Genomic DNA, 57554 nt, shown 5'->3' with positions numbered 1-57554 from the left:
TTCGCAGCCGCCTCGGTGCGTTCGTCGAATTCCTCCACGTCGAGCTGACCGAGCGCATACGCCTCCGAGAGCACATCGGAGATGATCGCACGGTCGGCGTCGGAGGCACGGACCTGTCCGTGCGATCGCGGATCGGCGCTGAATCGCGACCAGAGGGGACGAGCGTTCATGATGAATACTGTAACCCCGCCACGCCGATCTGGGCGGCGACCGGGAGGTGCGGTGCCTGTGGTCGCGGAAGTGCCCTGCACTAGACTCGAACGGGTGGAACCCGTGGTCGTGCTCATCCTCTTCGCCGTGTTCCTCGGGGCGCTGTCCCAGCGCGTCACCGGAATGGGGTTCGGCCTGGTCAGCGGCCCTTTCCTCGTCCTCCTCCTCGACCCGTACAGCGGGATCATCCTCGTCAACATCTGCGGGATCGTCGCCTCCGCGTCCGTCTTCGCCCGCACCTTCGCCGAGGTGGAATGGCGGTCGTTCCGCCACCTGGCCCTGGGTGCGGTGTTGGGGACGATTCCCGGTGCGCTCCTCGCCTCCGCGCTGCCGACCGCGCCGCTGCAGATCCTCATCGGACTGCTCATCATCGTCTCACTCATCAGCTCCCTGGCCCTCGGTCGCCTCGGCCGCAGGATGCCGGCGAACTTCGGCACACGATTCGGCGCCGGTGCGCTCTCGGGGGCAATGTCGGCGGCTGCGGGAGCTGGGGGACCGGCCGTCAGCGCCTACGCGGTGCTCACGGACTGGGAGCAGCGGTCCTTCGCAGCCACCCTGCAGCCGTTCCTCGTCGTGGGGACCGCCTCGGCGGTGGTGGCGAAGGTGATCGTCCACGGTGGGGTGTGGCCTGACCTGTCGATCGGCACGTGGATCGGTCTGGTCCTCGTCCTCGTGGCGGGACTGATCGGAGGGGATCGGCTGTCCCGGCGCATCGACGCTTCGCTCGCACGGATCGGTATGCTCGTCCTTGCCTTCGGCGGGGGAGTCGCGGCACTCGTCAAGGGAGCTTCGGCGCTGGTGTGAGGCGCTGGTGTGAGGCGGTTGAGGACTGAGCGGATGTGGGGGACGGGTTCAGTCGTCTGTCAGTTTCGTCGGGCATACTGGTCGAGGACGCAGATAGCCGGGGAGGCATAGATCGTGACTGAAGTGTTTCTGTTGCTGCTCGTTGTTCTCGGAGCCGTTTTCTTCATCGGCCACCGCAAAGAGAAGCGACGCCAGCGGGAAATCCACGCCGCCGAACTCCAGCAGGTGAAGAAGACCGCCGAAGAGGATGTCACATCGTTCGGCGAAGAAGTCGCCGAACTCGACATCATCACATCGGGAGTGGATCTCGACACCGGCGGAGCGCAGGACTACAAGCAGGCGCTGGACTCCTACGACATCGCCAAGGAGACCCTCGAGAAGGTCTCCGAACCTGCTGACATCCGGCACGTCACCGAGGCGCTCGAAGACGGCCGCTACGCCGCGAAGTGCGTGCGCGCCCGTGTCGAAGGCAAGCCGCTTCCCGTGCGACGTCCGCCCTGCTTCTTCAACCCGCAGCACGGTCCCTCGGTCGAGGACATCGACTGGGCCCCTGCCGGCGGTCAGCTGCGCCCCGTACCCGTGTGCGCTGCCGATGCCGAACGCGTGGCCGTCGGCGCCGATCCCATGGTCCGCAAGGTCGTCACAGCCGACGGGCACACCCGTCGCGCCTATTGGGAGGCCGGCCCGGCCTACGCCGAGTACAACCGCGGTTACTTCAACTCCTACGCGGGCTCAGGCCTGCTGCCCGGCGTCCTCATGGGAGCCATGATGTTCGGCGGAATGGGCGGCGGCTGGGACGGCGCCTACGGCGGAGACATGGGAGATGCCGGCGGCGGAGCCGCCGGTGACGGCGGAGGTGGCGACGGAGGCTTCTTCGGCGGTGACGGAGGAGACGGCGGCGGGCTCTTCGGCGGCGACGGCGGCGGACTGTTCGACGGATTCGACTTCTGATGGAGACGATCGAGATCCGCGGCGAGTCGATCAAGCTCGGTCAGCTGCTCAAACTCCACGGTGTGGCCGAACACGGCGCCATGGCCAAGGACATGATCGCCGACGGTGAGGTCACCGTCAACGGCGCGGTCGAAACCCGCCGAGGTGCGACGATCCGTCCCGGCGACCGAATCGAGGCTCTCGGCGAAGCCTTCGAGGTAGCCGCCGAGCAGGGCTGAGAAGCGCCGCTCGCGCACAGAGACATATCGACAACAAAAACACATCGAGAAGGCAGTGGAGGGCGTCCCCGCGGGGACGCCCTCCACATGTCTGATGTGCCTCGGCTGGTTGCCGGATGCAGGTTCCGCTACCGGATTCGAGGCCCGCCGAGGGAGACGGAAATCGCGACCGGAGTCGACTAGCCGCGGGGCAGGAAGCTCGCTACCAGTTGACGCAGCCGGTTCCCTGCCCGCACGCGACCGGCGCGTTCACCGCAGTTCGGCAGCTCCCGGAGTGTCGTTCATGCCGGGAGCGTCCCACAGAGCCGACCAGTTCGAGGTGTCCTCCTCGAACGGCAGCTCACCGGACAGGACTCCCTTGACCTGGATCTCGAGCGGATTGTCCCGCTGCTTCGGACCCGCCTGCACGAACGGGTAGAAGGTGCCGCGTTTGTACTGGTAGACCAGTGCCATGCGCCGCCCGTCGGGATGGACGAAGTACACGGTGGTGCACAGCAGCATCGTGTCGAACCCCTGACTGACCAGCGCCGAGTTCACGGCGTGGATGTTCGTGACGAGGTTGACCACCTCGGCGTTCGCATCGGCGACGACCTGCCAGGTGAACCCGTAGCCGTCGTTCTCCTGCCGCACCGAGGCGGACGGGTCGGAGCTGATGAGGGCGACGCTCTCGGACTCGGCCGACTGGAAGGCGGCCCCTTCCACCTGGCGGAAGGCGACGGCGCCGACGCCGGTCGGGGTGAAGCCGGTGGCGGCCTGCAGCGTCAGTGCGGCAGGCGGTAGGGCGAAGAGGTCGTCGAGGTTGGCCCGTTTCGGCTTGGTGCGGCCGAGCAGTGCGTCGAAGAAACCCATGGAACTCCTAGTCGAGAGTGGTGAAGTCGGGGGCGGTGCAGGTGCGCGCAGTGGCGGGAATGCTCATTCGGGGCGCGAGAGCTGTGCAGAGATCTTCGCCAGCTGCTCGAGTCGCTTCTCGAGCGAGGGGTGGGTGGAGAAGAGCTGACCGAAGGCCGCCTTGCCGCTGATGGCCGGGATGAGGGCCAGATGATTCGCCGAGGCGGATGAGCGCAGATCCTTCTCCGGGATCTTGCTCATGTCCCCGCTGAGCTTCGTCAGCGCCGAGGCCAGGGTCGACGGTGCACCGGTGAGGATCGCTGCGGCACGGTCGGCGGCGAGTTCACGGTATCGGGACAGTGCACGGATGAGGACGAACGAGATCCCGTAGACGACGGCTCCGACGAGGATGAACAGCAGCTGGATCGGGACGCCGTTGTTATTGTTGTTCGACCGGCCGAAGCTCATGTAGTAGCCCGCGCGCATCATCAGCGCAGCGACCACACCGGTGACTCCGGCGATGGTCATCACGGTGACGTCACGGTGCGCGACGTGGGAGAGTTCGTGAGCGAGGACGACCTCGACCTCGTCGCGATCAAGCTTTTCGAGCAGACCGCGGGTCACGCACACCACCGAGCGTTCGGGGGAGCGGCCGGTGGCGAAGGCGTTGGGGATCGAGGAATTCGACACCGCCACTCGCGGCTTCGTCGAGTCGGCCAGCTGGCAGAGACGGTCGACGATCGTGTGCAGCTCGGGAGCCTCCTCGGGGGTGACCTCCCTGCCGCCCATGGCTCGCATGGCGATCTTGTCGGAGAAGTACCACTGGAAGAAGAACGCTCCGGCGCTGACGACGACGGCGAAGATCACGCCGGGGATGTTCTGGCCGAACATCCACCAGATCGCGAGGATGAGGATGACGTAGATGAGCCCGTTGAGGAAGATCGTCCATCCCATCCGCATGGTCAGTCCGTTGTCCTTGACGAAGCGGTTCTTCATCGCCGTTCCTCTCTGGGTGTGGCAGAACCGGCCCACCGTCTCAAGCGAAGACAATGGGCCGGGTTGATCATTGCAGTATTCGGATTCAGGCCGGGTCGGGGATGAAGCCCTCGCCCGTGAGCAGTTCGGCGATCTCGGCCAAGGTGGCATCGACGAACGGGATGACCACATCGGAGGAGCCGAGGTAGTCATCGGCGACCGGTTGGCCATTGGCCGTGACGTACTCATGCAGGCCGCTCAGCGCGGTGCGGGCCGCTTCCTCGTCCCCGGCGTTCACCGCGTCCTCGACCTGGTTGTCATACTTCTGCAGCAGGTCCTGGTCGACGTGGGCGACGTCGAACTGTCCTTCGCCCATGATGCGGATGATCATTGCTGATCCTCGCCTTCGAGCGACTTCTGGTCCTGCTTCTCGGAGCCGGCCGGCAGGGACTCGCGCATCCGCTGCAGTTCCATCTCCACGTCGTTGTCGCTGGAGAGGGAGTCGAGCTGTGCGGTGATGTCGTCTTTCTGGGTACCCGTGACATCGTCGAGGGCACCGGAGGCGAGGAGTTCGTCGACGGCACCGGCACGTGCCTGCAGGGAAGCGGTCTTGTCCTCGGCACGCTGGACGGCGAGTCCGACGTCGCCGAGCTCTTCGGAGATGCCCGAGAACGCTTCGCCGATCTTGGTCTGTGCGTCGGCGGCGTTGTAGGTGGCCTTGAGGGTCTCCTTCTTGGTGCGGAAGGCATCGACCTTGGCCTGGAGGCGCTGCGAGGCGAGGGTGAGCTTCTGCTCTTCGCCCTGCAGTCCTTCGTGCTGGCTCTGCAGATCGGTGATCTGCTGGGTGAGCCCGGACTTGCGGGTCAGTGCTTCGCGAGCGAGATCCTCACGACCGATCTCCATGGCCTTCTGCGCCTGACCGGACAGCTTGTTCTGCTGCTGTTCGAGCTGGTTGATCTGCAGCTCGAGACGCTTGCGACTGGTGGCGACATCGGCAACACCGCGGCGGACCTTCTGCAGCAGCTCGAGCTGTTTCTGGTACGAATAGTCAAGGGTTTCGTTGGGGTTCTCGGCCTTGTCCAGGGCCTTGTTGGCCTTGGCACCGAAGATCGTCGCGATCCGTTGGAAGATACTCATCCGTAGTCGACTCCTGCATTGGTTTGACCCGACGTTGCCAACCCGATCCACTCCGGTCCGGAGATTCTCGGCCAACACCGCCGCGAACTATCGCTCCCAAGTCTACTGAGAAAGGCTGATAGTTTGCCAGACGCCGGATACGAGAACGAAGAGACCGACGACTGCCCGTCAGGGTGCGAAGAGACGCGAGTTCGCGGCTTCGACCTCGGTGTATTGCCGGGCCGCGGTCGTCAGTGCCCCGTGGACCGTGTCGAGGGATTCGATGAGCTGTCTCTGCGCATCCTTCCACTGGTTGATGACGGCCTGGAAGTTCTGTGCTGCGGCTCCGCGCCAGCATTCCTGCAGTGCGAGCAGGTTGCGCATCATCGTGTCGGACTCGGAGACGAGATTGCGTGATGTTCCGGCTGCGGTGCTGGCGGCGGACTGGACGCGTTCGGCGTCGACTTCGAAACTCATGATCACTCCTGTTCGTCGGAAACCTCCCGCCGCGGTCGGGTGGGATGGCGCCAGTCTCGGAGTCTGCATGGAAACGGCACAAGGACAGAGGCAGAGGGTGTGGACGGCGTTGGGCTGTCCACACCCCCTGTGCGAGTAAGTCGCGGCTGAGTCCCCAGGTTCGAACGTCGGAGTCGGGGAGCGCCTATTTCAGCACGAGCGTGACGTCGACCTTCTGCTCCTGCCTGCCGCGCACCAGGGTGACCTCGACAGGCTTGTTCACCGCCTGGGCCCGGACGAGGGCGCGCAGCGCGATCGCGTTGTTCACCTTGGTTCCGCCGATTTCGACGATGTCGTCGCCGTCCTTGATGCCGGCCTTGGCCGCAGGCGAACCGCCCTCGACGGACTGTACCTTTGCGCTGCCCTTGCTGATGCCCCCGTTGTTGATGTGTCCGTCGGTGAGTGTGATGCCGAGGAACGGATGCAGGGCCTTGCCGTTGGCGATGAGCTGATCGGCGATCATCACCGCCTGATCGGCAGGGATCGCGAAGCCGATGCCGATCGAGCCGGACTGCTCGCCCTCACTGGCCTGGCTGAGCGACGCGGCGGCGGAGTTGACTCCGATGAATTCGCCGTTGCCGTTGACGAGCGGGCCACCGGAGTTGCCCGGGTTGATCGCCGCATCCGTCTGGATGGCGTTCGTGATCGTCATCTCCTTCTCCTGCGAGCTCGCGTCCTCGCCGATGTTCTCCGTGGACACCGGTCGGTCGAGTGCGGACACGATGCCCGTTGTCACGGAGTCGGCCAGGCCCAGCGGGTTGCCCAATGCCATGACCGGATCGCCCACCGTAAGCTTCTTCGAATCGCCCACGGTCAGCGGCTTGACCTCATCGGGAACCTGCTCAAGCTTGATGATGGCGATGTCTGTGGAGGGGTCGCGGCCGACGATGTCGGCTTTCGTCGTCTCACCGTTCTTCATGGTCACGGAGATTTCTCCGCCGGGAGTGTCAGCGGGTGCGACGACGTGGTTGTTCGTGATGACGTGGCCCTGATCGTCATAGAGAGCGCCCGAACCGAGGCCCTGGACCTGACCGTTGGTGCCGACCTGGATCGACATCACACTGCCCGAGGTGTCCTCTGCCACCTGGGTCCAGTCCGGTGTTTCGATCGTCTGCTCCGCGACCTTGCGCGGCTCTTCGCCCTGCAGCGCCGATAGGGCATAGTTCCCACCGAAGGCGAGCCCACCGCCGAGGAGGGCGGCAATGGCCGCGATCGCGATCGTCGCTCCCCAACCGGGACCCTTCTTCTCTCGCCGAGGAGGCTGTTCGGATCCGTAGGGACCGAATCCCGGTGCGCCGAAGGTTCCCGGTTCTCCGGGGGCGCCCGGACCGCCCGGTGCTCCGGGTCCGCCGGGACCTGTCTGGGAACCCACCGCGGTCGGCTGAGATCCGATGCCCGAAGGAGAGGAGCCGGAGGCGTACATCTGCTGAGAGCCGGTGCCCGGTTGCTGAGCACCGGGCTGGTTGCCCGGGTGCTGTACGCCAGGCTGTTGGGAGCCAGGCTGGCGGGCGTCCAGTGAGCCGTAGGGCGAATTCGCGTAGGTGTACCCGGCTCCCGCTCCTGCAGCGCCGGCGGCTCCGGCGGCATACGGCCGATACCCGTCCGGCTGAGAGCGAGGCTCATCGTCTCCCTGCGAAGCGCCGGACTGTACGTCTCTCTGCTGACCACTCGGCTGATACGGCGAGGACTGCTGAGGCTGACCCTGCTGGAGTCCGTCCTGCTGTGGCTGGCCCTCCCGAGCTCCGCTCGCCTGCGACTGTGCCTGCTGTGGTCGCGTCTGCTGCTGCCCGGGCCATCCTGACTGTTGGCCGCTCGACTGGCCGATCTGGCCCGACTGGCCTACCTGACTCGGCTGGCCCGTCTGACCTTGTTGCTGGCCCGGCTGCCCTTGCTGACTTGCCTGGCCCCCGTGTCCGGTGGAACCGTCCACAGGGTTCTGCGCCCGAGTGGGCCGTCCGGAAGCCGACTGGCTGTCCTGGCCCGGGTATCCGCCCTGCGCCGACGAGGCGGCGTCGGGGCGTCGTTCGGGGGGTGCGACGGGTGGGCTGACGCGAGCCGGCCCGTTCGTCTGCGGACGTGAGGTGTTGGGGAAGGTGCGAGGAACCTCGGGCGACTGGCTGCGATAGCCCCCACCCGTCGGACCGCGGCGGCCTTCGGGCGAGGCCTCGCGGGCATCGGTCGAAGGGTCGCGACCGTCAGCGAAGGAACCACGACCGTCCTCCTGATTCGGGAAGGTGCGATGGTCGTCGTCTCCGTGCCGGCCTCGACCGCGGGACGTCTCACCCGGGTCCTGGGGGTTGATGTTGTCGCTCATCGCTCGTCCTTTCGTGTGTCCGCAGCGGTCTCGGAGGTTTCGGAGATGGGCAGATCGATGCGGAACGTCGCACCGCCGCCCTCGGTTTCATGGACGGAGATCGCGCCGTGATGGTTCTCCACGATCGCCTTGACGATCGACAGACCCAACCCGGATCCGCCGGTGTCCCTGGTCCGGGAGACGTCGAGACGGTAGAAGCGCTCGAAGATCCGCGGCACCACCTCGGGGTCGATGCCCTCGCCGTGGTCCCTGACCTCGAAACGGACACGACCATTGGGGAACCCGCGCAGGGAGTCATCGACCGTGATCGAACCTGCCGCGGTCACGTCGGGGACGATGCCGGCAGGCTCCTGAGCGTCGGCCTGATCGTTCCCGGCGGAGTCGCCGCGGCGGAAGATGCGGACCCCACCGGTGACGAAACCGCGCTCACGGGACTTCTCCTTCGCGCCGTTCTTCGCCCCGGTGCGACCGTTCTGACCCTTCGCCTGCGGGTCACGGCCCTCGCCGGGCTCGGCAGATTCGGCGCCGGGGTCCTCGGGCATTCCGACGACGCCGACGGCGAACTCGATCGCCGTGTTCTCGGGGGTGTGGCGCACGGCGTTGCCGGCGAGGTTGACGATGACCTGGCGGATCTTCGATTCGGACCCGCGGATCATCGGCACAGGCTGGGCGTCCTCGCCGTCGAGCCCGATGAAGCTGATGTCACGATCTGGGGCCTGGGCGGCAGCATCGGCGGCGGCGTCGCGGACGACCTTGTGCAGGTCGATCGGACCGATCTCTGCGGGACGCTGCTCGTCGAGTCGGGCAAGGACGACGAGGTCGTCGACGAGCACGCCCATCCGCTTGGCTTCGGACTCCATCCGCTCCATGGCATTGCCGATGTCCGCTTCCTTCGTGATCGCCCCCTGCCGGTAGAGCTCCGCATAGCCGCGGATCGTCACCAGCGGGGTCCGCAGCTCGTGCGAGGCGTCGGAGACGAACTGGCGGATGCGCTTCTCCGACCTCGTCTGCCCGTCGAAGGAGTCCTCGATGCGTCCGAGCATGGTGTTCAGGGCCGCCGACAGACGCCCGAGCTCGGTGTTGCGCGGATAGCTGGGCACGCGTTGGGACAGGTCGCCGGCGGCGATCCGCGAGGCGGTCTTCTCGATGTCGCGCAGGGGCCGGAACGTATTGTTGATCGCCCAATAGCCGACGCCGGCGACCATCGCCAGGGCCAGCAGGCCGATGCCGATCATCGTGTTGCGAGCGCGTTCGTTGATGTTGTCGACCTCGCGGTCGAAGGGCACCGCGATGGACACGAGCACGTCGGTGTTCTTCACCTTCATCGCCCGGGCCCGCCACTGGGAGTTCGTTCCGGCTACAGTGAAGGGCTCGCCGCTGCGGGCATAGACTTCCTTCTCATCGATCTTCGGCAGGATCGGTTGGTTCTGCGGCTCCGGGGCGACGGGGTCGCGGATCGGTTCCCCGTCGGTGTTGTAGAACTGCACATAGAAGCCTCCGGGCAACAGGCTCTTGAGCTGGTCCCAGGAATTCGAATCGATCGTCGTCGACGACGGAGCATCCTCGGTGTCGTCGGCATCGTCCCCGGACTGGAGCTCGGCGGGCTGGAATACATCACGATAGGCCTGTTTGGCCAGGGTCTCCGAGGCACTGATGAGACGCTCATCGGTGCGTTGGACGAGACTGTCGCGAAGGTTCTCCAACACCCATGCGCTCGTCCCCGTGAGGACGAGCAGCATGAGGAGCATCATGATAGCCAGCAGCTTGGTGGTCAGCGACCACTCTTCCCAGAAGCCGGGGCGGGAGGGACGGGATTCTTTTGCCACGTAGCTAATCTATCGCCCTTGCTTGGACGACTACTTGGATTCCGGTGTGCGCAGCATGTAGCCGACCCCGCGCTTGGTCTGGATCATCGGGGTCCACTCCATCTCGACGGGGTGGCCGGCGGCGTCCGTCTCCGGGGTGACGTCGATCTTGCGACGCAGGTAGGAGATGTAGGACTCGACGATCCCGGTGTCGCCGCCGAAGTCGTATTCCCACACGTGGTCGAGGATCTGCGACTTCGACAGCACCCGGTTGGTGTTGAGCATGAGGTAGCGCAGCAGCTTGAACTCGGTGGGGGAGAGGTCGATGAGGATGCCGGAGCGGCGGACCTCATGCGTGTCGTCGTCGAGTTCGAGGTCGCCCGCCACGATGACGGCGTTCTCCTCGTCCTCGAGACTGTGCGTGCGGCGGAGGACGGCGCGGATGCGGGCGACGACCTCTTCGAGGCTGAAGGGCTTCGTCACATAGTCATCGCCGCCGACGGTCAGCCCGGTGATCTTGTCCGAGGTGTCATCACGGGCGGTGAGGAACACGACCGGAGCGTTCATGCCGATCTGGCGCAGACGGCGGGTGACGGTGAAGCCGTCCATGTCGGGCAGCATGACGTCGAGGACGAGGAGGTCGACGTCGGTCTGCTCGGCCAGACGCAGGGCCTCGGCACCGTTGGCGGCCGAGACGACGTCGAAGCCGGCGAAGCGGAGACTGGTGGACAGGAGTTCGCGGATGTTGGGCTCATCATCGACAACGAGCAGGGTGGCTTCGATGTCGGAATCGTTCTGTGCTGTAGTCATGGCTCCAGTCTGGGCGCCATTTCTGGGAGCGGACTGGAAGTCAGCTGAATGCCAATGTGAACTGGGTCACTGCAAAACTCTCAGGAAAGTCGATTGAGGTCCGATTCGGCGCATTCGTTCTCAGGAACGAAGGGCTGATTTCAGGGAAAAATGCGCTTGCGATCAGGCTGGGTTCAGGAATGGTCGCCGAGGTGGCCGCGCGTGGTGGGTTCGGCTCGGTATCACTGAGGTGGATGCTCGGCAAAGGGCGGACGACCATTGGTGAAGCTCCGGACCTTCTCCGGTCGGCCGCGATCGTACTGGACCTGCCCCATCGTGCCGAGGGTTGTCGGGTTCCGTCTGACGAGGTGGCGAGCGAACCGCGGGCGACCGGCCTCGTCGGCGAAGCGGATCACTGCGAGGCTCGGTGCAGCGCCGCGGGGGAGGGCGCCCGACCAGTAGTCGACGACGACACCGCTGGCCAGACCGATGCCGGGGTGGGGTGGCGCTGTCACCGGGCGGCGTCGATCGCCACGGAAAACCAGGGCGGAGACGGTGATGAGGCCGATGCCGGCGGTGATGGACACGACCCACCAGACCGGAGCGGCGCCGAGCATTGCGGGGAGGAAGCCGAGGCCGAGCCCGCCTCCGACCCCGAGAGCCCCTAACTGATAGCGGAAGAAGCGCGCGAGGCCGCCTCCGGTGCGGAATCGACCGAGGGATGCGCGCACGAGCAGCTGGCTGACGACGACGAAGGCGACGGAAGTGATGAGCGCGAGAGCGAGGTAGAGGAGCTTCGAACTCAGCGGCTCACCGGGGCCGGTGGGCAGGAAGATGAGCGCGGTGACACCCCATCCGGCGGCCATGCTCGTCATCGTGAGGATTCCGGCGAGACCGGCAGTGAACTTCGTCCCGCCGGTGAGGCGCAGCGGCTGCAGTGACATGGTCGGCCCCTTGGGTCAGTGGTCGGTCTCGGCGTGGCGGGCGCGGAAGGCTGCGACGTGGGTGCGGTTCGCGCAGCCGCCGGTATCACAGAAGCGCTTCGAGCGATTGCGGCTGAAGTCGGCGAGATAGGCCCGGCAGTCCTCGGCTGCGCAGCGGCCGAGGCGATCGAGGTCGCCGGAGCGGATGAGGTCGATGAGGACGAGGGCGACATCGGCGGCCACGCGATCGGCCAGGCTCGCCTGGGAGCCCGTGGCGTGCAGATGCCAGTCCCAGTGGTCGTGTTTGACCAATTGCGGCACAGAACCGGAGTCGCTGAGTGTGAGATTGATCTCGTCGACGACCGCCGAGGTGGCTGCTTCCACCTCATCATCGGTCTCGGCGAGGATGCTCGCATCGAGTGCTGAGGCGAATCGTTCGCGCAGTCGCAGGGTCTCCTCGACGTCGCTCTTCGTGGCTGTCAGTGGGCCCGAGAAGTCGTGCCGGGCCGCGAATTCGCGGAGTTTCGCAGCCGTCGTCAGCTCGTCGCCATCCCTCGCGACGACCTCGGAGGTGTTGAGGAGGTCGACGAGCATCGTGAGATTCGCGCGAATGTCATAGATGAAAGCCATGTCGGGAACCATACTGCCACACAGATGTAAGTACCAAAATGCACTTGACTCATTTCAGATCCGGAGTCGATACTGAAACCACGCGACGAACGGCGAAGCCACACCTCCACGGGGAGGACACGATGCGGCAGAACCGAACGACGAGCCGCCTCGGCGAGGGGAATCACCTGCGTCGGGCCACCTCAACGGGGATCCTCCGCCGGCCAACCCACCCACATTTCACCACTTCAGGAGGTCAGTCATGAGTCGCACCGTCGTTCTGGGGTTCCTGCTCACCCTTGCCTCCGCGTTCTTCTTCGCGGTGTCGGGGCCGATCGCGAAGACGATGTACGCGATCGGGTGGACGCCGGGCGCGGTCGTGCTCATCCGACTGGCCGGATCAGCGGTGCTGCTCCTCATCCCCACCCTCATCGCTCTGCACGGACGCTGGGGCGAGGTCCTCACTCATTGGCGCACCGTCGTCACCTACGGGCTGGTCTCGATGGCCGGCGTGCAGGGGTTCTACTTCGTCGCCGTCGAACACCTCACCGTAGCCGTGGCACTGCTGCTCGAGATGACCGCGCCGATGCTCATCGTGTTCTGGATCTGGGCGCGCACACGGACCAGGCCGGCGACGGTGACGTTCATCGGGGTCGTGGTCTCGATGATCGGACTCATGCTCGTGCTCAACCTCCGCGGATCGTCGATCAGCATCTTCGGCGTGGTCATGGCAATGGCCGCAGCGGTGTGCCTGGCCAGTTACTTCCTCGTCTCGGCGAAGGACACGATCACGATCCCGCCGGTCGCCCTGACCGGGCTGGGAATGGGCATCGGGGCGCTGGCGATGTCGCTCATCGTGCTCATCGGCGTCATGCCGTGGGGCGCGGTGGCCGCCGACGTGGACTTCGGCGGAGTGTCGATGTCGTGGATCGTGCCGATGGCGATGATCATCGGCTTCACCGTCGGCGCCTACATCACCGGCATCCTCGGTCTGCGCTACGTCGGGGCGACCGTCGGATCCTTCGTCAACCTCGTCGAGGTGCCGTTCTCGGTCATCGTCGCCTGGCTCGTGCTCTTCGAGATGCCCGCACCGATCCAGCTCTTCGGCGGAGTGTTCATCCTCGGCGGCGTCGGGTTCATCAAGTGGGGCGAGGCCCGCCTGGCCGCTCGCGTCGCCCGCCGCGAGGTCGTCGCCCGCTCCGACGCCGAACCCTCCCTTATTACTACCTGACGGCGGCCCAGCAACCTGGCACCAGGTTGCTGGGCCGCCGTCAGGTAGTCCGGGGCGTGTCCGCTGGGAAGAAGCGTTGATAGGTTGTCTCCATGGGCCATATAGAGATCAATGACGTCTCGTACACACTCGCAGACGGCCGACCGCTCCTCGGTGGGGTGTCGTTTCGTGTCGGTGATGGGGCCAAAGCCGCACTCATCGGTGCCAACGGGGCAGGGAAGACAACCCTGCTGAGGTTGCTGACCGGGGAGATCGCCCCGGACGAAGGTTCCGTCTCCCACACCGGCAGCGTCGGTCTGATGCGCCAGTTCATCACCGCCGGCACCATCGCCGAGGCGCTCGAAGAGGTGGCGCCGAAGCGCATCCGCAAGGCGGCCGCCCAGGTCAGACGGGCCGAGGAACGTCTGCTCGGGTCCGATGGGGATTCGACGAACGTGCAGATGGCCTACGCTGCTGCTCTCGGCGAATGGGGTGAAGTCGGAGGATACGAAGCGGAGGTGCTGTGGGACACCTGCACCACCTCGGCGCTGGGAATGCCCTTCGATCGGTGCCGGGACCGGGCGACTGCGACCCTGTCCGGAGGGGAGCAGAAGAGGCTCATCCTCGAGGCCCTGCTGCGCGGCGGCGACGATGTCCTCGTCCTCGACGAACCGGACAACTTCCTCGACGTGCCGGGCAAACGGTGGCTTGAGGACCAGCTGCGGGACACCGACAAATCCGTCCTCTTCGTCTCCCACGATCGTGAGCTGCTGGCCCGGGCCGCCTCGGAGATCATCACCCTCGAACTCTCGGCCGCCGGGAACACCGCCTGGACTCACCCGGGCGGCTTCGAAAGCTACCACGAGGCCAGACAGTCCCGGTTCGACCGTCTCGAAGAGCTGCGCAAGCGGTGGGACGAGGAACATGCGAAGCTGCGCGCGCTGGTGCAGATGTACAAGCAGAAGGCCGCATACAACTCGGACATGACGTCCCGATACCGGGCGGCCCAGACCAGGCTCGAGCGCTTCGAGACCGCCGGGCCTCCCGAGGCGATGCCACGCGAGCAGAATCTGGGGATGCGCCTGGCAGGCGGGCGGACCGGGAAGATCGCCATCCGAGCACACGACCTCGAACTGACGAATCTCATGCTGCCCTTCGACCTCGAAGTCCATTACGGGGACCGGGTCGCAGTGCTCGGCTCGAACGGCTCGGGCAAGTCCCACTTCCTGCGGCTGCTCGCCGCTGGCGGCACCGACCCGGAGACGGAGCACCGTCCGGTCTCCGACGTCGAGATCGCCCCGGTCGAACATTCGGGTCAGGTGAAGCTGGGAGCCAGAGTTCGTCCGGGCTGGTTCGCGCAGACGCACGGCCGACCGGATCTGCATGGTCGCACTCTGCTCGACATCCTCCATCGCGGGGACGAACATCGGAACGGACTTCCCCGGGAACCGGCCTCGCGGGCGCTCGCCCGCTACGAACTCGCCGGTGCCGCCGAGCAGACCTTCGAGTCGCTCTCGGGCGGGCAGCAGGCGCGCGTGCAGATCCTTCTGCTCGAACTGGCGGGGGCGACACTGCTGCTCCTCGACGAACCGACGGACAACCTCGACCTCGTCTCCGCCGAGGCTCTGCAGGATGCGCTGACGGCTTTCGACGGTACGGTGCTCGCCGTCACCCACGATCGCTGGTTCGCCCGCGACTTCGACCGGTTCCTCGTCTTCGGGTCCGACGGCGAGGTCTATGAGTCGACGACGCCAGTCTGGGAAGAGGGGCGTGTGGCTCGCTCCCGATGATCCCAGCTCCTCCGCTTCTACCTGCTACCTGACGGCGGCCCAGCTACCTGGCGCCAGGTTGCTGGGCCGCCGTCAGGTAGCAGGAAGGTCAGCGGACCTCGATGTTGTAGCTGTATCCCTGCTCGGTGAGGAAGCGGCGGCGTTGGGCGGCGAAGTGTTCGTCGACGGTGTCGGCGGCGACCACGGTGTAGAACGTCGCGGAACCCCTGTCCTCCTTCGGGCGCAAGATCCGTCCGAGTCGCTGGGCTTCCTCCTGCCTCGAGCCGAAGGCGCCGGAGACCTGAATCGCCACCGAGGCGGCCGGTAAGTCCACAGAGAAGTTCGCGACCTTCGAGACCACGAGCACGGGGATCTCACCGGAGCGGAACTCGCGGAAGAGCTCCTGGCGCACCGACTCCGGGGTCTGCCCGGTCAGCACCGGGGCGCCGAGTTCGGCCCCGATCTCCTCGAGCTGGTCGAGGTACTGGCCGATGACGAGGATCTGCGCATCCGGATGGTCGGCGACGAGTTCGGAGACGATCGGCAGCTTCGCATCCGAGGTCGCGGCCAGGCGGTACCGGTCCTCACCGTCGGCCCGGGCATAGGCTGTGCGGGTTCCGCCGTCGAGGCGCACACGCACCTCGTGGCAGCTCGCCGAGGCGATGTAGCCGAGCCGCTCGAGCTCCTTCCACGGCGCTTCGTACTGCTTGGGTCCGATGAGCGAGAACACCTCGTCCTCCCGGCCGTCCTCTCGCACCAGCGTCGCGGTCAGACCCAACCGGCGCCTGGCCTGCAGGCTTGCGGTGAGTCGGAAGATCGGAGCCGGCAGCAGGTGCACTTCGTCATAGATCACCAGGCCCCAGTCCTTGGCGTCGAGGAGTTCGAGGTGGAGGTAGGAGCCCTTCCGTCGAGTCGTGAGCACCTGGTAGGTGGCGATGGTGATCGGCCGGATCTCCTTCGTCGACCCGGAGTATTCGCCGATCTCGTCCTCGGTCAGGCTGGTCCGACGCAGGATCTCGTCCTTCCACTGCTTCGCCGAGACCGAGTTCGTCACCAGGATGAGCGTAGTCGTCTGCACCCGCGACATCGTGGCCACTCCGACGACGGTCTTGCCCGCCCCGCAGGGCAGCACGACGACCCCGGACTCACCGGACAGGGACTGGTCGATGGCCTGTTTCTGGTAGTCGCGCAGATGCCACTGGCCGCCGTGGGCGTCATCGGACAGAGCGATCTCATGCGCCTCGCCGTCGACATAGCCGGCATGGTCGGAGACCGGGTGACCCAGCTGCAGCAGCGCATGTTTGAGCTCGCCGCGTTCGGACGGGTGCACGAGGACGGATTCGTCGTCGATGCGCTTGCCGAACTTGCCGACGAGGTCGGGCTGGCCGACCAGCTCATCGAGCAGACCCGTCTCCGTGGAGGTCAGGGTGAGTCCGTGGATCGGGTGGTCGATGAGGGTGAGGACGCCGAAGCGATCCATGATGTCGACGATGTCGACGAGCAGTTCGTGCGGGACCGGGTACTTCGCGAACTCGAGGAGCACATCGACGACGGATTCGGCGTCGTGACCGCTGGCCCGGGCGTTCCACAGGCCCAGCGGAGTGATCGTATAGGTGTGGATGTACTCGGGGGTCCGCGACAGCTGAGCGAACGGGGCGATCGCCACGGCCGCCTCGACGGCCAGGGGATGTCCCGATTCGAGCAGCACAGTCCGGTCGGACTGCACGATCAGCGGACCATTCATTCAGACTCCCATTTCACGAGTGCACTTCACAGGTGCGTAGACACCAGAGGGGACAACACGTCCCCCGCCCCAATTGTTCCCTCCCGTGCTACCTGACGGCGGCCCAGCAACCTGGCGCCAGGTTGCTGGGCCGCCGTCAGGATCCTTCTATGCTTGTCAAGCGGCCTGCCCAACCACGCTCGTCGCCTCGAGAAGCCGATAAACTCTCCGGGCCACAAACCGCTTGATACACCGGATAGCCTCCTTCTTCGACTTCCCTTCCCCAAGTCGTTTAGCCATGTACGCTCGGGTCTCCTCATCGAAGGACAGCTTCGTGATGGCCACCATGTACAACGCGGAGTTCAACCGGCGGTCCCCGCTGCGGTTGAGTCGGAATCTCACCACATTGCCCGACGATGCTGGGATCGGATTCACCCCCGCCAGCTTCGCGAACGCAGCCTCGGAATGCACCCGTCCTGGATGAGACCACGCCAGATAGAACACGGCGGCAGTGATCGGTCCGATCCCCGGCTGGGCCAGCAGCACAGCGGCAGGACTGTCCTTCACCAGAGCCAGAATCCGTGTGGCGTAATCCTTGATGTCGGCATCGAGTTCGATGACGCGTTTGGCTAACCGGATCGCTTCCCGACGTGCTTCACAACGGGCCACAGGCTCGTTCCGGCCCCGCCATTTCGACACCGTGCGGATCTTGGCGACTGACAGTTTCCGTCGGGCATCGATACCGAGATCGTTCGCCCGCAACAACGCGGTCAGCGCGTTGATGGTGCGGGTCTTCTCCCGCGTCATGGACTCGCGGGCACCCACGAGGATCCGCAGTCCCTGACGCGGCCCATCGGCCTGTCTGGGCACGCGCAGCCGCGACTGCTCCAAGGGCAGGACGGTGGTCGCGATTCTGCGGGCGTCGATCTGGTCATCCTTACCCGTGCTGTGACGGTCGCGGGCACTCATGCTCGCGGCCTCGGCGACCGTATACCCAGCCTCAGCGACGTTCTCGGCCAGGATCGCTCCGTAGGTGCCGATGCCTTCGATCACCCACAGGGTGTCCAGGTGCCCGCCGGTGCGACGCCCGACCCAGTCCAACGCGCGTGCCAGGCCAGTATTCGTGGTCGGGAATTCGCGGGTATCGAGGTGCTCACCGCGGTTGGTGAGTATGGCGTAGACGTGGTTCTTCGCGTGTGTGTCGACGCCGACGACAAACGCGTACAAGTGCGAGATGATAGTCATGACGGTTCGTGATTCTCCCGTGTTAGAGCGGATGATGTCCGACCGTCGAACGGTCGGCTCCGGTCCGGGAGATAGTCACGTCGGAACACTACTGTGATGAGTCACGTTCGGTCAGGAACGGACAACCTTCTGATCAAGTTACCGATGTGGGCCGAGCCGGGGCCGACCGCCCACCGATCATCAGACAGATCCTGACGATGACATCGTCTGAGTCAGCAGTAATTCGAGTCATGATGATCGATGGGACGGTCAGTTCCTACTCTGCCAGCCAGTCCCAGACCAGCCACTATCAATCCTCACAGTAGTAATTAGGAGGGGTCGACGCTGACTATGCGGGCGATCGACAGGGATGCTTCGGCTCCCGTGGAGGTGACCGTCCCGCGCACCCGACCGGCGTTGAGCGTTGCCGGCAGCATCTCGATGGTGCGCTCGCGGCCCTGCGAATCCGCGATCCGGATGACCACCCGCCGCTTCGCCTCGGCGGCCTCACGCAGCCGATCCATATGCCCCAGGGGCTCATCGCTGCTCGCCATCGCCTGCGCCCCGGTCGGGGCCGACCGGAGGATGCGGATGTATTCGCCGAGGTGGCCGTCACTGACCCGCGGACGCCTGCGCACATTGACCTCGGGTTCGGACTGGGTGATCACCTTCCGCCGGCGCACCGTTCCGGTCGCCGAATGCAGCAGCGCGTGATGGTCACCGGCTTCGAGCAGGTGCATGGTCCGCTCGGGCCCGAGCTGGGCGATCGCGACCGTCGGTGCCAGCCGCTCGAGACCGGCCGGCAGCATCGCCTGGTCAGAGAGGATGACATCGAGGTCGACCGGGTCGTCGACGACGAGCACGGCCCGGGCACCGGCGACGCGGACCCGCCGCAGCTTCGACGCGGTGTTCTTCACGAGGAAGTCCAGAGTCGATGGCAGCTCTTCGGCGCTGATGCCGGCGAGTTCGGCCAGAGCATCCTCGGCACTGACCCCCGACTGCATCGTGTCCTCGATCGTCTCGGCGTCGATGCGGTAGACGGTGCCCTGCCCGCGGGCCTCGACGACGGCGTACCTGCGCAGGATGTGATGGACCCGCGGTTCGATCGGACCGGTCGCCACGGCGGTGAGATCGGACTGGATGAGCACCGTGTCGACCTCGTCGCCGAGGCCGTCGGACACCGCGGCGATGACGTCACCGGGGACCTCGAGGGCATCGACGGCGACGCCCAACGGTGCGATCGACGGATCCTGCTTCGCATGCTCGACCAGGGCAGCGTCCAGTCCTGCGGAGAGACTGACCCCGAAGCGGCTGGGCCCGAAATGGTCGGGCTGCTGCAGGGGAGTGGTCGCCAGACCCAAGCTCACGCACGTATGCAGAACCGCCTCGGTCATCGCGGGCTCATGCGCCTGGATCATGGGCCGGCGGCGCAGCACCTCGGCATGGACCCACCCCGCCGAACGGGCCGAACCGAGACCGATGTCGTGGAGGATTTCGAGGACGGTCAGGCGCAGCAGCGGCATCGCCGGCACCGACTGTCCATGGCCCTTGAACAGGGACTTCTTCGGTGCGGCGAGCACCGTCAGCCGTTCGTTCTCACTCGCCCCGGCCGCGAGCTGCGTGACGTCGAGGGACTCGCGCAGCCACGCGCCGACCAGTGCTGCCCAGAGTTCGGCACGATCGGACGACAGCGCGGACTCGGCGTCATCGGCGGCCGTCCACTGCGGGTCGAGGGCATCATCGAGCACGCCGATGAGGTGCAGCGACTTCGCGGCCAGCAGCAGAGTGATCGTCTGCTCGAGCCCGAGATCGAGGGTGCGGGCAAGCCGAGAGACATCCCGCTTCGAGATTCCGCCGCTGGTCAGCCGTGAGATCGGGGTCGCGGAGAGTTCGTCGACGAGCCCGCGCAGGGAGGAGATCACCTCGGCGACGGCGGCCTGTTCGGAATTGTGGATGAGCGCCTGACCGATCGTTGCGGTGCTCGCATCGACCGTGGCCGGATCGATCTGCCACGGGCGGGTGCGCGCAGAGTCGGCCGCCGAGGTGGGCAGAAGCGTGATGGCCTCGGACTGGATCCGCCAGACCGGCTGCGCGGCGAGCAGGGCGGCGCGATCGCCCGGCTGCGCGGCGACCGATCCCGACTCCGAACCGGACCCGGACGTCGGCCAGACCAGGCCGAGGTCGCGCAGGCGGGGGAGGGCCGCCTCGGCGCGGGTGGGATCGATATGGGCATTGTCACCGACTGCGATCTCCGGAGTCGTGCGGGCGGCCATGGCAAGGGCGATGTAGACGTCGATTTCGTCGGCATCCAGCGCCTCGATGCCGCGGGCGACCCCGACGCGCGAGGACGCGGCCGCGGCCAGGGATCCGATCGTCGGTGACTCGGGTTGGAGGAGGTCGCGTCGTGTCCGGACGAAGGACTCGAACTCGGCATCAGAACTGTGGGACAGCCACTGGCTGAAGGTCATGGACATCGTCGCTCAGTCTATCGCGAGGGGTACACTGGAGGGGCAGAGAAACAGGAACTGCGAACTTCAGGAAGGACGCGCATTGTCAGCCAATCGAGTCGACACGGTCATAGTCGTCGCAGCGGTTGCCGCCGCCGCCATCGGGGCGCTCGGCCTCATCGGCGTGCTCGGCCAGGCCTGGATGGGAATGTCACCCAGCCCGTTCCTGACCTATCTGCCCATGATCCTCGTCCCCATCGCCGTCGTCCTGGCCTGCGTGGCCATGGTCCGTGCGGCGCTCAGACGCAGACAGACCGAGGTGGGCCGCAGCTGATTCCAACGCTTCTCCCTCCGGGCCGGTGAGCGGAACGATCCCCGTGAGATCCGCCCCGACCGAGTGATCGGACCGGCCGCGCCGAGCAGCCGGGCTCGACCGAGCAGCCAGGTCACAGTGATCGGGATGCTCAGTCAGGTCCCCTCGCCGAGGCGGCCGCCCGCTCCCGCAGCATCGCCGAGTATGTGACGCGCCACCTGGAGCGCCGGCGCGCACCTTCGAACCGAGCGAGCCTGCGCGAGTCTGAATGGGCCCATGGATATGCGCGGGTCCGCGCCTCGTGTCGGTCGGACGATCCAGCAGATCAGGCGCCATCCCACACCGACACCGCCCGCCCACCTAGTCGGACAGACAACAGCACTACCCGCCCACCGCGGCGGACACCAGCACAGCCCGCCCCAGCGGCGGGCACCAGAACGGCCCGCCTCAGCGGCGGGCGCCAGAAGAAAGGACATCATGCCTACCGGACGCGTGAAATGGTTCGACACCGACAAGGGATTCGGCTTCGTCGTCGCCGAGGACGGCTCCCAGGCCTTCCTCCACTCCTCCGTGCTGCCCGAGGGACTCGAGGTCACCAAGGGCACCCGACTCGAATACGACGTCGTCGATTCCCGCCGCGGAGCACAGGTGCTCAAAGCCCGCCCGCTGAGCACTCCGAGCAAAGTCTCCAAGGCCCGCCGACGCCCAGCTGAGGACATGGCGGTTATGGTTGAGGATGTCATCAAAGTACTGGATGACCTCAACAACGGACTGCAGCACGGCCGCTACCCGGATCCCACGCACGGGAACAAGGTAGCCAGCCTGCTGCGGGCGATAGCCGACGATTTGGAGTCCTGATGTCATCGCTGTTCAGTGATTGGCTGGCCCGGCAGACCGCCGCGCCCGTGGCCGAGAACGATGCCGCAGGTGCCGCCGAGAATGATGCCACGCCCACCGCCGAGAACGACGCCGCGGCCGCCGCTGGAAGTGCCGCATCGACCGACGCGGAGGCGGCCGCCTCGGCGAAGGGGACGAAGTCCTCACGCGGACGTGCGGGCACGGAAAAGCGCGCGGGCACCGAGAAGATCGTGCTCGACACCCAGCTGGCCGCGGCGATCGACATCGCCCGCTCCGCCATCGCCGAGGTGGCCGGCAGCGCCGTCGTCGGCGAGCACCTGGGCACCGTGGCCGAAGGCACCCGCCTGGTCACGCACTACTTCGTGTGCACCGATCCGACTTACCGCGGCTGGCGCTGGGTGGCCGTGCTCGCCCGCGCCCCGCGCGCGAAGAAAGTCACCGTCTGCGAGACGGCTCTGCTGCCCGGGCCCGACGCGCTGACCGCGCCCGAATGGGTGCCGTGGGAAGAACGCCTCGAACCCGGGGACATGACGCCGAAGGACACCCTGCCCAAGCTGGATAAGGACCCGAACCTGCAGCCGGGCTTCCAGCAGACCGAGGACAACTCGGCGGACAACATCGATCAGATCCAGAACTTCGAGTTCGGTCTCGGGCGCGAACGCGTCCTGTCCTCCGACGGACTCTCCGCCGCCGCCAGTCGGTGGGCGGACTCGGACGCCGGACCCGACGGCGAGTTCGCCTCCCGCGCCTCGGCGCACTGCGGATCCTGCGGTTACCTCATGCCGATCGCCGGATCCCTGCGGCAGAAGTTCGGCGTCTGCGCCAACGCCTGGTCGCCGTTCGACGGACGCGTCGTCGGACTCGAATCCGGGTGCGGAGCCCATTCGGAGACCGACGTGCACAAACCCAGCCATGATCCGGCCGAGGCCGTCGTCGACGACTACTCCGGCGAACTCGAATTCCAGGAGGGCTGACCTCCTCGATGTCCCAGACGTTCCGGTCGCTGTCGGAGCCGAACTACCGGCACTGGTTCGCCGGTGCCCTGATCTCCAACACCGGAACGTGGATGCAGCGCACGGCGCAGGACTGGATCGTCCTGACCATGCTCACCGACAACAACGCCTCGGCACTGGGCATCACGATGGCCCTGCAGCTGGGGCCGCAGCTGATCATGTTCCCGTTCGCGGGCAGCCTCGTCGACAAGTTCGACAAACGTCGCCTGCTCATGGTCACGCAGGCCCTGCTGGGATTCATCGGGCTCATCCTCTTCGCCCTCGTCATCACCGATGCCATCGTGCTCTGGCACGTCTACGTGCTCGCGTTCACCCTCGGCATGCTCACGACCCTGGACAACCCGGCCCGGCAGGCCTTCGTCTCCGAACTCGTGGGCGAGAAGCTGCTGCCGAACGCGGTCAGCCTCAACTCGGCATCGTTCAACGGTGCCCGTATGATCGGCCCCGCCGTGGCCGGTGTGCTCACCGCCGTCATCGGTGCCGGCCCGGTGTTCCTCATCAGCGGACTCGGCTTCGCTGCGACGCTCACCGTGCTTCTCCGCCTCGACAAGTCCCGGCTGCACCCCTCGGGCAGGCGCGGCAAAGGCGGAGTGCTCGGCGGCTTGAAGTATCTGCGCCGGCGCCCGGACATCACGGTCGTGCTCGTCGTGCTGTTCATCGTCGCGACCTTCGGGTTCAACTTCAACATCTATACCGCGACGATGGCGAAGATCGAGTTCGGCCGGGATGCCAGCGGGTTCGGTCTGCTCAACTCGGTGATGGCCATCGGTTCGGTCACCGGAGCGCTGGCCTCGGCCCGGCGGGAGAAGCCGCGGCTGCGGTTCATCTTCGGTGCCGCCGGGGGATTCGGCGTGGCCGTCGGGGTGGCGTCGCTGATGCCGAACTACTACCTCTTCGCCGCATCCTTGGTGTTCGTCGGCTTTGCCTCGCTGACGATGATGACCTCGGCGAATGCGTATGTCCAGACGACGACGGCGGCGAACTACCGAGGCCGAGTCATGGCGATCTACGCGGCAGTCGTCATGGGCGGCACTCCCATCGGTGCGCCACTGGCCGGCTGGGTCGCCGATACCTTCGGACCGCGCATGGCACTTGTCGTCGGAGCCGCCTCGGGGATCGCCGCCTTCGCCGTCGGTCTGCTGTGGATGGTCATGGCCAAGGACCTGAGACTCCACCGCGACCCGAAGTCGCGGATCCGTCTGCACATGAGTTACCAAGGTCGACCTCCGGGCATGGGCCGTCACGGGACAGATCATCATGGGACAGGCCATCTCGGTGCCTTCTTCGGACGAGACCATCATGATCGGGTTGTGGACGACGATCACGGTGAAGCGGCGGGCGACGGCCGACTGTCGAGCGCAGACGAGCGTGGGTTCTCGGGCGATGGCGGACGATCGAGCGATGGCGCTCCCCTGAGCCAGAACGATCCCGCGGGCGAAGGCAACAACGGTCGAGCCGCGAACGGCAGCGACTGAGCCTTTCGTGACTGAGCCTTTCGTGACTGACCCCTCGGGCGGAGCCGGTGCCGTCTCGGCGGTTACAGAGGTTCGTCGAATAGAATTCGGGGGACCACCTCGGCGACGGAATCGGAACTGCCTGTGACTACTGACATCATCACCTCGGCGCTGGTCGGCGTGGCCATCCTCATCGGCTGCGTGGGCATCATCGTGCCCGTCCTGCCCGGGTCGATCCTCATCGGCATCGCAGTGCTCATCTGGGCGATCGTCATCGGCGGTCCCGCCGCCTGGATCATCTTCGCCATCGTGGCCGTCTTCGTCGCGGCCGGGATGAGTTCGTCGCTCGTGCTCACCGGTCGGAAGCTCAAGTCCATGCAGGTGCCGAACTCCTCGGTGCTGTTGGGCGGGGTGCTCGGGATCATCGGCTTCTTCGTCATCCCCGTGCTCGGACTGCCGATCGGGTTCGTCCTCGGGCTGTTCCTCGCCGAATACTTCCGCCTCAAAGACGCATCGACGGCGTGGACCTCGAGCTGGGAGTCGATCAAGGCGATCGGCTTGGGCGCCGGCATCGAATTCTGCCTCGCCCTGCTTGCCGCGCTCACCTATGGCATCGGACTGCTCATCCACTTCCTCGGGTAGAGGGGTGGGTGACAGAGCCCGCCGGCGGCTCACAGCGCCAGGTGGGCGATCTCCGGCGCGCCTTCGCCGAGTATCAGTCTCGCCAGCCCGTCGCCGATGAGCGGACCCATCGTGAGGCCACCGGCGCCGAACCCCGAAGCCAGCCACAGTCCGTCCGCGCCGGGGACCGCTCCCGCGTAGGGCAGCGCCCCCTCCCGCGTCGACATGGGGCGCACGCCGATCCGGGTCTCGAGGACAGTCGCCTCGGCGAGGCCGGGGGCGATCCGCAGCGCGTCGTCGAGGACCTGCTTCGTGCCGGCTGCAGTCGCGCGGACGTCGAAGCCGACGCCGTCCTCCCTCGTGGCTCCGGCGACGATGCGGCCCCCGTCGAACGGGGTGATGTAGTGGTGGTCGAGCGGGTGAATCGTCGGCCACGGCGATGTGTTGACACCGCGCAGTCCCAGATGGACCAGTTGGCCACGCTGAGGAGCGATTCCCACCGAGTGACCGAGACGGTCGAGGAGGTCAGCACTCCGCGCCCCACCTGCGATGACGAGCGCGTCGAAGTCCTCCATCGCCGAGGTGGTGCGCACCGACCACGGACCCCTGCCCTCAGTTCCCCTCCCCGAAGTTCTGCTGCCCGATGGGGTGATGGCCTGCGCGGAGTCGGCGACGAACCTGGCGCCATGCTGCCTGGCCCCGGTGAGGAGCGCATCTCGCAGAACCCGTCCGTCGACACGTCCGCCTCCGGTGATGAGGAGACCGGTCATGTCCGGAGCGATCGGAGGGAAGAGCTCGGCCAGTTCCGCCGCATCGACATCATGGATCTCGCCCGCGACAACCCCGGCGGCCGCGACGCGCTCACGGATGGTGACAGCCGCCTCGGTGAGGATATCCGGGTCACTATTGACGACGAGGGCTCCGGATCGGCGGTAGCCGAGATCCGGGATGCCCAGCGCGCTCAGGCGTTCGAGGAACGCCGGATAGAAGTTCCCGCCGGCTGCGTACGTCTCGTAGTAGGCACCCGTGCTCGTCGACACCCACGGTGCGATGATCCCCGCGCTGGCTGCTGTCGCCTGCCCCGCCATGGCATCGTCGACGATGGTGATGTCGACGCCGCGGGAGGCCAGAGCGAAGGCGGTGCTGGCACCGGCGATGCCGCTGCCGATGACGCCGACGCGGGCGCTGCTGTCGACAGTGCGTGCCGGTGCGTCGGTCGCGGTGCTGGTCACGGTGTTCCTCCCCGGGAAGATCCTCACAACGACGGTTGCCGCCGACCTGTCACAAGCCTACGCCCCGCGGCCTACTTGAGGGCGTCGACGACGAAGTCGATGCAGGCGAGCAGCGCCCGGACATCGGCCGGGTCGACGGAGACGAAGGTCGCGATGCGCAGCTGGTTGCGCCCGAGCTTGCGGTAGGGCTCGACGTCGACGACGCCGTTGGCCCGCAGCACCTTGGCCACGGTCGCGGCATCGATCGAATCGTCGAAGTCGATGGTCGCCACGACCGACGAACGATCCGCGGGGTCGGCGACATAGGGATGAGCCGCCTCGGCGGCATCGGCCCAGTCGTAGACGAGACCGGAGGACTCACGGGTCCGCTCGCTCGCCCAGTCCAGGCCGCCGTTGTCGATGATCCATTCGATCTGCTCGGCCAGCAGCAGCAGGGTCGCCACGGCCGGGGTGTTGTAGGTCTGGTCCTTCCGCGAGTTCTCGATCGCGGTGACCAGGTCGAGCGAGGTCGGGATCCAGCGTCCTGAGTCCTTGATCTCCTGTGCGCGGGCGATGGCGCGCGGGGACAGGAGCGCCACCCACAGGCCGCCGTCGGAGCCCATGTTCTTCTGCGGTGCGAAGTAATAGACGTCGGTCTCGGCGATGTCGACGGCCAGTCCGCCGGCTCCGGAGGTTGCGTCGATGACGACGAGGGCGTCCTCGGCGATCCCGGCCGGACGTGCGATCTGAGTGGCCACACCGGTCGAGGTCTCATTGTGGGGCCACGCGAAGACGTCGGCGGCGGATTCGCCGGTGGCCGCCTCGGCGGGGGAGGAGATGAGACCGGCTTCGGTCAGGGCCTCGGGCGTCGGGATCGCCGAGGTGCCCGGTTCGGCGTCGAGGATGAGTGAGGATTCGAGGTGCGGCGCGGTATCGGTGGCCTTGGCGAACTTCTGTCCGAACTCTCCGAACGTCGCATGCGCGGCACGATTGCGCACGAGGCCGAAGGCGGCGACATCCCAGAACACGGTGGAACCGCCGTTGCCGAGTACCACCTCGTAGCCCTCGGGCAGGCTGAACAGATCGGTCAGCCCGGAGCGGATGCGGCCCACGATGTTCTTCACCGGCGCCTGGCGGTGGCTGGTGCCGAGCACCTCGGTCGCGGCCGCGTTCAGCGCCTCGATCTGTGCGGGGCGGATGCGGGCCGGGCCTGACCCGAAGCGTCCGTCGGCGGGCAGGAGGTTCTCTGGGATCGTTATATTCGTCGCAGTCACGGTCGACATTCTACGGTGGGGCACCCGCGATCCCGCCGCCGGTCCGTCATGTGACGCGGCGCCTGTGTCATCACTGATGCCGCCCTGTCACACCCGCGTCGTAGAGTGAAGGCATGAGTGAGCCCGTCGATCGCCTCCCGCAGACCCGGAAGTCCTACGACTCCAGCATCTTCGACCACCCGGACACCGCGCCCCTGACTCTGTTCCGACAGTGGTACGACGAGGCCGCCGACCATGTCCGCGAACCGAATGCGATGACCGTGTCGACCCTCGACGAATGGGGCCCGAGCTCACGCATCGTCCTGCTCAAAGGACTCGACGAACGCGGGTTCCTCTTCTTCACCGACTATGACTCCGCGAAGGGTCGGCAGCTGCGCGCCGATCCCCGCATCGCCGTGAACTTCCCCTGGCAGGACATGGAACGTCAGGTCCGCATCCGCGGCCTCGCCGAGGTGGCCGCACCCGAGGACTCGGACGCGTACTTCGCCGTCCGACCCCGCGGTTCGCAGATCGGAGCGAACGTGTCCAAACAGTCTCAGCCGGTGACCGGCCGGGAGCAGATGCAGGCCGAATACGATGCCGCCGTGGCCGAGTTCGAGGGCAGGGACGTGCCGCGCCCGGACCACTGGGGCGGATTCCGCATCCGTGTCTTCGAGATCGAATTCTGGCAGGGGCAGCAGAACCGTTTCCACGACCGGTGGGTCTTCCGCCGCTCCGACGGCAGCCACGAAGTCGCGAACCTCGACGAGGCGTCCGCATGGACCGCCACCCGCCTCTATCCGTGAGAGTCGCTTGGGCCCCTGAACGGTGGCGGTGAAATATTCGACTCACTTCCGGCGTTACGGGCAGGTCGGCATGGTCAGCGCCCCGATTGCAGGTGTCGGTGAACTGTCGTCCGGCGGACGGACCCGGCGGATGGGCCGGCGGTCAGAAGAGTGGAGAGGCGTGGCGGTGACGGCCTGGGAGAGCGGCACTGCGGAGCCGAGGATTCTCGACTCACGGTAATCGCTGAACGCACGATAGGATTGAGACAGAGATCGCAACGGCCGCGACCAGGAGCGCCTGGGCGGCGGTCGGAGCAGGGTCGCAGAGACCCGGATGGTGACAACGCCTTAGATGGTCCGAACGACCTGAAGACGAAGAGTGGAGTGGCTGGTCAGAAGTGAACGACCTCATTGATACAACCGAGATGTACCTCAAATCGATCATCGAGCTCGAGGAACAGTCGATCGTGCCATTGCGTGCCCGAATCGCCGAGCGTCTGGATCACTCCGGCCCCACCGTCTCGCAGACCGTGGCCCGGATGGAGCGCGACGGGCTCCTGCACGTCAGCAACGACCGTCACCTCGAGCTCACTCCGGAAGGTCGCCGGATCGCCACCGATGTGATGCGCAAGCACCGTCTGGCCGAGCGCCTGCTCTCCGACGTCGTCGGGCTCGAATGGGAGCTCGTCCACGACGAAGCCTGCCGGTGGGAGCACGTGATGAGCGAGCAGGTCGAGCGCAAGCTCGTCAACCTTCTGCCCGACACCTCCTCGGGTCCCTACGGCAACCCGATCCCCGGACTCGACGTCATCGGGGGAGAAGCCTCGAAGACCACCGAGGTGATCGACCTCGCCACCGCCGTCGGACGCGACGGGGCGAAGCATCTGACGATCGCCTGGCTGGCCGAACCGCTGCAGGTCGACATCCACCTGCTCCAGCAGTTCCAGGTCGCCGGCGTCCTGCCGGACAGCGAAGTCGAGATCTCGCGCAACGGCGAATACATCACCGTGCAGGTGCCGGGTGCTCAGGATGTGCTCGACCTGCCGCTGGAGACGGCCTCGCACGTCTTCGCCTACCGTCGCTGATCTGACAACGCCGAGCGGACTCCAGAGCAGGCCTCGCTGCGCAGACCGCGGAGCGAGGCCCGCGCGACCGAAAGTGTGCCACTGCTGCCGGTACCGCTTCCGGTTGGCGGCATCTCTGCAGCCATGTGCCCGCCTCCGGTAACGACGGGGCGGGCACATGAGTCTCGATTCGTTACAAATATGTGTGATCTATGACCCAGGGAGTGGCTTTCCACCCCCTGGGTCGTGTCGTATAACGGAAAAATGTTACGAAATCTCGAAGCGATTTCAGGTCTCTGACCTGGGAAGTTATGGAAAACATCACGGGTTCCCTCCCGTGCTTGTGACAGAAACGTGACAATTGGTCACCGATTGGTTACAGTTGTGGAGGTCGTTCACGCAATGACGACTTCGCAGCGAGAGCCGAACGCCACGCTCACTGTGAGTTACCAAGGACCGATAGTGGCGGTTGGCCCGGAAAGCCAATAGGTACGAGAGGGAAAACGTGGCAACTAAGCAGCATGGCCGCCGCGCCGCAGATGCCAAGGTCAAGACTCCACTGACCGAGCTCACTGAACTTCTGAATGCCAACTCAGGTGTCTTCGGACGTCGCGCAGCTGTTGTTGCTGCCAGCGGTGGTCTGCTCACCGCCGCGGTGATGCCCGCCGCGGGCCAGGGTGCAGACGACCAGAACGAGGTCTCCGCTCAGGCCGAGACCACTCAGCAGGTCGACTTCGAGAACCAGTCCGTCACCATCGGTGACGACTCCAAGGACAAGAAGGGCGAGAAGAAGGCCGACTCGCTCGAGTCGCAGGCGACGAGCATCACTGCTGATGCCGCTCCGAAGCCCAAGCCGAAGCCGACCCCCACTCAGACCGCCACCGCTGACTCCGATGAGTCCGCAGGCACCTCCGACGACACCGCCAACAGCGGCTCGTCCGACTCGGGCAAGAGCGATTCCGATGACGCCGGTTCCATCGACGGCTCGAAGGCCGAGCAGGTCCTCGCCTGGGCTGAGAAGGGCGTCGGGACTCCCTACGTCATGGGCGGCACCAGCCAGAGTGGCTGGGACTGCTCCGGTTACACCTCGTGGGTGTTCAGCCACGTCGGCGTGAACCTCCCCCGCACCTCCGGTGCTCAGAAGGGTGCCGGCCAGATCGTGTCGCAGTCCGAGGCCAAGCCCGGTGACCTCGTCTGGCACCCCGGCCACGTCGGTATCTACGCCGGTGGCGGACAGATGTACGATGCAGGTTCGCCGAGCTCGGGAACCTCGAAGCGCAGCTACAGCTGGATGGGCAACGTCACCTTCATCCGCGTTCTCTGATCAGCTTCACCGAAAGCTCCCCGTTCGACTCGACGGTCCTCGAGTCGGGCGGGGAGCTTTCGTGTACCTGGAATTCCCTCGCCGAGGTGGCGCTCCCACCTCCGACACGACCGTTGGTCGGGCTCCCGGAGGGGCAGGCTTGTGCAGGTGCGCATGCGAGCGCTCGGGCCCGTGCGGGCGGCCGCGCGCGCCCGCGCGAGGTAGGCGGGCACGTACGCGCCCGCGCACACGCGCGAGGTGAACGGAGTCCGAAGATTGCGTGACGCGAACCGTATGAATTGGGTCACAGCCGTTCGCGGCGTTATTCTGGAAAGGATTGAGTTCCATGAACGGTGTCGACCCGAATGGATCGACACCGCCGACCTGAAGGAAAGCAGATGGGGCAGAGTCGAATACTTCGAATAGCCGCTCCAGTCTCTGGTGCGGAGTACATACGTGTCTCCGTGCCCTCTTTCCAGGCGTCGTGCCCATGAGCACGGCGCCTTTTGTGTTCCCTGGGGCCGGGGCAGCCGGTTTCGGCCCACAAGAGAAGAAGATGAGGGGCGAGATATGAAGACTCTCGTGCTGAATGCCGGTTACGAACCGCTGTCGATCGTGCCGTTCACACGCGCCGTTGTGCTCGTGCTGACGGGAAAGGCGACAGTGCTGGCCGCAGAGGACATCCCGGTGAGATCCGAGCACATGAGTCTCGATCAGCCCTCCGTCATCCTGCTCACCCGCTACGTCCGACCGCCGAGCAATCGGCGCGTCTCCCTGTCCCGACGCGGTGTCCTGCGCCGAGACAATCACCGCTGCGCCTACTGCAGCAGGGCCGCCTCGACGGTCGACCACGTCGTGCCGCGATCCCGCGGGGGAGTCAACAGCTGGGAGAATCTCGTCGCCTGCTGTCGCGAGTGCAACAACCGCAAAGGCAACCGCACGCTGAGCGAGATCGGCTGGAAGCTCAACGTTCATCCGCAGGAGCCCCGTCTCGGGCAGCTGTGGATGCGGGGCATCGACAAGCCCGTTGAGAAATGGCGGCCGTTCCTCGAGCTCTCTCGCGCCGCCTGAGGGTTGCGACACCCTGGATGTGAGAAACGCGAGGGTCGGCAGAGCTTGATCCGAATGCCGTGTTCCCGAGGCTCCGATTCGCCGGCATCGTCCCAGATGGGGAACTGTGTTGTCCGCATTGTGGAGGAATTCGGATAACGATGTGACATACGCGAAGTTCGCGGGGGCATTGTGTTCTAGGGTGGACGAAAGTGAAGAGTTCTCCGACCCGAGGAGCTTGCCATGAGTGAGCAGGACCGACCCCAGAACCCCGACTCGGCCCCGGCCGGTGAGCCGGAGGCCGTCATCGTCGGCATCGACGGATCCCCGCCGAGCCGCAATGCTCTGGCCTGGGCTATCCAGGAAGCTCGGTCCCTGGACCGTCCCATCCGCCTCGTCGGCGCCTACACGATCCCGAGTGTCGCGGCTGCCGCGATCGATGTCTCCTATGTCCCCATCGATGACTCATCGATTCGGCAGGCCGTGACGAACACCCTCAAGGAAGCCGCCGCCGAGGTCAAAGCCGCCGGTGTCCCCGTCGAAGCCGTCATTGAGATCGGCGATGCCGCAGGCGTGCTCATCGACGAGTCGAAGACCGGCTGCCTCACCGTCGTGGGCTCCCGCGGTCGTGGCGGATTCGCCGGCCGGCTGCTCGGCACGGTCTCGAGCGCGCTGCCCGCGCACTCGGCCTGCCCGACCGTCGTTGTGCCCTCCTGTTGGGACAGCCAGGCCGACCGCCCGGCCCACCCGACCTCGTCCCGCCCGATCCGTCAGGACGGCGTCGAAGTCGAGGAGCACGATCCCAACGCCGAGGCGATCGAGGGACTGCGCTTCGACGGCAAAGTCGTCGTCGGCGTCGACTCACTCGGTGCCGAATCCCCGGCACTGTGGAAGGCCGCCCGGTTGGCCGTGCGTCGCGGTTCACCGCTGCACATCGTCGCCGTGATCACGACGACGGTCATCGGCCCCGAATGGCTGCCGAGCACCGCCGATCTTGAGCGCCTCGTCAACGAAGGCGCCGATAAGCTCGTCGTCGCCAAGCAGCGCCTGGCTGAGGAATTCCCGAACCTCGATGTCACCTGGACGCTCTTCGACGGCCAACCCGCCGAGGTGCTCGTCCGCGCCTCTGATACCGCCGAGGTGCTCGTCATCGGTTCCCGTGGCCGCGGCGGCTTCGCCGGCCTCCTGCTCGGTTCGACCTCGCAGTCGGTGCTGCCGTATTCGCAGTGCCCGACGATGGTCGTGCGCGTGGCCCGCGATCAGAACAAGCGCCGGAAGGACGGGGAGATCCCAGAACCCGGCCTGTGATCAGGGATGACCGCCGGAAGACAATCGCCGGGGCGGCCGACCCCGAGCTTCGACTGGCGGCGCGAGCGGTGGCTCCGGCGTTCACGTCGGAGCCACCGCTCGTGACTGCTGAAGTCCAATTCCTGTGCGCTGTTCAGAGTCGCACATTCGTGTCTCAGTGAGCGCGGTAGGACTCCGGCTCGGCCAGGTCGTGCTCAGCCCTGATGCTGCGAGACAGTCCCTCGAGGGCGACGAGCGCATCGACGACCAGTTCCGGAGTGACGGGGAAGGGCATGTTGTGGATGGTCTCACCCTCGACCGTGGCTGCTTCGGCAACCGCACGGAGGTCCTTGACGTCAGTGGGGCTCAGTCCGATCTCGGTCAGGGTGTTCGGCAGACCGACCTTCGTGGTGAACACCACGAAGTCCTCGATCTCCTCGGCAGCGGCTCCCTCGAGGACGAGCTGAGCAAGCGTGCCGATGTTGACCTTCTGTCCGTGTGAGAGCCCGTGCGTCTGGGGTGCGGCAGTGAGGGCGTTGTGGATGGCGTGAGCGGCGGCGAGTCCGCCGGATTCGAAGCCGAGCCCGGACAGCAGTGTGTTCGCTTCGACGACTTTTTCCAACGCTGGGGTCACCACTTTCGATTTCACCGCCTCGATGGCCTGGAGAGCATTCTCATGGAGAATGTCCCAGGACAGCCGTGCGAGTGCGACGCTTGTCTCCGTCTGGAGGCCGCCGGCCATGGTGGCAGCGTTTGCCCGGCGTGCCGCGCGGGCCTCGACCCACGTGGCCAGGGCGTCGCCGATCCCGGCGATGAGGAACTGCACCGGGGCATTGGCAACCAGTTCAGTGTCGATGAGCACCAGATCGGGGTTGTGGGGGAAGAAGCGGTATTCGAGGAACTCGCCCTCGTCGGTGTAGATGACCGCCAGGGCAGACGTCGGTGCATCTGTGCTGGCAGCGGTGGGCACGCTGGCCCACCGTACACCGGCGAGATGTCCGGCCGCTTTGGCCGCATCGATCGCGGAACCGCCGCCGAGGCCGACGATGACATCCGAGCCGGTCTCCTTGATCGTGGCGGCGAGTGAGTCGACCGCATCAGGGGTGGCGAAGCGGCCGAAGCCGACCCGCTCGATCGGAAGTTCGGCATCGCCGAAACTTGCTTCGACCGAACCTCGCACGATGCCCCAGACGACATCGTCGACGACAACGAGGGGGCGTGAGCCGATCGTGGCGATGAACTCTCCGATGCGTGAGATTGCGCCCTTGCCTTGAACGTAGCGCGACGGGCTGATGACTGTGCTGATTGGAGCGACCATGGTATGGATCCGTTTCCTCGGGCCCTGCGGGGCGTTGCGTACAGTTCCCTCAGCGATGACGTGTCGTCGCCGAGGATTTGCACACTAGCACGGGCAAAGATCGAGCACGGTGAATGCGACAACGCCGAGACCGGCACCGTTCACGGGTACCTCGAAGCGGTTTGGCGGAGGACTTGGTGGACGGCATCGACGACCTGCTGCTCCGGGACAATGCGACAGGTTCTACTGGTCCACGGTGGCTTCGATGACGACATTGTCCACCGACCGGCCGGAGGAGCGCTGCAAGCAGGTGAGGATGACGAGCCGGCCCGGTTCGTCCGCCCATACTCGATCATCGCCGGAGATGTCCGTCTTCGGCACAACGTAGGAGTCGGTCACCGTGTAGTCGCGATCCTGGAGGGTGATCGTCTCACCCGATCGGACGCGCGGCTTACCGGCACCGACATCGATGAGCTTGTTCCCAGGCAGCTCGGCGCCCTGCACAGAGTGGATGGCAACGTAGGTGGTGCCGCGTTCGGGGTGGTCGGGCGTGCCGTGATTGCGCACCACGTAGCCGTTGTTCAGCCCAGGAGGATTGATCGCACCGTTGATCTCGGACATGGTCTCCAGTCCGGTGGAGAGTCCCACCGAAGGGACTTGGAACTGCCCATCAAGGGCCTCGACCTTCATCTCGTCGATCTCTGTCTTGCTCGGGGGATCTTCCAGTTCCACGTCGCTGCGGCTTTCAGCGGTGCTCTCTTCTTCAGTGAGTCCATCGGTGAGCAGCCATGCTCCTGCGCAGAGGAGCGCAATGATGACGACAGCGACGGGGACGGCCCACCAGATGGAGGATCTGCGGTCTGTCATGGAGTCCTTTCGTCTGACGGTGGCGGTCGCCGAAACAGCGACCGCCACCGAGTCAAAGCCCACAAGTCATGACCTGTCGGTCATGACTTTCCGATCAGTTCCTCGTCATACGACGGCGAACCGTCCCGATGATGAGTCCGCCCGCAGCAGTCAGCAGTCCGGCCCCGCCGATGAGCTTCCAATTGGCTCCCGTGTCGGCTGTATCGACATAAGCACCCGTTTTCACGACAGGGTGGTCGTCTGGCTTGTCGGCCTCGGGGACGGCGATGTTCACGGTCTCTGATGGGACCCCGTAGCCATGGGACCAGGCTTCGTTCGATCCGGCGGCAGGGGCCGAGGCTACGAACGTCACCGACTTCTCCTCGCCCGGTGTCACGAAGTCGGCGTCGAGGCTGAGCTCGTCGGTCTCGAATTCGACGCTGCCGTCATCGCCGCATGTGACATCGGGAGTGAACGTCTCGATGAGTTCCGCGTCCTCTGGGGCGCTCTCGGACTCGCTGATCCGTCCTTCCTCGGCATACACCTCGACCTTGGCGTCTTCGACGGGTTCACCGGGCGCACAGTTCTCCAAGCGGACTTTGTCGGTGACCTTGGCGGGAAGATCGGTGATCTCGTCGACCGAGACCTGCGACGAGACGTTCGGACTGTAGAGGCCCTGGTAGGAATCCGACGCCTCGACGGTGGTTTCCTGCTTTTCGATGACTGCTTGCAGGTTCGCGCGGTCATAGTCGGCGGCATCGAAGTCTTTGGGATTCCACTGGGTCACCGATCCGGTGGGAAGGCCGGAGAACTTCACCGACACGGATGCGTCGGGAACGTCGTCGGCGAAGTCGAGGGGCACCTCGACGGGCTCTTCACCGGACGTGATCTCCGTGGTCTCAGCCGTGGCACCGTCGACGGTGAGTTCACCGTCGAATCCGGGAACGCTGACGCCCTCGGAGTTGACCAGTGAGACAATCGCGGCCTCGGAGTCCTCGTCGATGGTGACCTTGGCCGTGTAGGAGCCGTCGCCGGCATATTTCGCGGCTTCGTCGTCCATGAGTGCCGAAAGGTCATAGGCTTTGGGCAGAACGTCGTCGTGGAACGTATCCGCGCCGATGTCCTTGAGGTTTTTGGAGTCTTCGTTCCACCCGATCCCATCGGTGACCTCTTGCAGGCTGCGGTCATCGAGGATGTCGCGGTGGTCGATCTCATCGGAGCTGTGGACGTGCTCGCTGATGGCCATGTCATGAGCCATCTCATCGGCCGCATCGCGGCGGGGTTCGTCCCATTTCGCGAGGATATAGGCCAGCTCCGGAGCCTTGACCGAGGATTTTCCGCTCTCGTCGTATCCGTCGCCCATGGGCTGTGTCAGGCCGCGGTCGATGCACCAGACTCGCTTGTCGGAGAGAGGGCCGGACGGTGGGATGTAAGCGCCGTACATGGTGGCGTTCTCGACACCGCCCTGGTCGTCGGTTTCGGGGTTCGTGGTGACACCGGTGAAGTCCGGTTCTCCCTCATAGGTGCTGAGCTGAGGACCGAACTCTGGTGCTGCTGCTGCTGGCGAGGCAAGGAGAGCGCTCCCTGCGACCAGTGCGATTGTCGTGCCGACGACGGGCAGTCGTCTGCGGAGTCGCCGCATGGTGTGGTTCCTTCCTGGGTGCGTCACGTGGTGTCGGCCTTCGACGCCACAATCGAAGGTTCAGAGGCAACTGCCCTGACCCGCTCCCAGCACGACAGTATAGAGACAGCAAGGACTATTGTCTTGTCAGGCAGGCGGCGAAGTGAATTTCGGAAAGGTGTGTTGGTGGCTCCATCAGCACAGATGTTCTGCTTCATTGTATGTAGTTACAAGTTCCCCTGAAGGAAGCTTGAGCGACGCCGAGCGCGCGAGACCGCATGCGAGCATCGCCCCAGCGGAAGTCATCGTCATACCTGGCTCGATCGCAATCGCCGACAGCGATGAGATGGCGAGTCTGGCCATCAGCAAGAGACCGGGCGTGTTTACACAGAACTGCGCCCCCGGGCAGATTCGAACTGCCGACACCCGCTTTAGGAGAGCGGTGCTCTATCCCCTGAGCTACGGGGGCCAGGTGGTCGTCCACAACCACGATCACCCAGTGTAGCGTAGAAGAAACCTCAGTGTTCCACGGTGTGCCAGCACCTATTATGAGCAGATTCTCGTTAGGGTCGAATTGTGTCGGATTCCGTTGCAGACGAACAGTTCCCAGAACTCGGAGATGTCTTTGCCGAGTGGAAGAAGCAGGCCGCCCATCTGGGCGGTCGCGACACCATGCTTCATTTCCGGGACTCGCGCGATGGCAGCATCGACCTCTCCGGTGCCCACCCATCGGGGCTCGCGCAGCTCCTGGCCGGCAGAGCTACCCGCCTGTCGAGCCTGATCCGCGACCATGACATCCTCGCAGACGCCCGACGCCGCGCGAAGTCCATCCGCTCGAAGGCCGAGCAGCTCGACAATGAGCGCGGCATCCGCACGGCTCATCTCGCGATCGGCTTCGCCTCCTGGACGGAGAAGGATGCGAAGTTCAAATTCAACGCGCCCGTGGTCATGCGCCACATCACGCTGGTTCCGCGTGGTTCGCGCGTCGAGGACTTCGAGATCGTGCTCGGCAGCGAGATCTCGATCAACCCCGCGCTCGTCCACCACCTCAGCGAGGAATACGACCTCGAGGTGCCTGTCGACGACTGGATCGACGCAACCGGCGGCCCGCACGGGTTCGACCCGAACCCGGCCCTCGACCGACTCCGCGACCTCGCGCAGGACGTGCCCGGCCTGCGGATCAACCACCGACTGATCATCTCCACATTCGCGAACATCGCGAATCCGTTCTCCACCGACTACCTGCCGACTCACCACCCCGTGCTCCGCGCTCTGGCCGGAGATGAGGACGTGCGAGCCTCGCTCGGCGGGCCCTCGTATGTGCCGCAGACAGCGGGTTCGCGTGAGGCGAGAGCAGGAGGTGCCCGCGAGGAGAAGGCGGCAGGCTCAGGCGAGGAGAAGGCAGCCCCGGCAGGTACCGCGAATGATGCGGACGAGACGTCGGCAGCCGTGGCGAAGTCGCCCGTCGACGAGGGCAAGCTCGCGCGAACCAAGGCCTCCGATGCGAAGTCGACGCCCGGCGCTGCCGCAGTAGGCGGAGTGGACGCGAAGAATGACGCAGATGCTGAGAAGGGTGCGGAAGGGGCCGGTGACGGCACGCTCAGTGGCAGTGAAGGCGCGCGCGGTGAAAACACTGACGGGGACAGAGCCGACAAGGACGCGTCCGCAGCGAACGCGCGGTCCTCGGGCGCACAGTCCTCGGGCACAGGGTCCTCGACCGCCGCCGATGACGAAGAGGAATACGGTCAGCCGACCGTTCCCATCACCGATGGTCCGCTGAGCGATGATTCGCTGACCGGGCCGGCATCGGAGACCGGGCCGACTTCAGAGACCGAGTCCGAGGCGCCCGGTGAGTCCCCGTCTGCCGATGAGTCCGAGACATCCGATGAGTCCGAACCTGAGGCCGCCGGCGAAGACGTCGTCCCCGCAGCCCTCAAGGAACCCATCACCCCGCTTCCCGACCGGAAGCCGCAGGAGGAGTTCCTCGTCATCGACGTCGACGGTGACCAGCAGGCCGTCGTCGACGCCGCCGTCTCCGGCCACTCCGTCGTCGTCGACACTCCGCCCGGCACCGGAGCCACCCAGGTCGCCGTCGCCGTCGCCACCACCCTGGCCCACACCGGCAAGAGCGTCCTCTTCCTCGCTCAGACCTCCGATGCGCTCGATGACTTCTCTTCCCGCCTCGGCGAGGTGGGCCTGAACGACTTCGCCGTCGACACCCGCGAAGGCTCGGAGCACATCCGCAAGCAGCTCATCGGCCTCATCGCCTCGGCGGAGAAATCCGAACGCCCCGACCTGTCGACGCTGCTGTCCGATCTCAACGAGCAGCGGGCGACGCTGGCCGATCACGTCTCCTCACTCCACCGTCGCCGTGAGCCCTGGGACGTCTCCGTCTACGAGACGATGCAGCACCTCGCGGAGCTGACCTCGGGAGATGACTCGCCGCAGACTCCGGTCCGCTTCGACGAGGACCTCCTCGGTGCCAGTGAGGATCGCCGCAGCGTTCTGCGCGGCAAGCTCGGCGAACTCGCCTCCCTCGGCGCTTTCACCCTCGACGTCGAAGACACCGTCTGGTTCGGCGCCGATCTCAAGTCCGTCGAGGAGGCCGAAGCCGCCCGCACCGTCGCCGAACGCATCGGCCGGACGATCCCGGACCTCGTGGCCGCGACCGAACCGGTGCTGCAGAAAGCGAAGCTCAATCCGCGTCGCAACGTCGACGACTGGGCGCGCGCGATCCGCGTGCTGCTGCGCGTACGCAAGACCCTCGACAGCTTCGCCCCCGACATCTACGACCACCGCCTCGACGACCTCATCGCCGCCACCGGCACCGCCGAGTACCGCACCGAGGCAGGCGTCGAGATGGGCATGATGCAGCGCCGCCGGCTGAAGAAGTCCGCGCAGGAATTCCTCCGTCCCGGTGCCGAGGTCGACGATCTCCACGCCTCCCTCATCGACGTCCGCGCCCAACGCGTGATCCTCACCGACCTCGCCGGTCACGACGGCCGCCCGCAGATCCCGCGCGGCGTGCTCGAAGCCGACGAGATCCTCCAGAGCGTCGAAGCCGATATGGCCAAGCTCAGCCCGATCCTGGAGAGCACGCCCGACGGCGGCGACCTCGGCTCGATGCTCATCGAGGAGCTCCAGGCCCGCACCGAGGCGATGGGCCGTGACTCGGAGCACCTCGCCGAGCTGCCCGAACGCTCCCGTCTGCAGCGCGAACTCGATGCCGAAGGCCTCGGCGACCTCATGACCGATCTGCGTCGCCGCAAGGTCGACGACAGCCTAGTCGGCCCCGAATTCGACCTCGCCTACTGGGCCTCGGTGCTGCAGACCATGGCCGGCGAAGACCCGGCGATCGGCCGTCACGACGGTGCGGCGCTGCACCAGGTGGCCGAGGACTTCCGTGAGAACGACCGTGCCTTCGTCGCCGCCGGTGCCTCCCGTCTGCGCTTCAACCATGCGCAGGCATGGAAGCGCGGCATCGACGCCGACCCGATCGGCGCCGGAGTCATCAAACAGGAGCTGCTGTCGAAACACACCTCGGTGCAGCGGATCTCCACGCAGGCACCCGAACTGCTGACCACCCTGGCCCCGGTGTGGATGGGCAGCCCGTACACGGTGCCCGAGCTGTTCTCCGCTCTGCCGCTCTTCGACGCGGTGGTCATCGCCGACGCCGGTCGCCTCGCGGTCGCCGACGTCGTCCCGGGCATCACCCGCGCCCGCCAGGTCATCTCCCTCGGTGACTCCCGACTCCTGGGACCGCGTCCCTTCTCGATCGCGGTCGATCGGTTCGGGATGGACGACGGGAATCATCCGGACTCGGTGCAGGACCGCCTCGGCGAATTCCTGCCGCGGATGCGACTGTCGAACTCCTACCGGCTCTCACCGGTGGGGCTGATCGACCTGGCCAACCGGCACTTCTACGATTCGACGATCTCGACGCTGCCGACGGCGCACACGGGCGAGGGCAGCGGGCTCGAATTCTCCTACGTCGCCGACGGTCGCGGCCCCACCGACATCGGCACGGGCCGGGTCGAGAGCCCCGACGCCGAGGTCAAACGCGTCGTCGAGCTCGTGCTCAAACACGCGCGGAACCGATCGCGGGAATCCCTGGCCGTCGTCGCACTCACCCCGCACCATGCACAGCGGGTGGCCACTGCGATCTCGCGGGCGATGAAGGACCTGCCCTACGTGGCGGCGTTCTTCAGCGACTCGTCGAAGGAGCCCTTCGTCGTCACCGACGCCGAACGGGTGCAGGGCATGTCCCGCGACGCCGTGATCTTCACCCTCGGCTACGGGCGCACCGTCCACGGCCGGGTCATCCACGACTTCGGTCCGCTCTCGGGACCTGATGGTCGACGGATCCTAGCCGCGACGATGACCCGGGCGCGGAAGCGGCTGACCGTGGTCTCGAGCATCGAGGCCGAGGACTTCGACCAGCACAAGCTCAGCGGGGGAGCGGTCATGCTGCCGCGCCTGCTCGAAGAGGTCGCCGCCGGCGGAGTCAGCCAGCCCGGACCGCACGGCGAGATCTACGATCCGCTGATGGGGGATATCGCCGATCGGCTGCTCCAGCTCGGCGTCGTCGCCCACGAACACTACAACGGCATCGATCTGGCCGTGGCGAACTCGACCGAGGACGAGCACGGGATGATCATCGCGGTCGCCGGTGACGGTCCCGAATACGCCTCCATGCGCAGCCTGCGCCAGCGTGATCGGGTGCTGCCTGAACAGCTGAGTCGCCGGGGTTGGAAGTTCATGCGGGTATGGTCGACGGACGCATTCGTCGACCCGCAGTCGGAGACCGAGAAGATCTTCGAAGCATGGCGTTCCACAGTCGAGACGATGAGCCCCCAGGCCGTGCTCAATGCCGCACGCGCTGCCTCGGTGGTCGTCGGACGCACGGGCAGCCGCCCGAAGCTCGTGCCCGGGCTGCCGATGCATAAGTACACCGCCGAAGGCCTCGACCAGATGACCGACTGGATCCAGTCCGATGCGGTCGTGCGCGGCGATGGGGAGATCAAGGACCTCCTGCGCACGGCGCTGGCCCAGAAGGGCAGCTCGACGCGCGGAGACTCCCAGCTGCAGGCCGCCGTCGACCGTTACCGTGAGCGTCATGCTCAGGCGAAGAAGGTCACCGGCTCCGAGGTGTTCATCCCGCAGTCCGGTTCCGCCGGGCCGGTCGAAGACGAGATCCTTCCGACCTTCGACACCGGCAAGATCCGTGCCGATGAGCTCCGGTCCGCCGGACTCGTCCGGACCGCAAGCAATGACCAGGTCGCCGAGGCGGCCGATGAGTCGAACTCGAGTGCTGAGGCTGAATCGGGTACGGGGCCTGAGTCGAACTCCACCGCGGCGTCCGACGCGGCGGCGGCAGAGGCGAAGACGACAGCGTCCGGGGCCGGCCTGTCGACCGATGCGAAGGCGGAACAGCCGAAGACTGACGCAAAGACCGATGCGAAGGCGTCTGATGCGTCGGCAGCTGAGCCGAAGACGGCCCCGGCGAAATCGGACGCCGATATGGCGGAGAAGCCCAGTTCCGAATCGGGCGCGGAGTCGAAGAACGACGATGCCTGAACAGCCGGACGAGACTGTTCCCTGCGATGGGGATCAATCGTCCGAGGTCGAGCGGGAGCACGAACCCGAGGCGGAACCGACAACCGACGCAGGCGCCGAAGCCGACTCCGACGCCGACGCGAGCGCTGCCGCGGAACGCCGAGCCCGTCTCGAAGCCGCGAAGCGACGCTATCGCGCCACGCTGCGCAATGAGGCCGACTCCGGTGGCGGCGGCTTCAGCGAGGACTACTATCGCTCGCAGAAGCCGCCGCACTGGTCGTAGATTCCACCGATCGCAATTTCGACTGGTCGTGAGTTCTCCACCGATCGTCAGTTCCTCTGATCGTAGCGTTCGGACGGTCGCGTTCAGCCTCGGCGAAATCGTCGTTCAAGTCGGAGCGCACATATCGAACGGCGCACCGTTCGACAGGTGCGCTCCAGCTTGAACGAGGTTGAACAGACCGAGACATTGCGCCGGATGAGGCCGTATCTCGGCCCGGACAGGCAGAAGGCCCGCTCCCTGGTGGGAGCGGACCTTCGCCGTGGAGCGACTGAGAATCAGTGGCGCGGCGGTTCGTTCGGGTCGATCGGTCCGCCGCTTGCGGGGCCCTCGGCGGGTCCGGCGGTGGACGCAGCCTGGTTGCGCAGGATCTCGCGGATGTCGCCGAGCAGATCCTCGGTGGTCGGAGGAACTTCTTCCTCAGGAGCTCCGCGCTTACGCAGCTCGTTGAGCTTGTTCATCGGGACGATGATGATGAAGTAGACGATTGCGGCAACGATGAGGAAGTTGATGGCCGCGGTGATGACCGCACCCAGGTCGATGGTCGTTTCCTCGACGTTCGGCTTGATCTGGAAAGCCAGAGCCGGGCCCTCGGCGCCACCGACAGCGGCGATGAGCGGGTTGATGATCTTGTCGGAGAAGGCGGTGACGATCGCGGTGAACGCGCCGCCGATGATGACCGCGGTTGCGAGTTCGACGACATTCCCCTGGAGAATGAAGTCTCTGAAGCCCTTAAGCATTAGAGAAACCCTTTCGGTGTGTGTTCACTGAAATGCGGTTGAGAATTACTCAATTACGTTCCAATGGTACACATGAGTAACACAATCTCGACAGATTTCTTCGCGATTCTCGTCACCGTTCGATCAGCAATGCGCGATTGACCGGTGTCATCAGCGACGATGCACCCGCTCACGCCTCGCGGTACGGACCGGTCAGCTCCGGGGTAAACAGCGCCCACGCTGCTCGGATACGGGACCGCCAATGCCGATATCGATGCGGTCAGTGAGGCAGTATTGCGAAGCTGATCGGCAGCCCGGCGAATTCGGCGACGCGTCCGGCATCCTCAGCCGAGAGGATGACCGATACAAGCTGACCTGATTCGGCGGCTATTCCCTCCGGCTTATCGACGAGGCGGGCGATCGTCACCTCTTCGACGACGACTTCGGACCCGCCGTCCGGTAGAGAGGAGTACAGCCGGATCCTCTGCCCGGGTTGCAGAAGGGCGGCCGAGGCATCGTCGGCGAGCCTGATCGGCATGAGCAGGTCCCGACTGCCCTCGGGCAGGGCCTGCTCGTCGAGCACGATCGATGCCGTCAGCGCCGACCCCTTCGACAGCCCCGCTGAGGTGTGTCGACCCTTCGCCTCGGCGATGGAGGTGAACGCCTTGTCGGGCACCAGCTCGGATGGGAAGTCCTTGAGGGCAAGGTCCTGGGAAGCGAGTTCGGCACCCGGGGCAAGATCCGTCTTCGCCACGACCACGGCGGTTCCGGATTCGTTCGGGGTGAGCGCCCAGACGATCAGGGCGCAGGCGCATGCGAGGCAGACTGCGGCGAGGATGCGCTGCGGGCGGATGCGAGATGATCGCGCCCACGTGGTCGACGTGCTTCGGAAACGCTGCAGGATGCCCATGCGACGACCCTGGTTCGGCCGGGTCGGTCGGGCAAGGGAGCCGATAGGGCCTGTGGATGGGGATCGCTGTCCACAGGCGATCGACGCTTAAGTGGCGGAGGTTCTCAGCCTGCCGCGGGAGTGTTCGCCGCCGAGGTACTGGACGACGCGGAACTGGATGCGGAGGAGTCCTTCGACGACGGGGTGCTGGCGGCTTCCTTCGACGATGAGTCGGAACTCGAGGAGTTCGAGGAGCTGACGGTGCTCGAGGTCGACGACCGTGAGTCGGTTGCGTAGAAGCCCGAACCCTTGAAGCTGATGCCCACTGTGCCGAAGACCTTCTTCAGGCGACCCTGGCATTCGGGGCAGACGGTGAGCGAGTCGTCGCTGAAGTCCTGATGAATATCAAAGGCGTGACCACAGCTCTTGCAGGCGTAGGAGTAGACGGGCATTCGAGACCTTTCTTCGACGAGAAGATTATAGTGCACGTCGAACTGTTGCTGCCGCACCGGTCCGGAAGATGCACAGGGTTATCCACATGCCAACACGTCGGAGTGGGTGGTGATTCCCGATTCTCAGTGGTCAGGCGGGGTGACGGTGTGCAGACGGGCCGAGCGGACGCGAGCCGAGCGGAGGCGGAAGAGCGGAGGCGGGCCGGGTGCAGACGGGCCGAGCGGACGCAAGCCGGGGTCGACACTCAGGCGGGTTCGAAGGTGTGCAGGCCGGTTTCGGTGGCGGCCGCGGGAATACGCAGGTCCCAGTCCTCGGCGACGAGCCCGGTCAGTGCGAGTTCGGAGGCGAAGCAGACCCCGACCACCCGAGGCTCCTGTCCCAGCGGTGCCGCACCGTGGGGTCCGAAGGTGCGGTCGTAGAAGCCACCGCCGTTGCCCAGGCGGGCACCGTCGACGCCGAACCCGAGGGCCGGAACGAAGATGAGGTCGAGGCCGACCCCGGACGACAGCAGCTCTTCCGCAGTGAGGAAGCCTGTGTCGCACTGCGGTTCTCGGATGCCCCATTTGCCCTGCGGTTCGAGAGTGGCCATCGATCCCGTGACCTCGCCGAACGCGAGCGGCTCTCCGACTTTCGTGACGACCGGCAGGAACACTGTCCCCCCGGCGGCAAGGAAACGGTCGATAGCGGGGTCGAGGTCCGGTTCCCCCGGAAGGGCGGCATACGCCAACAGGGAGCGGACCGGGCGGGAGGAGATGAGTTCCCACGCGGCGTCGGCCACGGTCGTGACGGAATCGGGTCCCACCTCGGTGGGGGAGTCGCCAGCCAGACCACCGGCCACGGTCGCGATCGAACCGGCTCCCACCTCGGCGCGGGCACGGTCCGCGCGAGCGGAACGGATGTGAGAACGCAGCTGAGCCTTGGAAGTCGATGAGTCCACGTGATTCAGATTATCGGGGCGGGGCCGATTCGTTAAGATGACGTCATGAGTGATGAAGTGCAGCGTACCGTTCGCAAGGCCGTGATCCCCGTCGCCGGCCTCGGAACTCGGTTCCTCCCCGCCACGAAGGCCACCCCCAAAGAGATGCTCCCCGTCGTCGACAAACCCGCGATCCAGTACGTCGTCGAAGAAGCCGTCGATGCCGGACTCCAGGACGTCCTCATGATCACCGGCCGCAATAAGCGACCGCTCGAGGACCACTTCGACCGGGTCGACGGGCTCGAAGCCGCGCTCGCGCAGAAGGGCGATGACAAGAAGCTCGCCGCCGTGCGCCATCCCTCCGAACTCGCCGACATCCACTATGTCCGACAGGGCGATCCGAAGGGCCTCGGCCACGCCGTGCTCAAGGGCCGCCAGCACGTCGGTGCCGAACCCTTCGCCGTCCTCCTCGGCGATGACCTCATCGACGAACGCAGCCCGATCCTGCCGAAGATGATCGAAGTCGCCGAGAAGACCGGCGGCAGCGTCGTCGCCCTCATGGAGGTTCCGCCCGAGGCCATCCACCTCTACGGCTGCGCCGCCGTCGAAGCCACTGCCGATGACGAGGTCGTCAAGGTCACCGGCCTGGTCGAGAAGCCCGCCACCGAGGATGCGCCCTCGAACCTCGCCGTCATCGGCCGTTATGTGCTCGCGCCTGAGATCTTCGACGTCCTCGAGACGACCGAACCGGGCCGCGGCAACGAAATCCAGCTCACCGACGCCCTCCAGGAACTCGCCGGCGATGCTGACGGTCACGGCGTCTACGGTGTCGTGTTCAAGGGTGCCCGCTACGACACCGGCGACAAGCTCGACTACCTCAAGGCCGTCGTGCAGATCGCGTGCGACCGTGACGACCTCGGCGAGGATCTCAAGGGATGGCTGCGCGACTTCGTTCCCACGCTGGACTGAGCGGGGACACCTGGTGTGGCCGGTCATCCTGACTGATCGACAGTCCGATATCGTGCTGCGACCGCTGCGCCGGCGCGATGAGCAGGCATGGCGTGAGGTCCGCCGCTTCAACCGCGATTGGCTGCGCCCGTGGGACGCGACCCTGCCGGCACCCGGCCAGGAGCTGCCGGGATTCCGCACCATGGTGCGGATGCAGGACCGGCAGGCCAAACGCGGGCAGACCGTGCCCTTCGCCATCGAGGTCGGCGGGGACTTCCGCGGCCAGATCACCGTATCCGGGCTGAGCTGGGGATCCATTCTGTCCGGACAGATCGGATACTGGATCGACTCCCGCGTAGCCGGACGCGGCATCACGCCCATCGCCGTGGCCATGGCCGCCGACCACTGCTTCTTCGCCCTCGGCCTCCACCGCGTCGAGATCAACATCCGCCCGGAGAACGCGGCCAGCCTGCGGGTGGTCGACAAACTCGGCTTCCGCGACGAAGGGCTGCGCACGCGGTATATGCACATCGACGGACAGTGGTGCGACCACCGCACCTTCGCGCTTCTGGCCGAGGATGTGCCGCAGGGCCTGCTCGGCGCGTACCGGCATGGGACCTCCGGGGGAGCGGCGAGCTGAGCGGTGCCTGCGCGACGAGCTGAGGGGTGCCTGCGCGACGCGGGGCAGATCGGGTCGCTGCGGCACGTGGCCGCGCCACCTGGGAATTGTGTGAACTTCGCACCTGTTTGACCGACACACCACCCGTGTTCACGTCCTCGTCGATGCCTGCAACTTAGGGTGGCATTGTGGACACCAGCATCATCGTCGTCATCGCCATCGTCGTGGTCTTCGCCGTTGCTGTGCCCGCAATGATTCGGAAGTCCGCGACGGAGCTCTCGCGCGCCGAAATCGACACGGTCCCCGACAACGCGGCCGTCGTCTCAGCGACAACCCCGAATCCCGGGCACGACCATTCGGTGCGCACCCAGGTCTTCCGCGACAAACCTCGCAAGACCCCGTCCGTGCCGCTGCCGGATGTCTCCCACACCGAGGCGGCCCCGCAGCTGAGTCTGTCGTCGACGCCCGAATTCTCTGTCATCGATGGTCAGGCGGAAACGACGACCATCGCCGAGGCGGCCGATGAGTCCCAGCTCCACGTCATGCCGATCGCGGTCGGTGAGACCCGCTCGGCCTACCCGGCCGAGCACGGGGTCGCCGGCCAGGGCGGTGCCACCGGGCAGCCGGCGGTCGCCAACAAGGGCAGTGCCGCCGGGCAGAGCGGAGTCGGCAATGTGCGGATGCTTCACCCTGCCGTCCACGCCGTGTTCAACGATTCCGCTCCCGGCTCCGGCTCACAGGGAGGCCCGCAGAGTGATCCGCAGGCCGGCCCAAGCCGACCTGCACAGATGCATCCGCCGCATGCGCAGTCGCCTACGGCACGCGGCCGATCGGCGAGCGGGCCCGCCGGTCGCGGCGGCGCATCACGCACCGGAGGACCCGGTGCGAGTCGGGGCGACCGCCTCGGCAACGATGCCCAGAAGACAGACGCACCACAGATGTCCAATCCGAACGTCGGAGACGATGAGGAACACGCGATGACTGAGCAAGCAACGACCCTGCGGGAGTCCCTGAAGTCGCTGAACACGATGGTCAGGGGATTCGCCCTGGTGTTCCTCGCGTCGATGCTCGGCATCCTCGTCACGAGCGTGCTCGCACTGTTCTCGGTCGTCCACATCGCGCTGGCCGGAGTCTTCCTCGGCCTCGCGGTCGTCTCCCTGTTCCTCGTGCGCACCCTCAATCTGCGCAAGGCCGAGGTGAAGAAGAAGCTGCGCCGGCTCGACCGGTCACCGCAGCGATCCGCGAAGACGGTCCCGGTGAAGACGCAGCAGAGCCATGCAGCCGGCAGCGCCCAGGCGACGGCGGCCGCCTCGGTCGACGCGCAGCCCGCCGGGAATGCTCGGCAGTCTTCCGCGGCTACCCGGCAGTCGGCCCCGTCCGGCCAACAGCCCGCCCAGGCCGCCCGGCAGTCGGCCCCGTCCACCCAGCAGCCCGGCCCGGCCGCCCGGCCGTCTGGTTCGGAGCGGACGACGGCACGCACCCACACTGCGGCACGACCGGCATCCTCGGCGTCGACCTCTAGCGGGACTGCCGCCCGGATCGCGGCCGCCGCGCAGGCGAAGAACGGATCGACGAAGGCCGCGCGGGCCCGAGCCGCGATGACACACAGCACCGAAGCGAAGAAGGCCCGCGAGGAAGCCGACACCGGCGAGATCCCTCTCGTGCGCGTCCGCAAGGAAGCCAGCGAGGGACACACCACCCGCCAGGTACTGCTCACCGGACCGATCCCGGTCGTCAAGGAGGATGCCCCCGCCGAGGCGGCCGGCGACGCCGCTGAGGCGACCACAGCCTCGTCTGCCGAGTCGACCGTCGGCTCCTCTGTTGCCTCATCCGCTGACCCGACGGCCGGATCGTCCGTCGAGGCTGATTCGACCACTGAGTCGCCCGCTGAGAAGGACGCGACCGAGGCTCCGGTCGCGCTCGGCGCCGACCTCGTCGCCGATGCCCCCGCAGCGGAGAGCGGACAGAACAGTGCCGACTCGGACGTGCACGCGGCACTGAACGCTGCTGCCCCGAAGGTCGACGACCCGTTCATGCAGCGTCTGAAGTCGCGCGACGGATGGTCGCCGACGCCCCTGCCGGTCCCCAGCTACGTCGGTGCCCCCGAGGCCGAACACCAGGTGCCCTCGGCGACGGCGGCCGATGCCAGTTCGTATGAGACCGAGGCGCGCAGCCGTGAGGACATCGCCGCTCAGTTCGCCGCCGAACTCGGCTACCGTCCGGAGCTCAGCGACTCCGCCCGCGAGGAAGGGCCGCTCGGACACGGACGCAAGGCGATCAGGACGAACAAGGCCGCCGACCTCGGCGCCGTCAACGACGTGCTGGCCCGCCGCCGGGCCTGACGCTTTTCGGCGTCGGCGAGGAGCTGACGGCCCTCGCTGCGGTCGGGACTGACCCCCATCGGTATGGTCGCGGCGCACTCGACTCGCAGCCCGGGCAGGCGTCGTATCATCGACCACTGAAGCTGTACACCTTGTTCTCAACGACTCACGCTCTTCGGTGAGTATTTCGGGGCAGGGTATGCCGATCAGTCGGTGAAGACGGACCAGCAGATGGCGTTGCGGCGGCTCTGATCCTCGAGGACGAGTTCACGGACCTCGTCCGGGAGCGCTCGGCGCTGCCACCGAAGTTCCGCTCGTCCTGCCGCAAGATCGGACTCCTTCGGTCCGCGTGCGGCCTTGATCGCATAGGCGGCCGCACCGAGGTCATGCTCGGCGACGTGGCCGACACAGGCCGCTTGCCCCGCCGCATAGGCAGCGAAGCGGGCCGGACCCGTGAGCGGCCTGGCCGCGCCCATCGCGTGCCCGCCGGCGGCGCGTGCGGTCATCATCGGCATCTCACCGGCCGCCCACGCCCGCGCGGCTGCGATGGCCTGCTCGGGCCGATCATCCTCCGGACAGACGGCTGCGAAGAACTGGAGGACATGCTCGGCGCAGTCGGCGGCCCACCGTGCAAGGAGTTGGTGGTGCTCATCGGTGAGGGAGCCGCCTCGGCGAATGGTGACCATCCGCGGATCTCGGACCTCGGGGAGGATCATGCGGAGGCCCCCTGTCTCTGAACGGTGCACCGGGTGTTTCGGTGCGATGTGGATCCGTGGCATGCGGTGGACACCGATCGGGCGCCCTGAGTTCCTCATGCTACTGTTCTCAGCGATGATTCCGGCTGTCAACCCGCGATGGTGCGCCGACCACACAACATTGCAAGGAGACGCACATGTCCGCAGCCGAGACCCACAATACCCGCGACCAGGTGAGCATCAGACGGGCTCGTCGTGCAGCGATCGGATCGTTCATCGGCGCTGTGGTGGAGTGGTACGACTTCCTCCTCTACGGCATCGTCGCCGCTCTCGTCTTCGGTGAGCTCTTCTTCCCCGGCTACAGCGCGCATGCAGGAACCCTCGCTGCCTTCGCGACCTTCGGCGTCGGATTCGTCTTCCGCCCTCTCGGCGGGATCATCTTCGGCCACTTCGGCGACCGCCTCGGTCGGAAGTCGATGCTCATCTGGACGATGACGATCATGGGCGTCGCCACAGCCCTCATCGGCGTGCTTCCCACCTACCAGTCGGTCGGGTGGGTGGCTCCGGCCCTGCTTGTGACACTGCGGTGCATCCAGGGCGTCGCCGTCGGCGGCGAATGGGGAGGCGCGGCCCTCATGGCCGTCGAAAGCGCTCCGTCGAAGCTGCGAGCATTCTTCTCCAGTGGAGTGCAGATGGGCTACTCGTTCGGTCTCCTTTTGGCCACCGGATTCGTCGCGCTGCTGAGCGGCAACTTCTCCCAAGAGGCCTTCCTCGCGTGGGGCTGGCGCATTCCCTTCATCTTCAGCGCCGTGCTCGTCCTCATCGGACTGTGGATCAGGGCCGGTGTCGAAGAGTCCGAGGAGTACCTCGAGCGGGTGAAGAACGCCGATGAGGACAAAGTCGCCAAGGTGCCGCTGTTCGAGGCGTTCAAGCGCTTCCCCGCTCAGATCGCCCAGATCGTCGGCCTGCGGTTCATCGAGCTGCTGACGATGTACATCGTCACGACGTTCGCGCTGTCCTACTCGAACGAGGAGCTCGGCCTCGACAGGCAGGTCATGCTCAACATCACCCTCCTCGTCGGCGGTCTCGGCATCGTCACCATCCCGGCCTTCGCCTACCTCTCCGACAGATTCGGGCGGCTGCGCGTCTACCTCACCGGAGGCATCGTCGGGTTGCTGAGCACAGTGCCCTTCTTCTTCGCCCTCGAATCCGGCAGCATCGTCACCATCGTCATCTTCGCCGTTCTGCTGGTCAACATCGCCCACGACGCCGTCGTCAGCGTCCAGCAGCCACTCTTCGCCGAAATGTTCAGTCCCGAGTTCCGCTACAGCGGCGCCGGCGTCGGCTACCAGCTCGCCAGCGCGATCGCCGGCGGCTTCACGCCGTTCATCGCCACCTTCCTCGTCGGAGTCGGAGACGGATCGTGGTACCTCGTGGCCGCCTACCTCGGCGGTGGCTGCCTCATCTCGATCGCCGTCGCGCTCTACCTCGTCCGCCAGTGGCACGTGTCCCGAAGCGATGCGCAGGCGTCGGCGACACAGCGCACCGACACATCCGCCCGGGCAAGGGACTGACGGTCCATTGCAGACTCAGGCGCGGGGTGTCGCCACGTACTTGATCTCGAGGAACTCATCGATGCCGACGCGTCCGCCCTCGCGACCGAGTCCGGACATCTTCACTCCGCCGAACGGTGCGGCCGGGTTCGAGACGAGGCCGGTGTTGAGACCGACCATGCCTACCTCGAGCTTCTCGGCCAGGCGCAGCGCCCGCTCGATGTTCTCACTGAAGAGGTAGCCGGCCAGACCGTACTCGGTCTCGTTCGCCAGTGCCATGGCCTCCTCGTCGGTGTCGAAGGTGACGATCGGGGCGACGGGGCCGAAGATCTCGGTGGTCCGGATCGCGGAGTCGGCGGGCACGTCGGTGATGACGGTCGGGTCGAAGAAGAAGCCCTTGCCCTCGATCCTCTTGCCGCCGGTGAGGACCTTCGCGCCCTTGGCCACGGCGTCGTCGACGAGTTCGGCGACCTTGTCCAGGGAGTCCTGATCGACGAGCGGCCCCACCTCGGTGCCCTCATCGAGGCCGTTGCCCACCTGCATCGACCCGATGCGCTCGGCGAGCTTGGCCGAGAACTCCTCGGCCACGGCGGAGTGGACGAACAGGCGGTTGGCCGCGGTGCAGGCCTCACCACCGTTGCGCATCTTCGCGAGCACGGCACCGGTGACGGCCTTGTCGAGATCGGCGTCCTCGCAGACGACGAACGGGGCGTTGCCGCCGAGCTCCATCGAGGTCTTCATGACGTTGTCGGCGGCCTGCTTGAGCAGGTTGATGCCGACCTCGGTCGAGCCGGTGAAAGTGATCTTGCGGGCGATGCCCGACTCCATCCACGGGGTGACGACGCGGCGAGCCGACTCCGAGGTGACGATGTTGAGCACACCTGCGGGCAGCCCCGCCTCGTTGAGCACGTCGACGAGCATGAGCGAGGTCAGCGGGGTCAGTTTCGCGGGCTTGAAGACCATCGTGCAGCCGGCGGCGATGGCCGGGCCGATCTTGCGGGTGCCCATCGCCAGCGGGAAGTTCCACGGGGTCACGAGGATGCAGGGGCCGACCGGTTCACGGGAGACCATGAGGCGGTTCTTGCCGTCGGTCGACTGCATGAAGTCGCCGGAGACGCGCACGGCCTCCTCGGAGAACCAGCGGAAGAACTCGGCGCCGTAGGTGACCTCGCCCTTCGATTCGGCGAAGGGCTTGCCCATCTCGGCGGTCATCACCGCGGCGATGTCGTCGGCGCGTTCGATGAGGAGTTCGAAGGCGCGGCGGAGGATCTCAGCACGGTCGCGCGGAGGGGTTGCGGCCCACGAGGCCTGCGCGTCACCGGCGGCCTTGATCGCGGCCTCGGCGTCGGCTGCCGAACCGTCGGCCACGGTGGTGATGACGTCGCCGGTGGCGGGGTTGTGGACCTCGATGGTCTTGCCGCCTTCGGCCTCGCGCCACTGGCCGTCGATGAACAGTCCGGTGTTGAGTGTGTCGATGATCGGCGTGATGTCCACGACGGATTCTCCTTGATTGTGATCTGAGCGGAACCGCGTCGTCGTGGGCGTGAAGGATGATCCGGTCCAGGCTTTCCTCGACGGCGGCAGAGTGTGCGGCCCCCTCAGTGTAGGGGGCGTGAGGCTCGCGCGCACTGCGGAATTCGTCGCTCAGGAATCTCGATTGCGAGGATCACGTGCCATGATCGACAGGGATGCATGGGTGAGTGCGCTGGTGGCGATGAGTTGGCGGTTGTGCATCGTGATGCCGCGGATCACGCGGAGGCAGACTTCGTCGCGACTGAGTTCGGGGCCGATGGGGCGGATGTTGCCTCGGGCGACCGGGGCGATGGCTCGGCACTGGGCGACGACCGAATCGGCGCTCACGGAGTAGCCGGCCTCATCGGCCATTGCGAGGACACGGGTCAGGGCGGTCCTGGCAGCGGATTCCTCGTCCGGCCAGCCGAGGCGGTCCAAGGCCTCGGCGACGATTGCGTCGAAGCGATCGGCCGGGGTCGCGGCGCCGGCGCTGTCTGCGTCCTCGGCGGCCGCGATGGCGTCGCCCGCGTCCTCGGAGACGACGGCGGCGCCTGCGTTGTCGACGGCACCGCCGTCATCGCCTGCATTGCCAGCGCCCGTGGTCGGCTTGAGCGCGTAGGGCGCGGATCCGGGAGCGCGCAGCGCCGAGGCGGGAAGCCCCGAGTTCCCGCGCAGGGCGAGTTCCTGGCAGATCCCCATCAGCTCGATCGTCGGCAATGTTTCGTCGTCGATAGCCCGAGTGAGCTCGGCAATTCCGGTGATCGGAATCGACAGCTCGTTGCGCAGCCACCTGATGAGCGTGAGCCGGTGAAGATGGGAGTCGTCATAGACCGCCGTGGTCGCATTCTTCTTCCGTCCGGGCGGGAGGAGTCCTTCATGGATGTAGTACTTGATGCTGGCGGTCGAGACCCCCGCGGCCGCGGCCATAGCACTGAGTTTCATTACGGATCTCGCTTCTTCTGGTCTTCGTCGTATCCGGCGGTTCCCGCTCTGCACGGCGAATGCCCATCAGGCGCGTGAGCCGATCCGCATCGGATAGTGGATTCAGCCCGAACTATCTACGTTGCCGCCATTGGTTAGCGGCACTATCTTAACTGCATGTCCACATTGTTCGTAGCCATCCATGCCATTGCCGCCTCGGGTGTCGTACTGCTGGGCCCGATTCAGATCCTCCGCCGCACCAAGGACCGCAAGCACCGCTTCATCGGCCGGTCCTGGGTCATCCTCATGTACTTCGTGTGCGTCAGCGGAATGTTCATCTACTCCTTGACCGGATCGTTCACGGCCTTCCACGCGTTGGCGATCTGGACCTTCATCTCCACGACCCTCGGCGTGATGGCCATTCGCCGCGGCAAGGTCCGCCGCCACATCTTCATGATGGTCGGTTCCTACCTGGGTGCGGTGACCGCGGGCGTCTTCGCAGCGATCATCCCCGGTCGTGATATCCCGCGGCTGGCCGTCAGCGATCCGGAACTGCTGTGGTCGCTCGTGGCCTTGGTGATCGTGCTGGCCACGGCCTGGGCGGTGTTCGTGCTGGGCTTCGTCTCCGGGCAGGACCGTGTGTCGGCCGATGCCGGTGATGCGGTGCCGGCGTCTGCTCCCGAAGCATTGTCTCCGGTGGGGGCGATAGCCGCACCGACGAGCTCATCGTCCGCTCACGCGGATGCAGCGCCACTGCCGGCTGGTGTGTCGTCAGCGCCGACGGGCGAGCCGCTCGCACCTGCCGACCAGCAGTGACGCGGTTGATCGCCCACCACCGGCAGTGACGCGGTTGAACGCGCACGAGGAGTCTGCGCTCATCGGTCGGCAACGACGAAATTGCGGACGACGAGGCTGCCGATGACGAGAGAGTCCCTCAGGCGACGTACGCGTCGAACTCTGTGTTCTTCTGCAGGAAATTGTGCACGTAGGAGCACGTCGTGCGGAACTTCAGCCCCGCCTCGGCGCTGGTCTCAAGCGCGAAGCGCACAAGGTGGGCGGCGAGCCCGCGCCCGCCCCATTCGGGGGAGACCTCGGTGTGGGTGAAGGTGCGGACCGCGCCCTCGGCGGTGTCGTCGGGGCCGGCCTCACGGTCGATGTAGTCCGCGACGCCGATGACCGTGCCGTCGTGGGAGACGGTGAAGCGGTGGGCGGCGGCATCCTCGGCGACGGTGAAGGTCTCTCCGTTGACCTCGAAGTCCATGTCAATCCTTTCGAACGTCCGTGCCCGGCGGCACCGCGGCGGATGATCGGTGTCGATCTGTCCTGACCTCTGACACTATAGTTCTGCAGTCGGGAAACCGACTAGTCTGATGAACTTGACGCAATGGTCGGGATTCCCCGGCCGCATCCCAGTCGAACGCTCGCGAAGGAGTCGGTCACATGTCCTCACCCCACCCGGTCACCATGGTGGATGCGCACCAGATGATCCTCCACGAGGCCGGGTACGAGGTCACCGAACTCACCGAGGCGGACATCTCCGACTACGTCGCACTCGTGTCCTCGGCCTATCGCGGGGAGGGGTCGAAGCAGGGCTGGACCACCGAGGCGGACATCCTCGGCGGGCAGCGTCTCGACGTGCCGATGGCCGAGGAGATGCTCGCCGAGGCCGACTCCGTGATCCTGCTCGTCCGCGACGCGCAGGGACGGGCCGTGGCCAGCGTCTACCTGCGCGAACCCGAGAATGGGGAGGCCTACCTCGGCGTGCTGGCGGTCTCACCGCTGGGTCAGGGCAAGGGTGTGGGGTCAGCACTGATGAACCTCGCCGAGGCGTGGGTGTCTGAACGCTGGAGCGCGCACGCGATGCGGATGAGCGTGATCAACAAGCGCGATGAACTCATCGCCTACTACGAGCGCCGAGGCTACGAGCGCACCGGTGAGGTCGCGCCCTTCCCCTACGGCGACGAGCGCTTCGGGGTCCCGAAGGTCGACGATCTGGAGTTCGTGCTGCTGCTCAAGCCGCTGGGGTGAGCAGAGGGGCTGAGCGCAGGCTGGTGCCTGCCGAGCTCGCGCCGGTGCCGGGTTCATAGGTGGGCGTTTTGGTCGGATTCTGCTGCGGTGGACCCGACCAAAACGCCCACTTAGCGGACTTCGCGAAGCGATCAACGCCGCGAAATCCCGTTGGCCGCTCCCGCCCGGGCCGGCTCGGGCCCTGCCAGACAGACAGTCAGCCTCAGAACAGCATCGCGGGCACCACGAGTCCGCCGACCAGTGCCACGGGCCCGATGACGACCATCGACATGCCGAACTTCACGAGGATGCGCGTCAGGCGCGGCTTGTCCTCGACCGGGGCGGTGGCCACGACAGTGGCACCGAGGGTCGAGAACGGCGAGACGTCGACGACGGCCGAGCACACTCCCAGTGCCGCGATGAGCGCCCAACCGGGCACTCCACCTGCGGCGATGAGCGGCAGGGCCAGTGGCACGAGGGCCGCGAGAATGCCCGTGGTCGAGGCGAACGCGGACACGAGCCCGCCGACGATGCAGAGGACGAATGCCGCGATGAGCGGCGAACCGATCGACTCGGCGCCCTCGCCGAGGAGGTCGACGGCTCCCATGTTCTGCAGCACCCCGACGAACGTGATGATGCCGCCGACGAGCAGCACGGTCGACCAGTCGATCTTCGGAAGCGCGGCCTTGCCGGTCTTCGGATCGACGAGGGAGAGGATCGCGCCGAAGAGGAAGCACAGCAAACCGATGTCCGGATCGTTGCCGAGGGCGGCGAGGACGACGACGCTGCCGACGAGGCCGATCATGAAGATGACGGTGAGGATCTGCACGAACGTGAACGGTGCGGAATCACCGGTGGGCTCCGAGCTCGAGGAGTCGAAGAGCGCTTCGTCCTCGTCGTCCTCACCGAAGGCCACCTTCGTCGCCGAGGCGGACCCGCGGGAGATCCGTGAGTTCGCATCCGCTGTGGTGCCGGTGCCATCGGCGGCGGAACCGGAACCATCAGAACCGGCGGACTCTGTGCCGGTCGCGACAGCGGCGGCGGACTTCCGGCCGAACAGGGATCGTCCGTACATGAAGTAGGCGACGACGAGCATGATGAGATAGGTGACGACGGCGATGCCGAAGAGCACATAGGGGGAGAGGTCGATCCCGGCCCCGCGTGCGGTGCTGTAGGTGACGATGCCGTAGAGGCTGGTCGGAGCGAAGCCGCCGGCGCCGATGGCGAAGCAGATCGCGAGCCCCATGAGTGCGTAATCGACCCCGTACTTGCGGGCGACCTGCATGCCCACGGGCATCATGACGAGGCCTGCAAGCGGTGCGCCCATCGCAGCGATGCAGCCGGTGATGACGAAGAAGACTGCCGGCAGGAGGACTGCCGAGGAGCCGACGCGTTCGAGGGCCCAGTCGATGATCCGATCGACGGTGCCGTTCTCCTGGGCGATGGCGAAGAAGTAGGTCACTCCGGCGAGGAGGACCATGATGTCGAGGGGGAACTCGGCGATGATGTCATCGACGGTCATGTCGGTGAGCAGAAGTCCGGTGCCGGCCGCGCCGACGAGCATGAGTACGCCGATCTGCACGCCGCGGACTGCGCCGACGGCGAAGAGGGCCACAAAGATGAGGAGGGCGATGATCTGGGTGAGCATGATGTCCTTGAGAAGGCTGACGCGACACTGTGCAACGCTGACTGATTCGCTGAGAGACACTACCAGTGTTACTGGCCGGTAAGGGGTGGGACATGTCCGAACGGTCGGAA

The 57554-nt window shown here is 66.1% G+C and carries 51 protein-coding genes, 1 tRNA gene and 1 pseudogene (1 of these 53 only partly in view); 24 read left to right on the top strand and 29 right to left on the bottom strand.

The genetic code is table 11. The features are described from left to right. Window positions 1-170: the 5' portion of a DUF1707 SHOCT-like domain-containing protein gene (locus tag GUY23_RS15135; RefSeq protein WP_166973705.1), read on the bottom strand. It extends 598 nt beyond the left edge of the window; the window shows 170 of its 768 coding nt (coding positions 1-170); its start codon is at window positions 168-170; the stop codon falls past the left edge of the window. 94 nt (window positions 171-264) lie between these two features. Between GUY23_RS15135 and GUY23_RS15130 the strand changes: the two genes are divergently transcribed. From GUY23_RS15130 to GUY23_RS15120, 3 genes are all read left to right on the top strand, one after another. Continuing rightward, a complete protein-coding gene (locus tag GUY23_RS15130; protein ID WP_166973702.1) occupies window positions 265-1014 on the top strand; it encodes a TSUP family transporter in 750 nt (249 codons plus the stop codon). A gap of 114 nt (window positions 1015-1128) precedes the next feature. Continuing rightward, window positions 1129-1965 (top strand): hypothetical protein, encoded by an 837-nt coding sequence (locus GUY23_RS15125; protein ID WP_166973699.1) that lies wholly within the window; start codon window positions 1129-1131, stop codon window positions 1963-1965. Continuing rightward, complete coding sequence (locus GUY23_RS15120) at window positions 1965-2183, top strand: RNA-binding S4 domain-containing protein (RefSeq protein WP_166973696.1); 219 nt, start codon at window positions 1965-1967, stop codon at window positions 2181-2183. The genes GUY23_RS15125 and GUY23_RS15120 overlap by 1 nt, the downstream gene beginning before the upstream one ends. Before the next feature lie 249 nt (window positions 2184-2432). Here the strand turns inward: GUY23_RS15120 and pspAB are convergent, their stop codons facing one another. From pspAB to GUY23_RS15070, 10 genes are all read right to left on the bottom strand, one after another. Next, a complete protein-coding gene (gene pspAB, locus GUY23_RS15115; RefSeq protein WP_166973693.1) occupies window positions 2433-3032 on the bottom strand; it encodes a PspA-associated protein PspAB in 600 nt (199 codons plus the stop codon). 63 nt (window positions 3033-3095) lie between these two features. Continuing rightward, a complete protein-coding gene (htpX, locus tag GUY23_RS15110; RefSeq protein ID WP_166973690.1) occupies window positions 3096-4007 on the bottom strand; it encodes a zinc metalloprotease HtpX in 912 nt (303 codons plus the stop codon). Between the two features lie 85 nt (window positions 4008-4092). Continuing rightward, entirely contained in the window at window positions 4093-4377 is a 285-nt protein-coding gene (gene pspAA / locus GUY23_RS15105; protein WP_166973687.1) for a PspA-associated protein PspAA, read from the bottom strand. Beyond that, window positions 4374-5123 (bottom strand): PspA/IM30 family protein, encoded by a 750-nt coding sequence (locus tag GUY23_RS15100; RefSeq protein WP_166973684.1) that lies wholly within the window; start codon window positions 5121-5123, stop codon window positions 4374-4376. Before GUY23_RS15100 ends, pspAA begins: the two co-directional genes overlap by 4 nt. Window positions 5124-5291: 168 nt before the next feature. Further along, window positions 5292-5579 (bottom strand): WXG100 family type VII secretion target, encoded by a 288-nt coding sequence (locus tag GUY23_RS15095; RefSeq protein WP_166973681.1) that lies wholly within the window; start codon window positions 5577-5579, stop codon window positions 5292-5294. 184 nt (window positions 5580-5763) lie between these two features. Next, window positions 5764-7932: a S1C family serine protease gene (locus GUY23_RS15090; RefSeq protein WP_166973678.1), complete on the bottom strand. Its 2169-nt coding sequence runs from the start codon at window positions 7930-7932 to the stop codon at window positions 5764-5766. Continuing rightward, complete coding sequence (locus tag GUY23_RS18855) at window positions 7929-9758, bottom strand: sensor histidine kinase (protein ID WP_166973675.1); 1830 nt, start codon at window positions 9756-9758, stop codon at window positions 7929-7931. The genes GUY23_RS15090 and GUY23_RS18855 overlap by 4 nt, the downstream gene beginning before the upstream one ends. A 30-nt stretch (window positions 9759-9788) precedes the next feature. Further along, window positions 9789-10547 carry a response regulator transcription factor gene (locus GUY23_RS15080; RefSeq protein WP_166973672.1) on the bottom strand — a complete coding sequence of 253 codons (759 nt, stop codon included), beginning with the start codon at window positions 10545-10547 and terminating at the stop codon, window positions 9789-9791. Window positions 10548-10768: 221 nt separating this feature from the next. Further along, window positions 10769-11470 carry a hypothetical protein gene (locus GUY23_RS15075; protein WP_166973669.1) on the bottom strand — a complete coding sequence of 234 codons (702 nt, stop codon included), beginning with the start codon at window positions 11468-11470 and terminating at the stop codon, window positions 10769-10771. Between the two features lie 15 nt (window positions 11471-11485). Next, a complete protein-coding gene (locus GUY23_RS15070; protein WP_166973666.1) occupies window positions 11486-12079 on the bottom strand; it encodes a CGNR zinc finger domain-containing protein in 594 nt (197 codons plus the stop codon). A gap of 241 nt (window positions 12080-12320) precedes the next feature. Here GUY23_RS15070 and GUY23_RS15065 point away from each other — a divergent pair, with 241 nt between their 5' ends. Together GUY23_RS15065 and GUY23_RS15060 are read left to right on the top strand one after the other, a co-directional pair. Beyond that, window positions 12321-13289, top strand: coding sequence for an EamA family transporter (locus GUY23_RS15065; RefSeq protein ID WP_166973663.1), 969 nt, complete (start codon window positions 12321-12323; stop codon window positions 13287-13289). Between the two features lie 92 nt (window positions 13290-13381). After that, a complete protein-coding gene (locus GUY23_RS15060; RefSeq protein ID WP_166973660.1) occupies window positions 13382-15058 on the top strand; it encodes an ABC-F family ATP-binding cassette domain-containing protein in 1677 nt (558 codons plus the stop codon). Window positions 15059-15146: 88 nt separating this feature from the next. On the opposite strand, the gene GUY23_RS15055 is transcribed toward GUY23_RS15060, so the two are convergent. From GUY23_RS15055 to GUY23_RS15045, 3 genes are all read right to left on the bottom strand, one after another. Beyond that, window positions 15147-16781, bottom strand: coding sequence for a DNA repair helicase XPB (locus GUY23_RS15055; RefSeq protein ID WP_166973657.1), 1635 nt, complete (start codon window positions 16779-16781; stop codon window positions 15147-15149). A 156-nt stretch (window positions 16782-16937) separates the two neighbouring features. Continuing rightward, complete coding sequence (locus GUY23_RS15050) at window positions 16938-18005, bottom strand: IS110 family RNA-guided transposase (RefSeq protein ID WP_166969435.1); 1068 nt, start codon at window positions 18003-18005, stop codon at window positions 16938-16940. 308 nt (window positions 18006-18313) lie between these two features. Then, window positions 18314-20458, bottom strand: coding sequence for a helicase-associated domain-containing protein (locus tag GUY23_RS15045; protein WP_228282412.1), 2145 nt, complete (start codon window positions 20456-20458; stop codon window positions 18314-18316). A 76-nt stretch (window positions 20459-20534) separates the two neighbouring features. On the opposite strand from GUY23_RS15045, the gene GUY23_RS15040 reads away from it, so the two are divergent. From GUY23_RS15040 to GUY23_RS15020, 5 genes are all read left to right on the top strand, one after another. Then, window positions 20535-20765 carry a hypothetical protein gene (locus GUY23_RS15040; protein ID WP_166973655.1) on the top strand — a complete coding sequence of 77 codons (231 nt, stop codon included), beginning with the start codon at window positions 20535-20537 and terminating at the stop codon, window positions 20763-20765. A 456-nt stretch (window positions 20766-21221) separates the two neighbouring features. After that, window positions 21222-21602, top strand: coding sequence for a cold-shock protein (locus GUY23_RS15035; RefSeq protein WP_166973652.1), 381 nt, complete (start codon window positions 21222-21224; stop codon window positions 21600-21602). Then, on the top strand, window positions 21602-22576 hold the full coding sequence (locus tag GUY23_RS15030; protein WP_166973649.1) for a DUF3027 domain-containing protein: 975 nt from the start codon (window positions 21602-21604) through the stop codon (window positions 22574-22576). Before GUY23_RS15035 ends, GUY23_RS15030 begins: the two co-directional genes overlap by 1 nt. A gap of 8 nt (window positions 22577-22584) precedes the next feature. Further along, window positions 22585-24090: an MFS transporter gene (locus GUY23_RS15025; protein WP_228282410.1), complete on the top strand. Its 1506-nt coding sequence runs from the start codon at window positions 22585-22587 to the stop codon at window positions 24088-24090. 123 nt (window positions 24091-24213) lie between these two features. Beyond that, window positions 24214-24711 carry a DUF456 domain-containing protein gene (locus GUY23_RS15020; RefSeq protein WP_166973646.1) on the top strand — a complete coding sequence of 166 codons (498 nt, stop codon included), beginning with the start codon at window positions 24214-24216 and terminating at the stop codon, window positions 24709-24711. Window positions 24712-24740: 29 nt separating this feature from the next. On the opposite strand, the gene GUY23_RS15015 is transcribed toward GUY23_RS15020, so the two are convergent. After that, window positions 24741-25922 (bottom strand): NAD(P)/FAD-dependent oxidoreductase, encoded by a 1182-nt coding sequence (locus GUY23_RS15015; protein WP_166973643.1) that lies wholly within the window; start codon window positions 25920-25922, stop codon window positions 24741-24743. Window positions 25923-25993: 71 nt separating this feature from the next. After that, window positions 25994-27175 carry a phosphoserine transaminase gene (gene serC / locus GUY23_RS15010; RefSeq protein WP_166973640.1) on the bottom strand — a complete coding sequence of 394 codons (1182 nt, stop codon included), beginning with the start codon at window positions 27173-27175 and terminating at the stop codon, window positions 25994-25996. A 113-nt stretch (window positions 27176-27288) separates the two neighbouring features. Here serC and pdxH point away from each other — a divergent pair, with 113 nt between their 5' ends. From pdxH to GUY23_RS14985, 5 genes are all read left to right on the top strand, one after another. Then, on the top strand, window positions 27289-27960 hold the full coding sequence (gene pdxH, locus GUY23_RS15005; protein WP_166973637.1) for a pyridoxamine 5'-phosphate oxidase: 672 nt from the start codon (window positions 27289-27291) through the stop codon (window positions 27958-27960). A 377-nt stretch (window positions 27961-28337) separates the two neighbouring features. After that, window positions 28338-29024, top strand: coding sequence for a metal-dependent transcriptional regulator (locus GUY23_RS15000; protein WP_166973633.1), 687 nt, complete (start codon window positions 28338-28340; stop codon window positions 29022-29024). 484 nt (window positions 29025-29508) lie between these two features. Beyond that, window positions 29509-30327 carry a C40 family peptidase gene (locus tag GUY23_RS14995; protein ID WP_166973630.1) on the top strand — a complete coding sequence of 273 codons (819 nt, stop codon included), beginning with the start codon at window positions 29509-29511 and terminating at the stop codon, window positions 30325-30327. Between the two features lie 549 nt (window positions 30328-30876). Further along, complete coding sequence (locus GUY23_RS14990; RefSeq protein WP_166973627.1) at window positions 30877-31377, top strand: HNH endonuclease; 501 nt, start codon at window positions 30877-30879, stop codon at window positions 31375-31377. Between the two features lie 222 nt (window positions 31378-31599). Continuing rightward, complete coding sequence (locus tag GUY23_RS14985) at window positions 31600-32664, top strand: universal stress protein (RefSeq protein ID WP_166973624.1); 1065 nt, start codon at window positions 31600-31602, stop codon at window positions 32662-32664. 154 nt (window positions 32665-32818) lie between these two features. Here GUY23_RS14985 and GUY23_RS14980 read toward each other — a convergent pair whose 3' ends face one another. The 4 genes from GUY23_RS14980 to GUY23_RS14965 all read right to left on the bottom strand — a co-directional run bounded on the left by GUY23_RS14980 (window position 32819) and on the right by GUY23_RS14965 (window position 36876). Next, window positions 32819-33961, bottom strand: coding sequence for a glycerol dehydrogenase (locus GUY23_RS14980; RefSeq protein ID WP_323127128.1), 1143 nt, complete (start codon window positions 33959-33961; stop codon window positions 32819-32821). A 222-nt stretch (window positions 33962-34183) separates the two neighbouring features. Then, window positions 34184-34807, bottom strand: coding sequence for a class F sortase (locus GUY23_RS14975; RefSeq protein WP_166973621.1), 624 nt, complete (start codon window positions 34805-34807; stop codon window positions 34184-34186). Window positions 34808-34901: 94 nt separating this feature from the next. Then, window positions 34902-36428, bottom strand: a complete 1527-nt coding sequence (locus tag GUY23_RS14970; RefSeq protein ID WP_166973618.1) for a hypothetical protein — start codon at window positions 36426-36428, stop codon at window positions 34902-34904. A 375-nt stretch (window positions 36429-36803) separates the two neighbouring features. After that, window positions 36804-36876: transfer RNA gene (locus GUY23_RS14965), tRNA-Arg, on the bottom strand. A gap of 107 nt (window positions 36877-36983) precedes the next feature. Between GUY23_RS14965 and GUY23_RS18795 the strand changes: the two genes are divergently transcribed. Further along, a complete protein-coding gene (locus GUY23_RS18795; protein ID WP_166973615.1) occupies window positions 36984-41984 on the top strand; it encodes a DUF4011 domain-containing protein in 5001 nt (1666 codons plus the stop codon). Beyond that, on the top strand, window positions 41977-42246 hold the full coding sequence (locus GUY23_RS14955; protein WP_166973612.1) for a hypothetical protein: 270 nt from the start codon (window positions 41977-41979) through the stop codon (window positions 42244-42246). The genes GUY23_RS18795 and GUY23_RS14955 overlap by 8 nt, the downstream gene beginning before the upstream one ends. Before the next feature lie 275 nt (window positions 42247-42521). On the opposite strand, the gene mscL is transcribed toward GUY23_RS14955, so the two are convergent. Both mscL and GUY23_RS14945 read right to left on the bottom strand, forming a co-directional pair. After that, on the bottom strand, window positions 42522-42983 hold the full coding sequence (gene mscL / locus GUY23_RS14950) for a large conductance mechanosensitive channel protein MscL (RefSeq protein ID WP_166973609.1): 462 nt from the start codon (window positions 42981-42983) through the stop codon (window positions 42522-42524). Between the two features lie 259 nt (window positions 42984-43242). Next, entirely contained in the window at window positions 43243-43872 is a 630-nt protein-coding gene (locus GUY23_RS14945) for an SAF domain-containing protein (RefSeq protein ID WP_166973606.1), read from the bottom strand. A gap of 120 nt (window positions 43873-43992) precedes the next feature. On the opposite strand from GUY23_RS14945, the gene GUY23_RS18850 reads away from it, so the two are divergent. Continuing rightward, window positions 43993-44148 carry a hypothetical protein gene (locus GUY23_RS18850; RefSeq protein ID WP_323127167.1) on the top strand — a complete coding sequence of 52 codons (156 nt, stop codon included), beginning with the start codon at window positions 43993-43995 and terminating at the stop codon, window positions 44146-44148. Window positions 44149-44162: 14 nt separating this feature from the next. Here GUY23_RS18850 and GUY23_RS18845 read toward each other — a convergent pair. Next, window positions 44163-44303, bottom strand: a pseudogene (locus tag GUY23_RS18845) (FmdB family zinc ribbon protein); the annotation flags it as partial. A 245-nt stretch (window positions 44304-44548) separates the two neighbouring features. Continuing rightward, window positions 44549-45241: a 5-formyltetrahydrofolate cyclo-ligase gene (locus GUY23_RS14935; protein WP_228282408.1), complete on the bottom strand. Its 693-nt coding sequence runs from the start codon at window positions 45239-45241 to the stop codon at window positions 44549-44551. Between the two features lie 45 nt (window positions 45242-45286). On the opposite strand from GUY23_RS14935, the gene galU reads away from it, so the two are divergent. The 3 genes from galU (at window position 45287) to GUY23_RS14920 (ending at window position 49129) form a co-directional block, all read left to right on the top strand. Beyond that, entirely contained in the window at window positions 45287-46189 is a 903-nt protein-coding gene (gene galU / locus GUY23_RS14930; protein WP_166973600.1) for a UTP--glucose-1-phosphate uridylyltransferase GalU, read from the top strand. A 13-nt stretch (window positions 46190-46202) separates the two neighbouring features. Beyond that, window positions 46203-46808 (top strand): GNAT family N-acetyltransferase, encoded by a 606-nt coding sequence (locus tag GUY23_RS14925; RefSeq protein ID WP_208085374.1) that lies wholly within the window; start codon window positions 46203-46205, stop codon window positions 46806-46808. Between the two features lie 167 nt (window positions 46809-46975). Further along, the gene (locus GUY23_RS14920) at window positions 46976-49129 is read left to right on the top strand and encodes a hypothetical protein (protein WP_166973597.1); all 2154 of its coding nucleotides are present in this window, start codon (window positions 46976-46978) and stop codon (window positions 49127-49129) included. 185 nt (window positions 49130-49314) lie between these two features. Here GUY23_RS14920 and GUY23_RS14915 read toward each other — a convergent pair whose 3' ends face one another. After that, window positions 49315-49824, bottom strand: coding sequence for a putative immunity protein (locus GUY23_RS14915; RefSeq protein ID WP_166973594.1), 510 nt, complete (start codon window positions 49822-49824; stop codon window positions 49315-49317). A 176-nt stretch (window positions 49825-50000) separates the two neighbouring features. On the opposite strand from GUY23_RS14915, the gene shiA reads away from it, so the two are divergent. Next, window positions 50001-51377 carry a shikimate transporter gene (gene shiA / locus GUY23_RS14910; protein ID WP_166973591.1) on the top strand — a complete coding sequence of 459 codons (1377 nt, stop codon included), beginning with the start codon at window positions 50001-50003 and terminating at the stop codon, window positions 51375-51377. A 15-nt stretch (window positions 51378-51392) separates the two neighbouring features. Here shiA and GUY23_RS14905 read toward each other — a convergent pair whose 3' ends face one another. Both GUY23_RS14905 and GUY23_RS14900 read right to left on the bottom strand, forming a co-directional pair. After that, window positions 51393-52850, bottom strand: coding sequence for an NAD-dependent succinate-semialdehyde dehydrogenase (locus tag GUY23_RS14905; RefSeq protein WP_166973588.1), 1458 nt, complete (start codon window positions 52848-52850; stop codon window positions 51393-51395). Window positions 52851-53000: 150 nt separating this feature from the next. Then, entirely contained in the window at window positions 53001-53810 is an 810-nt protein-coding gene (locus GUY23_RS14900; protein ID WP_166973585.1) for a MerR family transcriptional regulator, read from the bottom strand. 156 nt (window positions 53811-53966) lie between these two features. On the opposite strand from GUY23_RS14900, the gene GUY23_RS14895 reads away from it, so the two are divergent. After that, window positions 53967-54605: a DUF2306 domain-containing protein gene (locus tag GUY23_RS14895; RefSeq protein WP_166973582.1), complete on the top strand. Its 639-nt coding sequence runs from the start codon at window positions 53967-53969 to the stop codon at window positions 54603-54605. A gap of 118 nt (window positions 54606-54723) precedes the next feature. Here GUY23_RS14895 and GUY23_RS14890 read toward each other — a convergent pair whose 3' ends face one another. Beyond that, entirely contained in the window at window positions 54724-55050 is a 327-nt protein-coding gene (locus tag GUY23_RS14890; RefSeq protein ID WP_166973579.1) for a GNAT family N-acetyltransferase, read from the bottom strand. 179 nt (window positions 55051-55229) lie between these two features. Between GUY23_RS14890 and GUY23_RS14885 the strand changes: the two genes are divergently transcribed. After that, window positions 55230-55817, top strand: a complete 588-nt coding sequence (locus tag GUY23_RS14885) for a GNAT family N-acetyltransferase (RefSeq protein WP_166973576.1) — start codon at window positions 55230-55232, stop codon at window positions 55815-55817. A 202-nt stretch (window positions 55818-56019) separates the two neighbouring features. On the opposite strand, the gene GUY23_RS14880 is transcribed toward GUY23_RS14885, so the two are convergent. Beyond that, complete coding sequence (locus tag GUY23_RS14880; RefSeq protein ID WP_166973573.1) at window positions 56020-57444, bottom strand: SLC13 family permease; 1425 nt, start codon at window positions 57442-57444, stop codon at window positions 56020-56022. Window positions 57445-57554 lie beyond the last annotated feature (110 nt).

This window comes from Brevibacterium atlanticum, assembly GCF_011617245.1.
Taxonomy (GTDB): Bacteria; Actinomycetota; Actinomycetes; order Actinomycetales; family Brevibacteriaceae; genus Brevibacterium; species Brevibacterium atlanticum.
The sequence above is the reverse complement of the archived record's forward strand: the minus strand, read 5'-3'. Positions and strand labels throughout refer to the sequence as shown.

What these genes read in the sequence shown, in the direction of transcription:
- GUY23_RS15050 (WP_166969435.1), bottom strand. Translation starts at nt 18,005, where the DNA reads ATGACTATCATCTCGCACTTGTACGCGTTTGTCGTCGGCGTCGACACA.
- pspAB (WP_166973693.1), bottom strand. Translation starts at nt 3,032, where the DNA reads ATGGGTTTCTTCGACGCACTGCTCGGCCGCACCAAGCCGAAACGGGCC.
- GUY23_RS14990 (WP_166973627.1), top strand. Translation starts at nt 30,877, where the DNA reads ATGAAGACTCTCGTGCTGAATGCCGGTTACGAACCGCTGTCGATCGTG.
- GUY23_RS14895 (WP_166973582.1), top strand. Translation starts at nt 53,967, where the DNA reads ATGTCCACATTGTTCGTAGCCATCCATGCCATTGCCGCCTCGGGTGTC.
- GUY23_RS14980 (WP_323127128.1), bottom strand. Translation starts at nt 33,961, where the DNA reads ATGGTCGCTCCAATCAGCACAGTCATCAGCCCGTCGCGCTACGTTCAA.
- htpX (WP_166973690.1), bottom strand. Translation starts at nt 4,007, where the DNA reads ATGAAGAACCGCTTCGTCAAGGACAACGGACTGACCATGCGGATGGGA.
- GUY23_RS15065 (WP_166973663.1), top strand. Translation starts at nt 12,321, where the DNA reads ATGAGTCGCACCGTCGTTCTGGGGTTCCTGCTCACCCTTGCCTCCGCG.
- pdxH (WP_166973637.1), top strand. Translation starts at nt 27,289, where the DNA reads ATGAGTGAGCCCGTCGATCGCCTCCCGCAGACCCGGAAGTCCTACGAC.
- GUY23_RS15025 (WP_228282410.1), top strand. Translation starts at nt 22,585, where the DNA reads ATGTCCCAGACGTTCCGGTCGCTGTCGGAGCCGAACTACCGGCACTGG.
- GUY23_RS14970 (WP_166973618.1), bottom strand. Translation starts at nt 36,428, where the DNA reads ATGCGGCGACTCCGCAGACGACTGCCCGTCGTCGGCACGACAATCGCA.
- GUY23_RS15095 (WP_166973681.1), bottom strand. Translation starts at nt 5,579, where the DNA reads ATGAGTTTCGAAGTCGACGCCGAACGCGTCCAGTCCGCCGCCAGCACC.
- GUY23_RS14955 (WP_166973612.1), top strand. Translation starts at nt 41,977, where the DNA reads ATGCCTGAACAGCCGGACGAGACTGTTCCCTGCGATGGGGATCAATCG.
- GUY23_RS15035 (WP_166973652.1), top strand. Translation starts at nt 21,222, where the DNA reads ATGCCTACCGGACGCGTGAAATGGTTCGACACCGACAAGGGATTCGGC.
- GUY23_RS14915 (WP_166973594.1), bottom strand. Translation starts at nt 49,824, where the DNA reads ATGATCCTCCCCGAGGTCCGAGATCCGCGGATGGTCACCATTCGCCGA.
- GUY23_RS15045 (WP_228282412.1), bottom strand. Translation starts at nt 20,458, where the DNA reads ATGTCCATGACCTTCAGCCAGTGGCTGTCCCACAGTTCTGATGCCGAG.
- GUY23_RS15090 (WP_166973678.1), bottom strand. Translation starts at nt 7,932, where the DNA reads ATGAGCGACAACATCAACCCCCAGGACCCGGGTGAGACGTCCCGCGGT.
- GUY23_RS14945 (WP_166973606.1), bottom strand. Translation starts at nt 43,872, where the DNA reads ATGGGCATCCTGCAGCGTTTCCGAAGCACGTCGACCACGTGGGCGCGA.
- galU (WP_166973600.1), top strand. Translation starts at nt 45,287, where the DNA reads ATGAGTGATGAAGTGCAGCGTACCGTTCGCAAGGCCGTGATCCCCGTC.
- GUY23_RS15120 (WP_166973696.1), top strand. Translation starts at nt 1,965, where the DNA reads ATGGAGACGATCGAGATCCGCGGCGAGTCGATCAAGCTCGGTCAGCTG.
- GUY23_RS14890 (WP_166973579.1), bottom strand. Translation starts at nt 55,050, where the DNA reads ATGGACTTCGAGGTCAACGGAGAGACCTTCACCGTCGCCGAGGATGCC.
- pspAA (WP_166973687.1), bottom strand. Translation starts at nt 4,377, where the DNA reads ATGATCATCCGCATCATGGGCGAAGGACAGTTCGACGTCGCCCACGTC.
- GUY23_RS14985 (WP_166973624.1), top strand. Translation starts at nt 31,600, where the DNA reads ATGAGTGAGCAGGACCGACCCCAGAACCCCGACTCGGCCCCGGCCGGT.
- GUY23_RS14900 (WP_166973585.1), bottom strand. Translation starts at nt 53,810, where the DNA reads ATGAAACTCAGTGCTATGGCCGCGGCCGCGGGGGTCTCGACCGCCAGC.
- mscL (WP_166973609.1), bottom strand. Translation starts at nt 42,983, where the DNA reads ATGCTTAAGGGCTTCAGAGACTTCATTCTCCAGGGGAATGTCGTCGAA.
- GUY23_RS14880 (WP_166973573.1), bottom strand. Translation starts at nt 57,444, where the DNA reads ATGCTCACCCAGATCATCGCCCTCCTCATCTTTGTGGCCCTCTTCGCC.
- GUY23_RS14885 (WP_166973576.1), top strand. Translation starts at nt 55,230, where the DNA reads ATGTCCTCACCCCACCCGGTCACCATGGTGGATGCGCACCAGATGATC.
- shiA (WP_166973591.1), top strand. Translation starts at nt 50,001, where the DNA reads ATGTCCGCAGCCGAGACCCACAATACCCGCGACCAGGTGAGCATCAGA.
- GUY23_RS15055 (WP_166973657.1), bottom strand. Translation starts at nt 16,781, where the DNA reads ATGAATGGTCCGCTGATCGTGCAGTCCGACCGGACTGTGCTGCTCGAA.
- GUY23_RS14975 (WP_166973621.1), bottom strand. Translation starts at nt 34,807, where the DNA reads ATGACAGACCGCAGATCCTCCATCTGGTGGGCCGTCCCCGTCGCTGTC.
- GUY23_RS15070 (WP_166973666.1), bottom strand. Translation starts at nt 12,079, where the DNA reads ATGGCTTTCATCTATGACATTCGCGCGAATCTCACGATGCTCGTCGAC.
- GUY23_RS15075 (WP_166973669.1), bottom strand. Translation starts at nt 11,470, where the DNA reads ATGTCACTGCAGCCGCTGCGCCTCACCGGCGGGACGAAGTTCACTGCC.
- GUY23_RS15100 (WP_166973684.1), bottom strand. Translation starts at nt 5,123, where the DNA reads ATGAGTATCTTCCAACGGATCGCGACGATCTTCGGTGCCAAGGCCAAC.
- GUY23_RS15080 (WP_166973672.1), bottom strand. Translation starts at nt 10,547, where the DNA reads ATGACTACAGCACAGAACGATTCCGACATCGAAGCCACCCTGCTCGTT.
- GUY23_RS15060 (WP_166973660.1), top strand. Translation starts at nt 13,382, where the DNA reads ATGGGCCATATAGAGATCAATGACGTCTCGTACACACTCGCAGACGGC.
- GUY23_RS15030 (WP_166973649.1), top strand. Translation starts at nt 21,602, where the DNA reads ATGTCATCGCTGTTCAGTGATTGGCTGGCCCGGCAGACCGCCGCGCCC.